This window comes from Telluria antibiotica (assembly GCF_011682055.1).
Lineage (GTDB): Bacteria > Pseudomonadota > Gammaproteobacteria > Burkholderiales > Burkholderiaceae_D > Telluria > Telluria antibiotica.
On record NZ_JAAQOM010000004.1, the window covers coordinates 1 to 57,671 of the forward strand.

The following is a 57,671-nucleotide window of genomic DNA, read 5'->3' on the forward strand; positions in this document are numbered from 1 at the left end:
ATCTCGGTGGTGTTGAGCTGGGCGTGGCCCAGCAAGGCTTGCAGCACGCGCACGTCGGCGCCGGCTTCGAGCATGTGGGTCGCCATCGCGTGGCGCAACAGGTGCGTCGCGCCCGGCTTCTTGACGCCGGCGAAGTCCATGTAGCGCTTGACGTGGCTCGCCACGAACTCCGGGCTGACCGGCTCGCCGTAGTCGGTCACGAACAATGCCTCGCGCCCGGCCGCGATCAACTGCGGCCGGGCTTCGGTCAAGTAGCGGTCGAGCCAGGCCAGCGCCCGCTCGCCGATCGGCACCACGCGGTCCTTCGCGCCCTTGCCCTCGCGCACGAACAGCAGGCGCCGGTTCGGGTCCACGTCGTACAGGGCCAGGCCCGCCACTTCCATGCGGCGCAGCCCGGTGCTGTACAGCAGTTCCAGCATGGCGCGGTCGCGCAGGCCGTAGATCGTGGCCGGATCGGCTTCGGCCAGGATCGCTTCCACTTCCTGGATCGACAGGATCGCGCGCGGCAAGTGCTTGGGCAACTTGGGCAGGTCGAGTTCGGAGGCCGGGTTGTACAGGATGTGGTTCTCGCGGGCGAGCCACTTGAACCAGGTCTTGAGCGGGGCCAGCGCGCCGTACTGGCTGCCCAGCGTCAGCGGCGCGCCGTCCGGCTTGCGGTAGTAGAACAGGTGCCGCTGGTAGCGTTCCAGCACGGCCCTGGTGACGTCGGCCGGCTGCCGGATGCCGCGTTCCTCGCACCAGGCGATGAAGCGGCGGATGGCGATGCGCCGGGCGCGCACGGTGTCGGCGCTGTAGCCTGTCACCAGCATGGCCTCGAAGTGCGCTTCCATGTAGCGCGCGAGCACCAGGTGCGCCAACGGATCGACGGCGCGCTTCCCGGGGCCGGCCGGTTTGACCGCCGCCGGCTTGCGGGCCTTGAGGCGTTGTCCCTTGCGCGGCATGTCACACCCCGGCGGCTGAAGGTTGGACGGCCGCGTCCACGGTGGAACACGGGTACGATCCCGCCTTGCCGTTCTCGGGGTGCCGCGTATTCGGCGCGTCATCGAACGGATCGGCGGCAAGCCGCGCCGCCGCTGGTGTCGCGGCCGATATGGCGAACTGGCCAGGGGCCGACCCGGCGCCGACCGCGGCCCGACCGGCATCCGGCCGCGCGTCGTCGCACCCCGACCGCCGGCCGTCATACAGGTACGAGGGATCGAGCAGGCCCGACAGATACGGCACGTTGCGGCCGTCGCCGTCGTACAGCAGTTCATAGACATAACCTTGCCCCTGGCCGGCCCGATGCACGACCAGGTATTCCAGCTCGGCCAGGCGCGCGAGATGCACCTTCAATTGCGTGTCGCCCCAGCCGGTGGCGTCGCGCACGTCGCGCCGGCTGAAGCGGTATTCCGAGCGGTGCAGGTCCAGCGCGGCGGCGCGGTCGCGCACCAGCTCGCGTACCAGGACCAGGAGTTTCCTCGTCTGCGGCGGCAGCTCGTCCAGGCTGCGGCCCAGCACTTCGTGCGCCAGGTCGTTGGCCGCCGCGATGTCGGCCGGCACGACCTCGATGTAGTCCACCTGGCGGCCGGCGACGGTCAAGCTCCTGATCGGGCGTTGGCACTGGTGCAGCAGCGCAATGGTGTCGATCAGCGACAGGTATTTCTCATGATCGCGCCGCGTGCGCGTGCGGTCGTCCAGGAAAGTGAGCTGGTCGGCGTAGGGATTGACCACGGCCAGCGGGCGCAACAGCCGTTGCGCGTTGCGATGCAGGGCCAGCACGCCGTCCTTCTGTTCCTTGCCCATCAGGCCGGCCAGCGTGCGCCGTTCGCGCTGCCGGCGATGGATGGCGGCGGTCTGCTCGCGCCCTTCGTCCACACTGAGTACCAGGCAGCGGTTCAACAATTCCTCGTCCACGTCGATGGCGGTGGTGGTCATGAACAGCGACATCGGGCCTTCCACCTTGTATTCCCGGGCGACCAGGTTGCCGTCGGCATCCGTGCCGGTGGAAGCCATCGTCAGCGCGCCGTCCGACTGCAACAGCTTCAGGGCATAGCTGGCGCGGCTCGCGCCTTCTTCTTCGGCAATCGCCAACACCTTATGATTGAGGCTGGTTTCGCCCATGTAGAACAGGGACTGCCCGCTCATGGCCGAGTAGCGCACCGTGTCTTCCGGCGGCATGAAGGCCAGCACCGCGTCCATCAACGAGCTTTTGCCGGCGGCGCTGGACGATTGCACCACCACGGCCAGCGGCCGTTCCAGCTTGCGGCTGGTGGCGGCCAGATAGGCGGTCAGCTTGTTGGTCGCCTCGCCGACGATGCCGCCATGCTCGAAGTCCGCCAGGATGCGCGGCAACAGATCGGGTGTCTTGAGCAAGGCCAGCGCGGCGTCGCGTTCATCCTCGCTCATGTCCGGCACGGACGGCGCTCGCGGTTCCAGCGCCTTCCCGATGCCGTCGTCCTGCAATTGTTCGAGCTTCAACAGCACGCGGCCGAGTTCGGTCTTGAGCGCCGCTTCGGGCACGCGCAATTCGCCGGCCGCCTGCTGTACGAACACGGCGCGCGCTTTCGCGCCGTACAGGTCGAGCGTATCGACGTGGAAGGCCAGTTCGTTGGCGACCATCAAGTTCACCTTGAGCACGCCGACCGCCAGGTTCTTCGGCAGGCCGCGCACGCGCCAACGGCGCGCGTCGTCGCCTTCTCCGAAACGCAAGACGACTTCCTGTTCGCTCACCTCGGCCGCCATGTCGAATTGCGGCGTGGGCGGCACCGCCGCGGCCGGCAGTGGCGCATCGGGTCGCGGCACACCGGACGGACCTTCATCGGCAACGGTTGCCGTGGGAGCCGCCTCTTTGGCCGCTAAAGAAGAAGGACCGTCCACAGTCGGCGCTTCCGGAGTTTGCGGTTCGTCCGACGTGCTGATGGTCACGGCCGATTCCAGCCCGGCGCGCCGCGGAGCCTGGCCGTCGCCGAGCCACACCGCCTTGCGGATCAACAGGCCCAGGCTTTTGCTGGCCGGCTGGACCTTGAGCGCATAGTCGTTGGCGTCCATGCCCTTGGGGAACTGGATGCGCCACACGCCGAAGCCTTCCGCGCGCAGGCGCCCGGTCAGCTTCTCGGCGGCACGCTCGCCGGCCTCGTCGCGGTCGTAGGCGATCAGCACGCGTTCGACGCCATGTCGGCGGAAGGCGGCCAGATGGTCGTCGGTGAAGCCCTGCGTGCCGTAGGCCGCCGTCACGTTGCGGTAGCCGGCACACCAGAAGGTCATGGCGTCGATCAGCGCTTCGCACAGGATCACTTCACGGCTGGCGGCCAGCGCCGCTTCGTTCCACACGCCGGCATGCGGCCCCGGCAGGTACAGGTGTTTCGGGGTGCCCGCGCGCAGGTTGTCCAGCAGCTTTCGGCCATAGACCTCGGCCACATGGCCCGCCGCATCGAACACCGGCACCACCAGCGAGCCGTTGAAGTGCTCGTGGCCGCTGTCGCGGTAGATGCCCAGCCGTTGCAGCCGCCCGCGTATCCCGGCGCCGGCCTGGCGGTTCTTGTCCGGCAGGCGCAGGCCCAGCGTGCGGTTGGCATAGCCCAGGCGGAAGGTGTCGATCAGCTCGGGGTGGGTCAGGCCGCGCGATTGCAGATAGGCCAGCGCTTCCGGGCTTTGTTTCAGGGTGGCATGGTAATAGTCGATCACCTGCGCGAGCGCGGCATGGTCGTCGGCATCCTGCGCCACCGGCGCGGCCAGCTTCTTGACCGTCGAGTGCCGGACCGGCGCAGCACTGGCGGCCTCGGCGGCTAAAGGCAAACCCTCGCGCAGCAGCTCGGCGGCGTGACGGAAACTGACGCCCCGCATCTTCATCACCCAATCGATCGGACCGCCGGCCGCGCCGCAGCCGAAGCAGTGATACAGGTTCGGGCCGGGGCTGACGATCAGGGATGGCGTGGCGTCGTCGTGGAACGGGCAGCGGCAGGCGTAGTCGCGGCCTTGCTTCCTCAACGCGATGCCGGCGGCTTCCACCAGGCGCACCAGCGACACTTCGGCCTTGAGCCGTTCGATTTCCGTTTCCGGGATGCGCGCCATCCGTTTTCCCTCCAAAACCTGTCAAGACTCCAAATTGATATGGACATGCTATCTCATATGGTATCATCGGGCAAGCTACGCAGATAGGGGGGCTTATAGTGATGACTCTCTCGTCACCCTCGATATTCGATATGGAATTCCCGGAACGGCTGGCGACCCTGCGCAAGGAGCGCGGCCTGACTCAGCAAGCGTTGGCCGACGCGGTCGGCCTGGCTGTGCTGCAAATCCGGCGCTATGAGGGGGGAACGTCGCAACCTACCCTTGATGTGATTCGCCGGCTAGCAATCGCGCTCGGTGTCAGCGCCGACAGACTGGTCTTCGACGCCGGCGAGCGCGAGCCGGCCGACTCCCTGCGCTACCAGTTCGAGGCGGTATCGCGCTTGTCCGAACACGAGCAGACGGTGGTGCGTGAGCTGATCGACGCCGTCATCGTGAAGAATCAGGTGGCCGGCGCGCTGGCCCGCGTGACTACGCCGGCAACCAAAGACAAGCCCTGACAGCGGCACGGCCGCCTTCAGCCGCTAAAAAGAAGTCCGCGCGGCGGGGTTGGGGGAGCTATTTTTCTTTAAATAAGAAACGAGCGCCCACCTGATAATAAGTGTAAACAGGACAAGTCCTTGATTTGCAAAGGTTTGGCGGCGTACGTGCGCGAAAGCCGCGACCGGCGAACGCGAAAGTGTAGACGCCGGTTTACTCGTCGAATCAACAGCTTGCGCGTGAAAATCGGGTCGCGCGTTTCGTGCGTAATGTGTGTACTGCATCCAGGGTGCGGGGAACCCGCAAAAACGCTCCAACCGCCCGGGTGGCGGTCCGGGGCGAATCATTGGAATTCACTGATCACGAAAGGAGCGCAGCCATGACTGCCGACACGAAAAACGTCCAGATGACGCTCACCATGTCGCCCGCGCTCGAGGCGAAACTGGCGCGGCTGGCTGTGGCCAGCGGGTCGCCCGAGGCCGACGTCTTGCTCAAGGCGATCGCCTTGTACGAGGTCGCCCTGCGGGCGAAATTGCAGGGTCACGACGTGGCTATCCTCGATGAGGAAAAACGCCTGGTGCGCGAGATCGATGGAATCTAGACGCGGTCCCGCGAAACGAAAAAACGGCCAAGTGATACTTCAAGCCGGTTGCGGCCGCATCTGGTGTTCGTAGGACACGGAGTTTCAAAGGGAGCCCCCTTTGGCACGGATATGTTGAACGAGTCCGCGGGATTCGTTCAACATATCTGTCGTGCCTGTCCAAACCATGTTTCCGTTGTCTCGGGATGCAGATGGGTTGCAAGCAGGTTGTAGCTGGTTGCATCCGGGTTGCAGGCGAGTTGCAAACCAAGTACGACAGCGACGTACGGCAAATGCGCCTGTCACTTTCAAGACCCGCGTCTGGTGCGAAATCCGCGACTGAACGAAGTTGCGTGATGTGTGCCTCGTTTGCAGGGGCGCGGGGATCGCCCGCCTCGTGTGGCTACAGTTGGCGGCCGAAGGAATTTGCGCGATCAGCGGACGCAAACTCTTCGGCCCGCATACGCGTACTCACGGCAGTCAAGGCGGAACCGATGCGACTGTGAAACGAACTGGCAATCCAAACTGTCCCAATAGCGACATATCGTTGCTCGCCAGTTCGAAAACATATTCGCCACCGCCATCTGTTTCAGCGTCGTATGCAATAAACAGATCTAGATATTTCTCCTCAACATTAGGGAGCGTGCTCAGCATGCCAGTGCAATTTCTAAATTGCTCAGCTAGTTTTTCGACAAGCTCAGCAACAGTATGTGTTTCCGATTCAATAGAGTAGGCCCATAGCCCTGTCAATGCCGATACCCGCTTCATTGACGAGGTAAGCTTCTGCTCACCGAATCGTTGCACCTTGGAAGGCTCTACCCCAAGTAATGCTGTGATTTCGGCTGGCTCCAGAGATTTACCTTTGATATAAATCGCCAGCATCAATTTAGCTTTAACATGGTTCATTTTCGCTTTGCATCCTCAAGATTACCAACAACTTCGCCCTCTGGATCGTAGACATCACCTGTTTCAGGGTTAACGCCAAAAACGTCTGTAGCCTTACTACCAGGACAGTCCTGTTTTATTCCGTGAAAGCGCCCACGCCCCTCTTTCGCACCGTATCCGTTTCGGCGTCCCCATTCGTCGGCCCCCTTATCACCGGGCCACACTCCTGGAGGGAGACCAATTGCCGCCTTTATATTTTTAATTAGGTTCCAAACTGAAGAGACAAAACTGTTATTGGCTTGAGTTCCTGGGGTGAACACATCAAAAGGTCCAGGAAGGGATCCGCGCCGTGGTGTCAGATCGTTGTCAGATTGTAGGCCACGCGGATCAACATTCGAAACCGGATTGCCACCGACATATGCATAGATAGTTTGCCCCGCCATACTTTCGTCGTATGCGCAGGCAATTTTCTCAGGCAGATCAACGGCTTGCGGCGAAAAAACGAAGGCACACCTCCAGCATGGACACAATTTTTTTCCAGGCGCACATTTTGGCCCGGTGATGCGTTTCAAAGGCCCCCCTTTGGCACCGCCCAGCGCATCCAAGCCGTAGGCAATCGAGAGGTTACCGTGGGTCTCCGTCGAGAGGCGTCCGGTGACGTCGAAGACATAATTGGTTGTGCCGGCGTCGGGGTTGCCGACGCTGGTGGTTTCGCCGAAGCTATCGTTGGTGAAGTTGGTGACGACCGGCACGGGAGTCCGATACCGACGCCACGTGGCCGAATCGATAAAATGCACTCTCAAAAATCGTTTTTCTGGGGATAATCTTCTTTTCCTATAGAGTAATGAATTTTGATAGGTCCAAGCTCATTCAATTTTTTCGTGATTTCGGACACTCTATCAATTTTTATTGAAATATTATTTCCATCAATCCACCCTATTTTAGGCAGTTCCTCCCCGCCGTATTGAAAATAACGAAAAACAAGAAATTTCTTACCACTTAGCTCCCCAACAGGATGCACATAGATATAAACAGCAGAGTTTCCACCGTATCCAGTACATATCGTGTTATGACCAGAAATAACCCAGCCATTAGAGTTAGGAATCGAAACCATCTCCTCCTTATCACACCAAAGGCTTGCATCACCCTGCGGGTCAGAATTATAAATATTAAGCCATATAAATCCAATAGCCAAAATAAGTATCGTCAAGCTTAAAAATATAATGTAAGAACGACGAGCGAAAGAGAAAAAATTCATCATGGGCAACTAGGAAGATCACCAGAATCAGCTGCATTATAGCCTGCGTTCCAATAGTCAATTTGTTGTTGTGCACCTGCATTACTCGACATTGTGTGAGAAAACACCGCACCAATAGCCAGCATTTCGCTGCGACTTGCACCTGTACCACGCATGTAAACACCAACTGAGAAGTTTGCTGCAGGGGTAAAGGCACCTATAAAGCTATTCGTCGCATAGTTTCTTTGATAGTCATACGCGCCGAAGTGTCCAACAGCGCTAGCCATGTCATAAGGATTAAAGCCGCCTGCTTGACCAGCCTTGAATACGTCTTTGTAATTAGCGCCAGACGGTATAGAGAAAGTTTTCCCGCCTGCTGTACAGGTGCATGAGCCCGCTGGTGTACCGTGTACAAAATTAAGCCGTGAATGTACGGGTTGGAATGCTAAAGGGACAGTTTGCAATCCAGCTGGGTCAGCGCCGTTTAATGGATTATCATCTACATATGCATACGTGTTAATACCACCGAGCAATCCGATCGGGTCACTTTGGAGATAACGACCAACCGACGCGTCATAATATCGATTCCAGTTGTACCATAACCCGGATTCGGCATCGTAATATTGCCCAGGGAAACCGACATTTAGCCCACCAACTGTATCAACTACAACATTACGCCGGTCGAACGCCGCATTCTCTGCACGCCAAACGACACTAGATGATGCGTCCGTCAGTACTTCCGGCCGACCGACCTGGTCATTATGGCTGGCATAGAACTGGCCGTTACGCACGATACCCATCAACTGGCCACCAAGCCACACATAGTTGGTCGTTTGCGCCCCAATTTCCGTCAGCAACTCTCCGGAGGGGCCGTACACGTAGTAGGTAGAGACGCCATTAACAATCTTCAGCACGCGCTGGTTAAGGGCATTGACACGATAAGACCCGACCTTGTTGCCGTTGATGTAGACCGCACTCATCCGGTTGAAGTTGTTGAATTCATACGCACGTGAGCCGTCATCGCGACTTTCGCTGGTCACATTGCCCACATTGTCATAGCCGAAATTCCTCCACTTGCCGGCACCGCCCCAGTCCATGAGCCGGTTGCTGTCACTGTCCAAGCCAAAGGTGAAGCCAGCATTGTTACGGATCTGATTCGTGCGATTGCCAACAGTATCCAACTGGAAAGTTTGCGGATCACCGCTACGATTGGCCGACGTCAGCCTGTCGACGGCATCGTAGCCAAAGCTGGTGTTTGAACTCGAATACACATTGTCGGTCACCGACGAGATGGTGTCAGTAACGTTATACCCGAATGACAGGTCATGCTTGCCCGGCGATGCGATACGCTGCAGGCGACCATCCGTGTCCAGAGTCAGCATACGCGGCAGACCATTACCAAAGCGCCAAGCGTAAAGTTGATCCGTCGCTGGTTGATACAGGAATGAGTCGGCTAAGGTGGCCCAAGTCCCGCTGAGATTACTAGTAATGGTGGACAACCGGCCATACGCATCGTAGTTATAGTTGACGACGAATCCGTTCGGATAGGTCATGCTCTTCAGCCGTCCTACCGTATCGTAAGTCCAACTGGTAGTCGGATTTTGCAGACAGAAAATGTCATTGGTTTGTTGCGTTATACGGCCAGCTGCGTCATAGGTGTAACTGGTCTGTCCAGTATAGTCGTTGAAGTGTGTGAGCCTGCCCTTACCATACGTTCCTTCGTCGTAGGTGAAGAAGCGACATTCACCATTCTTGCACTCCGAAGTCTTTCGCCCCTGCGTATCCCAGCCAAAAAATGTCGTCCCTGCAGGCGTAGCGAAACTCGTCATTCGGCCGCCAGAGTCAAGGCTGTAACTGGTCGTACTGGTGTCAGGGCTAGTCATACCAGTTATTTCACCAAAGCCATTATGACTATAAGTCGTAGTCAGGCCTCGTGGGTCTTTAACCGAACTCAGGAAACCAGCGGCGTCATACCCATAAGTTATCACTCCACCGTCGGCATTGGTTTGAGTACGCTTCCGGTTAAGTTCATCGTAGGTGAACGACGTTACATGCCCGGCCGCATCGCTCTGCTGTAGCGCATTGCCGGCAGCATCGTACTGGTACGTAATTGCTTGGCCGTTGTTCCCACGCACTTTCGACGGCAACATGGAGTTATTATCATACTCAACAGTCGAGAGAAACGCTCCCGACACCGTGCCACTGAGAGAACCAGCACTCACGGATGGAACTTTCCGATCTGACTGGGTTGTGCGGACGTTATTCAAATAATCAAAATTAAACGATACTTTTTCGCCAAGCGCGTTCACTCGGTCGACAAGTCTGCCAGCGGAGTTGTAGTGATATGTCACACTGCGGCCATCACTGTAAGACACGGAAGCGAGTCGACCATCGCCGCCATAAGTAAATGTCTGGCTTCCCACATTTGGAACCGACTGTTGCGATACGTTGCCGCGTATATCGTAACTAATTGTCGTCGTCACCCCATTCGGATCAGTAATTTTCTGTGGCAAACCTAGACCGTTATACTCGGTGTATGTGGTGGTAAGACCGGCAGCATTTGTATAACTAGTGAGGTTACCCTTGGTATCATAGTTGAACGTCTCAATTGCCGAGCCACTCGGCAAGGTAGTTATGACAGTCTTTGTCTGAATCCCACCACCTGTGTAATTAGTGTAAGCCATGGTTTGCTTACGCTGGGGTGAACTCGTCAGCAAGTCGCTGAGAGTAATCGATGCAATTTGGCGTCCTACTGGCGTATCGACATAAGTGTAGTCAACTTGTGCAATATTTTTACCATCGCTACCGGTAGTAACCTCGGTTAGCAAGTCCACTGCATGGGTGCCATCCGGGACGCTATATGTGTAAGTGGTTGTCAGCGCGTTGGGTGTAGATGGTGCGACGGTCTTGCTAAGCACCATGCCGTCCCTATTGTACGAGAATGTCGTGACAGTCCCACGAAAGTCGGTTGACTGACTAACAAATCCATTCGTGTCATACAACTGCGAAGATGCGGCTGAGGGACAACTGGATGTCCCCGTTGTCTGAGCTTTCGCCAAGACACGCTGCCCTTTAACGTTCTGGAAGAAATATGAGGTTTTCTGCCCTCGAACGTCGGTCAGTGTCGTGATATATTTTGTATTGTTTGGATCGCTGGTATCCGTGCTGTAGGTGAATGAGTCCACTGATTCACCGTTTTCTTTTCCGCTCTTGATTACCCTGCCGTTGGAGTCGTACGCGTAACGTGTGGCCCTCACTCCGTCAATCGCGTAACCGGTCAAACGAGTAACATCAGCCGTATCCTCATAGTAATACGTAATTACGCCCGCAGAGGGTTGCGGAGGCGTAACAGTAGTTAAAGTGCCGTTTGTTCCGTAGCCGTACTTCCAGATTGTCCCGTCTGGAGCTGTCACCTGCGTTACATGAAGGCCGTCACCCCATGCGAACTTAACCGTTGCGCCGAACAAATTGGTAACTGATGTAACTCGATTGCTAGTATCTCTTAGGAAGGAGTAAATTGTACTATCAAGCTCCGTAATTTTGTCCAGATAAAATCCGGAGCTATTTAAGTTGGAAAAATAATATTTCCGACTACCGATGAAAATCACAATGTGACTTCCGTCACCATCGTAAATTGCCTTTACATTCGCAGCGCCAGTGGGACCATTAGGGCCTACGACGGTAGCGTAAGCATAGTTTGCAGGCGTAAAATATGCATAACTATGATGATCCGGATATATATAATTCTGAAATTGGTATACGTTCCCGTCGGGCAGACGAAACGTTATATAGTCCGGCATGTTTACTAATGAACTGCCGACAACAGCGCTGTTATATTTGCCGGACAATTCGAGCGGCGCAAATTCAAGACTGGATGTCCACCGCGGGCCGAAAAACTTCGAGGTCACGTCTTCGGAACGATAGGTTCGCGTCAATGGCATCCCAAGTGCCGAAGCATCGATGAAATCCTGTTGCGCAAGATATTTTGTTCCCGACGAAAACACTACAGGGTTTGATCCTCTCGGATTCGTCGCCGGAAGACCGTTGCCATCTTTACTACAGGGTGATTCCGGCGCACTTTGACCTGTGCCTGCCTGTATCGGTGGCGCAGATATCGCCGGAGAATACACAGGGTATTTCCACGAGGTAAAACTAAACGTATTATATAAGTCATACCACGGATTCTGTCCGATACCCGGCCTCTTGGCGGTTGTTATACAACCCCAGGAATCACATACCCAACCACTTCCATCTTCCGCGATAGCTAGAGGTGTCGCCACTAACGACGTCAAAACCAACGTTAGCAATATCGATTTTAAAGACATTATAGAGTTTCTTTTAATCACGTTTCTCTCTTAAACTTTATGATCCTATACGATCATTCTGGATTATTATTTAAGGCACTCGGCACATATGTTCGACGTATGGCACGTTATTGGCTAATGGCGCACTTCCCGACTGCGTCAACACCAGCGTTCCGTCAGACGCCTTCGACACAATCGATGGCAACTGACTTGAAGTGACGTAATTTATTGTGATGGAGGGAGTGCTCGACGATTGGCCTGAGTTCACCGTGACGTTCACTAAACCTTGTGTCCATGATGGATTTGACTTAACCGATCCGACATCGGTCGAGAGTTGATACCCGCCGTTCCCGCTGGACAACAGCAAAAACGATGGGATGGCAGGCGGCAACACAATAGGGATATCCATATCGTCATCGAGCGAAATCATGACGACGTTAGATATCGGTACCACTAGGATATCCAACTGCCCGTCTCCATTTATATCAGTTGTGTAAGACAAGTATTTCGTAGCCGTCTGCGCCGATGCGCCACCACTTACGAATGCACAAAAAAATATAATTAGCGCAGCAGTATGTCGAAAAAAGGGAGCGAACAGTTTTTTATTCACGTTATTAAGTATGATTAAAACCGGTGGGGAATAATAAGTGTGCGTATGCGGCAGCCCCGGGAATGCGACATCTAACTTTGCCACCTCCCAAACCTTCGGTATAGACGATGATTTCGGCGCCACCCGAAAACCAACCAGACTATTAATTAATAAAATGGCGATTGAGCTCGGTGCAGTGCAGCGAAGTGGAGGCGCTAATACAGTTCATCTGCACACCCATCTACCAATCTAGATTTTAGCTGAGTAGGTACGCAAGAATTCTATCCAATACTAACGATCGCAACCCCGAAGGGAGGGAAATTTTATCCGCGCCGCGTTACACCTTAACTAACTCTCGTCAAACTGTTACCAAAAGTCGCCGCGACGCAAAAAGCGGAGATCACAAAGATGAATAATTCGGGAAAAGAATGCCCCATTCACATCGTTTCACCAAAAATCTTCAGATTTCTGAAACGCGAATCATCGGTAATCTTGCTTAAAACCCGCCCCCACCTCCCGCGCAAACGCCACCAACCTCTCCCGGACCCACCGCTGCGCCCCATCCCGATGATTCCGGTTATGCCAAGCCAGATGAATGGCAAACCCGGGCACCTCCAGCGGCGGCGCCAGCACACGCAAGCGATGAGCACGCCCCTCCGCCATGCGCGCAGGCACGAGCGCGACGAGGTCGGACCTTTCGACCAGCTCCAGCACCGAGTGAAACGTCGACGCCGACACGACGACCCGGCGCTGCAGCCCCTGCGCATCGAGCACGTCGTCGACGGGCGTCGTGAAGCTGCCGCCGCGCGGCGACACCATCACGTGGTCCAGCTCGCAGAAGCGGCGCACGTCCAGTGGCCGGCGCAAGGCCGGGTGGCCGCGGCGGGCGATGAAGACGTAGCGTTCCTCGAACAGCGGACGCGAACGCAGGGCGTCGGCGACGCCCTCCGGCGTCAGCACGGCCAGGTCGACGCTGCCCTGCTCCATCTGCGCCTCCAGGCGCGCGGTATCGAGAGCGCGCAGGGCGATGCGCATGCCGGGCGCTTCCTCGCGCAGCGCGAGCGTGAAGTCGAGCAGCAGGGCCGATTGCACATAGTCCGAGCAGGCCACGTGGACGGTGAAGCGGTCGCGCGCGGGGTCGAATGCGCGCGCGGACGTCACTACGTCGCGCAGCTGCGCCAGCGCCGCGGCCAGCGGCGCCTGCAGGCCAAGAGCCAGCGGCGTGGGCGTCATGCCGCGGTGGCTCGGGATGAACAGCGGGTCGCCCAGCATCTCGCGCAGGCGCGCCAGCTGCGCGCTCAATGCGGGCTGGCTCAGGTTCAGACGCTGCGCGGCGCGGCTCACGCTGCGCTCGGCCAGCAGCGCGTCGAGGGTGACGAGGAGGTTGAAGTCGAGGCGTTTGATATCCATTTTTTGGATACTACCCCATAAGCCGACGGGCATTCCCGGCCGCGGCGGACCGGCCCAGAATGGCCTTCATCGCCAACGAGGAGAACCCAATGAAGACCGTCCTGATCGTGCATGCGCACCCCGATCCCGACTCGCTCACCGCACAACTGGCCCGGGCCGCACGCGCCGAATTGCGTGCGCAGGGTCATGAAGTGATCCAGTCCGACCTGTACGCGATGGGCTGGAAGGCCGTCTACGACGCGCACGATTTTCCCGACCGCGTCGACCGCGAGCGCCTGTCGTTCGTCGCCGAATCCGGCCACGCCTTCAGCACCGGCACGCAGCCCGACGACGTGCGCGCCGAGCAGGCCAAGCTGATGGCCGCGGATGCCGTCGTGTTCCAGTTCCCGCTGTGGTGGTTCGGCATGCCCGCGATCATGAAGGGCTGGATCGAGCGCGTGTTCGCGTACGGCCTCGCCTATGGCTGGCAAGGCGCCGGCAACCGCTATCGCTACGGCGAAGGCGGCTTCGCCGGCAAGCGCGCGCTGTTGTCCGTCACGACGGGCGGGCCGGCCGAGGACTACGGCCCGCGCGGCATCAACGGCCAGCTCGACGAACTGCTGTTCCCCATCGCCCACGGCACGCTGTTCTTCCCCGGGATGGAGGTGCTGCCCACGTATGCCGTGTACGGCACCGGCCGCATCGATGCCGACGGCGTCGAGCAGGCGAAGGCGGGCCTCGCGGCGCGCATGCGCTCCTTGTTCGACGACGCGCCGATTCCTTACCGTCCGCAAAATGGCGGCGACTACCCGGACCGCCACGTGCTGGCCGATGACGTCGCGCCCGGTGTCACGGGGCTGCGCGCGCATCTGCGTTGAGCGTCGGCCGTTGATGCGCCAGCGGCATGGCCCTCGAGATGCCGAACGACGGGGTCCAACTCAGGCAGTGGCGGCGCGAGTTCGCAAACCCGCGCTGCCGACGACCAGGGGTAGCCCGCGCGCTGGAGCCACGGAAATACCACACTGGCCGTGCTCGGCGGAAGGACCACCATGGCGTGGATGGAAATCACGAGCGCGCTGGCCAGACGCGGTGACTCCAAACTGAAAGTCCAGTCGTATGTGCCGCATCCGACGCGGGTATTCTTCGTGTCCTTCTCGGTCATTCCGACGAGCCACGCGCAGGAAAAGGAATCGGCAGCTTCGGGTGGGCGCGCCAGATAGAACGAGTAGATGTTCTCGTAGGTCTTGTTGAACTGCGTGACCAGCGTATCGGCGATGGCGCCGCGCCCTTGCGTAACTGTCGGGAACGTGATGTTGCTGCAGTTGTTGTTGATCTGGAGCGACGCATCGGATGTGAAAACTCGGTCCAGCAAATGAGGGCGATTTTCATCCTTGGCATGAAAGTACTCTCGCAGGACGGCTTCGGGCGTAAGCAACGAGGAAAGAGACATGTGGTGCATCCAATGTGTAGTTCGGCTGGCGCGCGTGCCCGCGCGCCAGCACGTTTTACCAAGGTTGATCGTCCTGGATGCCCGCGCACTCAAAACGCGTGGCGAATCCCCACGTCGACCGCCCCGCTCCCCGATCCGCCTTCGATGGCACTGCCCACCGTGTAGCTGGCGCCATGCCGGTTCACGATGTGCGCGATCGAGCTATACAGTTCGGTCCGGCGCGACAGCGCATAGCGGTAGCCCAATGCGTACTGGCTCGCGTCCTGGTCCAGCGGGCCGCGGTCGTCCTTGCGGATCCACGACAGCATCCACGTGTGCGGGCCACGCGGGATCGTCGCGCCGAGCAGCATGTCGCGGCTGTCGCTCGACGCGACCGGCGTGCCGGGCAGTCCGTACGGGTTCGCCGTATTGCGCAGCAGGGAGCTGTTCAGGCCCTTGTTGACGCCGTACGCGGCGTGCGCCTTCACGATGCCGAAGTCGTAGACCGCGGCCAGCACCGTGTTCTTCGCATTGGTCGCGTTCCTGACGGTCGCCGTGTCGTTGTTGCGGTTGTGGTAGCCGAGCCGCACATGCAGCGGGCCGGCATTGTAGTCGAGCGCACCGCCGAACTGCCGGCCGGCCGTGCTGTCCCCCGCCACCTCGCCGGCGCCGTAGACCAGTTCCGCGCTCACGCCGCGGACGACGGGCGACACGTATTTCAGGGAATTGTCCATGCGGCTGCTCGAGTTGCCGGTCGGGGCGATCAGGTTCTTCGTGTCGCCCGCATAGCCGGACGCGAACGGATCGGCCATCACCACCGTCAGATATTGCGGCGTGTACTGGCGCCCCGCCGTCAGCGCGCCGAAGCCGCCCTGCAGGCCTACGTACGCCTGGCGCCCGAACAGCAACCCGCCCTGTCCCAGCGCACCGGTGTCGGCCTGGAAGCCGCTCTCCAGCAGGAAGACGGCGGCGAGACCGTCTCCCAGTTCCTCGCGGCCCTTGAAGCCGAGCCGCGAACCGGCGCCGACGCCGCTCGTGATCTTGGTGACGTCGCCGCCGCTGCCGCCCGTCTCGCGGACGATGGCCACGTCGACCAGGCCGTACACGTTGACCGCACTGTCGGCGGCAACAGCGTTCATGCAGACTGCGGCCAGCGCACCGGCCCAAACCATTTTTTTCATCATTCGCTCTTTCTCGTTGTGGTTATGCGGGGATGTCGTCACGGATGGCGGCGACGGCTGCGGGTGCCTCCTGCACGGCGGGCGCGTAACCGCCGCCGCCCGGCGTCTCGACGACGAACACGTCGCCCGGCTGCACGTCCGTCGTCGCCACGAAGCCCAGTTCCTCGACGTTGCCGCCAGCGCGCACGACGTAGTTGCGGCCGCAGCGTCCGGGCTCTCCGCCCGCCATGCCGAACGGCGGGACGATGCGGTTGTTGGACAGGATCGACGCCGTCATCGGCGCCAGGAAGCGGATCCTGCGCACGCCGCCGTTGCCGCCCTGCCAGCGCCCGCGGCCGCCCGAGCCTCGCGCGATCTCGTAGCTGTCCAGGCGTACCGGATAGCGCCATTCGAGCACCTCGGGATCGGTCAGGCGCGAGTTCGTCATATTGGTCTGCACGACGTCGGTGCCGTTGAAACCGTCGCCCGCGCCGGAGCCGCCGGCGATGGTCTCGTAGTACTGGTACGCCGCATTCCCGAACGTGAAGTTGTTCATCGTGCCCGGCGACGACGCCTGCACGCCCAGCGCGCCGTACAGGGCGTTCGTGATGCAGCTGGACGTCTCCACGTTGCCCGAGACGACGGCGGCCGGGTAGCGCGGATTGAGCATCGAACCTGCCGGAATGATCACGTTCAGCGGCTTCAGGCAGCCCGCGTTCAGGGGAATGTCGTTGTCGACGAGCGTGCGGAACACGTACAGCACGGCCGCCATGCAGATCGAACTCGGGGCATTGAAATTGTTGTCCAGCTGCGGCGACGTGCCGGTGAAGTCGATGTCGGCCGTGCGCGCGGCATGGTCGACGCGGATCGCCACCTTGATCACGGCGCCGTTGTCCAGCCGGTACGTGTAGCTGCCGTCCTTGAGCGCGCCGACGACGCGGCGCACGGCTTCCTCGGCGTTGTCCTGCACGTGCCGCATGTAGGCCTGCACGACGTCGAGCCCGAACTGGTCCACCATCTTCAGCAGTTCCTCGACACCCTTCTGGTTCGCCGCCACCTGCGCCTGCAGGTCGGCGATGTTCTGCGCGACGTTGCGGCAGGGGTAGTCGCCCGACAGCAGCAGCGCCGTCGTCTCGCGCTCCAGGAAGCGGCCCGCCCGCACCAGCTGGAAGTTGTCGATCAGGACGCCCTCCTCCTCGACCCTGCGGCTGTTCGCCGGCATCGATCCGGGCGCGATACCGCCGACGTCCGCATGGTGGCCGCGCGAGGCCACGTAGAACAGGACGTTCTCTCCCGCGCGGTCGAACACCGGCGTGATCACGGTGATGTCCGGCAGGTGCGTACCGCCGTGATAGGGGTCGTTGAGCATGTAGACGTCGCCCGCCTGCATGCGCCCGCGATTGGCCTCGATCACCGTCTTGATGCTCGCGCCCATGGAGCCCAGGTGGACGGGGATGTGCGGTGCGTTGGCGATCAGGTTGCCCTCGGCGTCGAACAGCGCGCACGAGAAGTCCAGGCGCTCCTTGATGTTCACCGACACCGCCGTGTTCTGCAGCCGCAGGCCCATCTGCTCGGCGATGCTCATGAAGAGGTTGTTGAAGACTTCGAGCATGACGGGATCGGCCTCGGTGCCGATGGCCTTGCGGCGCGCGCGCGGCGCGACGCGCGTGAGCACGAGGTTGTTGTCGAGCGTGACTTCCGCGACCCATCCCGGTTCGACGATATTGGTGCCGTTCGCCTCGACGATGATCGCGGGGCCCGCAATGCGGTCGCCGGGCCGCGTCTGCGCGCGCAGGTACAGCGCGCTGTCGTGCCACTGGCCGCCCGAGTACACGGGCACCGTCTCGTGCGGTGCCAGCGGCGTGGCGCGCGGCGCGGGCTGCGCGGCGTGCGCGCTGCCTGCATCGGTGGCGCCGATCGCTTCCACCGAGATCGCCTCGACGACGATCGCCTTGTCCGGCATGAGGAACGAATAGCGCTTGCCGTATGCTTCCTCGAACTGCATCTGCATCGAGGCCACGCTGTCGTGCCGCACGATGATGACGGAATCCGTCCCTTCGTAGCGCAGGTGCGCCCGTTTGACGACGCGCACGGCGTCAGGCGCGATGCCCTGCGCCAGCAGTTCGTCCGTCGCTTCCCGTGCGAGCGCGTCCAGCGCCGCGTGCAGCCCGTCGTCGGACAGCGCGGTTTCCATGGTCCGCTCGCGCATCGCCGTCTGGCTCGCGAGGCCCATGCCGTACGCGGACAGCACGCCGGCGAACGGGTGCGCGAAGATGCGGGTCATGCCGAGGGCATCCGCCACGAGGCAAGCGTGCTGGCCGCCGGCGCCGCCGAACGTGGCCAGCGTGTAGTCCGTCACGTCGTGGCCGCGCTGCACCGAAATGAACTTGATGGCATTGGCCATGCTGCCGACCGCGATTTCCAGGAACCCTTCGGCCACTTCCTCCGGCGTGCGGCGCTGGCCCGTCTCGCGCTCGATGCGCGCGGCGACCTGCGCGAATTTTTCGCGCACGATGGCGGCGTCGAGCGGCTCGTCTGCGTGCGGGCCGAACACGGCCGGGAAGTGGGCGGGCTGGATCTTCCCGAGCATGACGTTGCAGTCGGTGACCGTGAGCGGACCACCGCGCCGGTAGCTGGCCGGGCCGGGATTCGCGCCCGCGCTGTCCGGACCGACGCGCAGCCGGCTGCCGTCGAAGTGCAGGACCGAACCGCCGCCCGCCGCCACCGTGTGGATGCTCATCATCGGGGCGCGCATCCGCACGCCGGCCACCTGGGTCTCGAATTCGCGTTCCAGTTCGCCCGCGTAGTGCGACACGTCGGTGGACGTGCCGCCCATGTCGAAGCCGATCAGTTTTTCGAACCCGGCCTTGCGTGCCGTGCCGACCATGCCGACGATGCCGCCGGCGGGGCCGGACAGGATCGAGTCCTTGCCCTGGAAGCGGTGCGCGCCCGTCAGGCCGCCATTGCTCTGCATGAAGAGCAGACGCACGCCTTCCATCTCGGCCGCGACCTGGTCGACGTAGCGGCGCAGGATCGGCGACAGGTACGCATCGACGACCGTCGTGTCGCCGCGCGAGACCAGCTTCATCATCGGGCTGACCTGGTGCGAGACCGACACCTGCGTGAAGCCCAGTTCCGCGGCGATGGCGGCGATCGCGCGTTCGTGATCGGGGTAGCGGTACCCGTGCATCAGCACGATCGCGATGGACCGGAAGCCTGCGGCGTGCAGGCTCGCGAGCTGCGTGCGCACGGCCGCCGTATCGAGCGGCTCGACGACGTCGCCGTGCGCGCCGACGCGTTCATTCACTTCGACCACGCGCTCGTACAGCAGCTCCGGCAGCACGGGATGGCGGTCGAACAGGCGCGGACGGTTCTGGTAGGCGATGCGCAGCGCATCCTTGAAACCCCTGGTGATCAGCAGCGCGGTGCGCTCGCCCTTACGCTCCAGCAGGGCATTCGTCGCCACCGTCGTGCCCATCTTGACGGCTTCCACGAGGTCGGGCGTGATCGGGGCGTCGGGAGCGATGCCGAGCAGGCGGCGGATGCCGGCAACGGCGGCGTCGCGGTACTGCTCGGGATTCTCGGACAACAGCTTGGCCGTTACGAGCGCGCCGTCGGGCTTGCGCGCGACGATGTCGGTGAACGTGCCGCCGCGGTCGATCCAGAATTGCCAGCGCGGGCGCGGCGTGTCGTGTTGTTTGGTCTCTTGGTGCATGGTCTTACCTCTTCAAAGTATCGGGGCGCGCAGGCAAAGCGCTACCCCTGCGTGTGGCGCACGCATGTCGTCGTTCGTATATGGATTCAGATTGCGGCCGTTGCGGCCGGCGGATTCAGGATTCGAGGCGCTTGCCGCGGGTCTCGGGTAACGTCAGCGCGGCCAGGATCATGATGCCGTAGGCACCGGCCGAGAACAGGCCGATGGCGTGGCCCAGCGGGAGCGACTGGCCGGCGGCGCCGATAGCGAACGGGAACAGCGAGCCGAGCGCGCGGCCCATGCTGTAGCAGAAGCCCTGGCCGGAACCGCGCATGCGGGTCGGGAACAACTCGGTCAGGAACGCGCCCATGCCGCTGAAGACGCCGGAGACGAAGAAGCCGAGCGGGAAGCCGAGCAGCAGCATCACGTTGTCCGTCACCGGCAGCCGCGTGTAGGCCAGCGCGATCGCCAGCGAACCGACGGCGAACAGGATGAAGTTGCGCTTGCGGCCCAGGCGGTCCGTCAGATAGGCGCTGACGATGTAGCCGACGTACGAGCCGGCGATGACCATCGCCAGGTAGCCGCCGGTGCCCAGCACCGTCAGGTGGCGCTCCGTCTTCAGGAACGTGGGCAGCCAGGTCGTGATCGCGTAGTAGCCGCCCTGCGCGCCGGTCGTCAGCAGCACGGCGCGCAACGTGGTCGACAGCATGCGCGGCGAGAAGATCTCGGTGAACCGTGCCTGTTCCGCGTGCTCGCTGCGGCGCTGCTCGGCCAGGAATACGTCCGGCTCTTCCACGAAGCGGCGGATGTAGATGACGAAGATCGCGGGGAGGATCCCCAGCAGGAACAGCGAGCGCCAGGCCAGTTCGGCGGGCAGCAGCGAGAACATCAACGCGTACAGCAGCGCCGACACGCCCCAGCCCAGGGCCCAGCCGGCCTGCACCATCCCGACCGCCTTGCCGCGGTCCTTCGCGCGGATGACTTCACCCATCAGGATGGCCCCCGCCGTCCATTCGCCGCCCATGCCGAAGCCCATCAGGCCGCGCAGCACGAGCAACTGGTTGAAGGTCTGGGCAAAGCCGCTCAGGACAGTGAACAGCGCGAACCACAGGATCGTCAACTGCAGCGTCTTCACGCGGCCGATGCGGTCCGACAGGATGCCGGCCAGCCAGCCGCCCAGCGACGACGTGAGCAGCGTGACGGTGCCGATCAAGCCGGCGTCGCCCTTGGACAGGCCCCACGTGGCGATCAGCGTGGGAATCACGAAGCTGAGGAATTGCGTGTCCATCGCGTCCAGCGCATAGCCGACCTTGCAGCCGATGAACGTGCGGCGCTCCGCCTTGGTCAGTTGGCGCAGCCAGCCGAAGTGGCCCGCGTCCTCCACACGATCCTGCGCGAGTTCTTGTGTATTCATGTCGTCTCCATTGTTGTGGGGTGTTTTTTACAACGTCGCCAGCGATGCGTTCGGTATGTCGGTCACCAGCATGTAGCCGGGGCGATGGGTGATCACGAACGGCAGGCGCGCGACGCGGATCGCCTCCTGCGGCGTGACGCCGCAGGCCCAGAACACCGGCACTTCGTCCGTCATGACCTCGACGGCGTCGCCGTAGTCGGGCCGCGCCAGGTCGGCGATGCCGATCAGGCGCGGATCGCCCAGGTGCACGGGCGCCCCGTGGATCGCGGGAAAGCGGCTCGTGATCTGGATTGCGCGGATCGCATCCCGCGCCTTCAACGGCCGCATGGACACGACCATGTTCCCGCCGAACGGTCCCGCGACTTCGTTCGGGATGTTCGTGCGGTACATGGCGATGTTCCGGTCCTGCTCGATGTGGCGCAGCGGGATGCCGGCGGCCAGCAGCATCTCCTCGAACGAGAACGAACAGCCGATCGCGAACGCGACCAGGTCGTCGCGCCACAGGCCTTCCAGCGACACCGGCGTCTCCGCCAGTTCGCCGTCGCGGTACACGTAATAGCCCGGCACGTCGGTGCGCAGGTCGAGGTCGGCGCCGAGCGCCGGCACGTTCCACGCGCCCGCTTCGCCCACCGCGAGCAGGGGGCACGCCTTCGGGTTGCGCTGGGCAAAGCGGAGAAAATCGTGGGCCTGCGCGTCCGGCAGGATGACGAGGTTGGCCTGGGCAAAGCCGCCGCAGAGGCCGGCGGTCGGCTTGCGGAATTCGCCCGCGCGGACCAGGTGACGGAACTGGATCGGTTTCATGGGGGTTCTCGAATGGTAACGACGTGAAACAAGCATAGATGTGTATTCACGTTCCACCAAGCCACTTATTTTTATCGGATGTGTTAAGTTTTCCTAAACGCGTCTGCTCACCGCTCTCCTTATTCTTAAAGTATTCTTTACGCCATGAATACCCGCTTCCTCGAGACCCTGGTCACCCTGGCCCAACTGCGCAGCGTCCGCGCGACGGCGCGCGCCATGCACGCGACGCCGGCGGCGATCTCGCTGCGGATCAAGGCGCTGGAGGAAGAGCTGCAGACGGAACTCATCGACCGCAGCACCCGTGAATTCCGGCTGACGCCGAACGCGGACTATTTGCTGAACCACGCGAAGGCCGTCGTGGATGCGACCCGGCGCCTGCGCGAGGCGGCGCGCACGGAAAGCGCGGTGCGGGGCCGGCTGCGGCTGGGCGTGATCGAGACGGTGGTGCACAGCTGGCTCGCGCATTCCGTGCACCAGTTGAACACCAGTTTCCCCGAACTGGAAATCGATCTCGTCGTGGACACGAGCGCGACCCTGGACAAGCGCCTGCTGGCGGGAGAACTCGACCTGGTGGTGGGCATCGAGGGCATCAACAGCAGCGAGATCACGTCCGAGCCCCTGGCCGTGTACCCGGTCCGCTGGATCGCACGGGCGGGATTGCTGGCGCCGCAGCGGGAAGGCCTGGCCCAGCGCCTGCTGCAGTTCCCGATCCTGACCTTCGGCCGCGGCACCGCGCCGCACCGGGTGCTGGAAGACATCGTCACCCGGCTTGCCAACCTGAGCGGGGTGCCGCTCGAACAGACCCGCATCACCTGCTCGCCGTCCGTGGCGGCCATCATCCAGCTGATCCGCAACGGCTTCGGCGTGGCCGCGATTCCCTGGCTGTTCGTCAGCAGCCATCTCGAGAACGGCGAATTCGTGGAAGTGCCGCTGCAACCCGTGCCGCCGCCGATCATCGTGTCGATGAGCCGCCGCACGAACGCGCCGGTGGCGGTCCATGCGGCGGCGTCCGCCGTGCGCTCGGCCTGCGCCGAATATTGCGGACAGGTCGACGGGCGGTATATCGAGAGCCTGGGCTGAGTGCGTCCAGTGGGCGGACGCAGCGACAGCGTTATTGCTGGCGCTTTTTCTCTTCCTTTTTGACCTTCTTGTCCGCTTTCTTTTCTTTTGCGGTCTTGGCCGGTTCCTTCTTCGTGGACTTTTTCGCGTCCTGGCTTTTACTCATTGTTTTCTCCAGTCAAATTAGTGAATCACGCATCCGCGCAGCTTCGGCAGTGGCTGAAGGGCAACGGCAACGTCGCCCTCGGGATCTTCTTCCGTTTTCAACTGGATCCATGCCAATACCTCGGCAATACTGGCCAGGCCGCTGTGCAGGGATGCGCGCGCTTCGTAATATTCGGAAACCTCAAGATTGTCGGGTTCCGGCACGAGGACAATGGCATGATCCAGCGCCCGGATTCGCATTTCCAGCTCTTCCAGATCGGACGCGAGCGCGTCATGGAGTGCCTGTATGGCCGCCACTGCATCATCCATATCGTAGGATTCTTCATTCATCGCAGTTCTGTTTTCAGCCTTATGGTTGTCTTGGTGATACGCGGCATGGAGAAGTCGTCCGCCCACCGGGCGGGGCGTGCGATGACAGGAAAGCTTGATAACGGAAGGGACTAAACTGGACCGCCGCGAACGGCATGGCAAGGAGGACAGCAATCCGGGACGCGTGGACACACGATACAGCAATTATCCACATGCCGCTTGGCCCGGGTGGCCGCGGCGCCGGTCAACCTGGCTCCTCCGCGCGCCGCGGCAGCGTAACCGTGAAGGTCGTGCCATCCCTTGGATTACCCCGATTCCGCGACATTCGCATCGACGGGGCACACGGCAATAACAGCGTTATTCGGCACCGATGGATAATCCGACAAAAACCGCTTTCCGAAAATAAATCCGAAATACTTAGGTGAACCGGGCAAAGTCCTGTATCTTTCGTCCGGCACTACATCAAGTCGTTGTTATTGTTGGTCTTTCTCTCCCGTTCGCCTTCCGGCGGTCCTGTTTGATTTCCTCCTTACTCTCTTGGTCGTACTGCGTTCCGGGCGTCTTGCCCAAGCATCTACAAGGACTGAAAAAATGACTACTCAAACCGGCACCGTGAAATGGTTCAACGATTCCAAAGGCTTCGGCTTCATTACGCCTGACGCAGGCGGCGGCGACCTGTTCGCCCATTTCCAGGACATTCAATCGGAAGGTTTCAAAAGCCTTTCCGAAAACCAGCGCGTTTCGTTCGTGCGCTCGACGGGCCCGAAGGGCGAAAAAGCCGGAAGTATCCGCGCAATTTAATCGGTCTGATTGATTGCCGAAACGCACCACGCAGATAGCGTGGGCGTTTCAACCGGCGATAAAAGAAAACGGATTCATGTAATGTGAATCCGTTTTTTATTATGGATGTCCAAAGCCCCGCACCAAAAGGCCGTGCTCGCTGCCGACGTCGCGCCCGGCGTCACGGGATTGCGTGCGCATCTTCTCTGACGCTCTCCAAGGACGATGGCAGGCGGCCGGCCGTGGGACAATAGCGGGATGACGATATCGAATCACGAGGAACCCCGCCCATGACCACGACCATGCACAAGGTCGCCCTGATCCTGTTCGTGCTCGCCCTGCTGCACACGTTCGCCACCCGCCTCTTCGAAGTCCTCGCGCACCGCCATCCGCGCCACGCCGGCCTGTTCCACCTGCTCGGCGAAGTGGAAGTCGTCTTCGGCTTCTGGGCCTTCGTGCTGATGCTCGCGATGGCCTTCGTCGAGGGCAGCGCGGCCGCCATCGACTACGCGGAATCGCGCCATTACACGGAACCCCTGTTCGTGTTCGTCGTGATGGTGGTGGCCGCGTCGCGGCCCGTGCTGGAGACGGCACGCGCCCTCGTGCGCCTGCTCGCGCGCCTGCTGCCGCTGCGCACGGAGCTCGCGCAGACGTGGCTCGGCCTCGCGCTCGTGCCGCTCGCCGGGTCGCTGATCACGGAGCCGGCCGCGATGACGCTCGCCGCGCTGATGCTGGCGCCGTCCGTGTTCCGCCAGGGGATGCCGGAGTGGCTGAAATACGGGGCGCTGGGCGTCCTGTTCGTCAACGTGTCGATCGGCGGCACCATGACGTCGTACGCCGCGCCGCCCGTGCTCATGGTGGCCACGGCGTGGGGCTGGGACAGCGTCCACATGCTCACGCACTTCGGCTGGCGCGCGTTCGTCGCCGTCGTCGTCAACGCCTCGGTCGTCACGTATCTGCTGCGCACGCACCTGCGTCCGCTCGACGTGTCGATCGACGGCGAGGCGCCCGTGCGCGTGCCGCCGCTCGTCGCGCTGACGCACCTGGCCGTGCTCACCGCCGTCGTGCTGCTGGCCCACCATCCCGTGCTGTTCCTCGGGATCTTCCTGCTGTTCCTCGGCGTCACGCACGCGTATCCGCGCTACCAGGACCCGCTGATCCTGAAGGAAGGCCTGCTCGTCGGCTTCTTCCTCGCGGGCCTCGTCGTGCTGGGCGGGATGCAGCAATGGTGGCTGCAGCCCATCGTCGCGCGCCTGGAGCCGACCGCCCTGTTCTTCGGCGCGCTGGGCCTGACCGCCATCACGGACAACGCCGCCCTGACCTATCTCGGTTCGCTGATCGCCGGGCTGTCCGAGCGCGCGCAATACATGCTCGTGGCGGGCGCCGTCGCGGGCGGCGGGCTGACCGTCATCGCCAACGCCCCGAATCCGGCCGGCGTCGCGCTGCTGCGGCGGGGCTTCAACGACGAGTCGATCGGGGCCGTCGGCCTGTTGCTCGGCGCCCTCGCGCCCACTTGTGCGGCAGCCGTGTTGTTCTTGTTGTAAGTTATCCCTTGGAGCGGGACCCTCCACGTCCCGCAGCGAGGGAACCATGGATCAAGACCTGCTGGTCAGCAAGACGGGCACCATCGAGCGCTGCTGCAAGCGTGCCCGGGACGAATACGAGAAAGACCCGACCACCTTCGTCGGCGACATCACGCGCCAGGATGCGGCCACCCTGAACGTGATCCGCGCCTGGGAGGCGGCCGTCGAGATGGGCGACCACGTGCTGGCCGACCGCGGCCTCGGCACGGCGCACGACGAGCGCGAGGTCATCACCCTGCTGGCGGAACACGGCTGGATCGAGCCCACGCTGGCCGAAGACCTCAAGCGCACGGGCGAATTCTGCCGCGCCGAATGGGATTACCAGACCGCGCCGCTGCCCGCGCTGGTGACCATCATCAAGCGCGGGCTGGACGATTTCGACGTGTATGCGCGCGCCCTGCTCGCGGGTGCCACAGCGTTGCCGGCGGCGCACGACGCGGACGGCACGGAAGAATGGGAAGCCGGCGACCCGGCCATCTGAACCCGCCGGGGCGCAGCCGTTGTCGAACTGATTACGGTCCAACTGGTATCATGCGCCCTTTCACGAACCGCGAACGACTCGAGACCATGAGCCAACCGACCCATCTGCCATCCTTCTGGAGCCGGCTGTCCCTTGCCTTCGGCGCCTTCTTCAAGACCCTCGGCGACGCCGAGTTCGCCGCGCGCGTGCGCGACGACCAGGTCGGCCCCATCGCCGCGCCCCCTCCAGCACCCGCGCCCGAGCCGAAGCCGGCTCCGGCCCCTGCCCCGCTGCGCATCGCCACGCCCGACGCCGCCCTGCAACTGCTGGGCCTCCTGCAGCGCGAGGCGCGCCTGATCGACTTTGCCAACGAAAACATCACCGTGTATGCGGACGCCGACATCGGCGCCGCCGCCCGCCTCGTGCACGAAGGCTGCGCGCGCGTGCTGCGCGAGCACTTCTCCATCGAACCCGTGCGCGGCGAGCTGGAAGGCTCGCGCATCACGCTGCCGGAAGGCTTCGACGCCGCGAGCGTGCGCCTGACCGGCAACGTCGTCGGCAAGGCACCGTTCACCGGCACCTTGAGCCACCGCGGCTGGCGCGCCCGCGACGTGCGCCTGCCGCAACTGGCCGATAAACACGACGCATCCATCATCGCCCCCGCGGAGGTGGAACTGTGAACGACGCGACCAACAACGATGCCCGCTACGCCATCGGCATCGACCTCGGCACGACGCACAGCGCGCTGTCGTACGTCGACCTGACGGCCAGCGACGGCGAAAAGGCCGACCAGGGCGTGCTGGGCATCCCGCAATTGAGCGGCCCCGGCACCGTCGAGGCGCTGCCGCTGCTGCCCTCGTTCCTGTACCTGCCGCACCCGGACGAGCTGGCGCCGGGCGACCTCGCGCTGCCGTGGACGAACGGCCAGGCCGCGCCCGTCGTGGGTGACATGGCGCGAAGCCGCGGCGCCGCCACGCCGATCCGCCTCGTGTCTTCCGCGAAGAGCTGGCTGAGCCACCCGAGCGTGGACCGCCGCGCCGCCATCCTGCCGACCGATGCGCCGGAAGAAGTCGAGCGCGTGTCGCCGCTGGCGGCATCCACGCGCTATCTCGAACATTTGAAAGCGGCCTGGAATGCGGCGCATCCGGACGCGCCGTTCGAACGGCAAGCCGTCACCGTGACGATCCCTGCGTCGTTCGACCCGGCCGCGCGCGAGCTGACGGCGGAAGCGGCGCACAATGCCGGCTACGGTACGCCAACCTTGCTGGAAGAACCGCAGGCCGCGCTGTACAGCTGGATCCAGGGGAGCGGCGGCCGCTGGCGCAAGCAGGTCAAGGCGGGCGACATCGTGCTCGTCGTCGACGTGGGCGGCGGCACGAGCGACTTCTCGCTGATCGCCATCCTCGAACGCGACGGCAACCTGGAACCGCACCGCGTCGCCGTCGGCGACCACATCCTGCTGGGCGGCGACAACATGGACCTCGCGCTGGCCCACCTCGTCGCGCGCAAGCTGCAGGCGAACGGCACGCAGCTGGATGCGTGGCAGATGCGCGCCCTCACCTACGCGTGCCGCGGCGCCAAGGAACACCTGCTCGCGGATGCCGATGCGACCACGTGGCCCATCGTCGTGCCGAGCCGCGGCTCGAAGCTGATCGGCGGCTCGATCCGGACAGAACTGACGCGCGACGAAGTCACGACGTTCATCACGGACGGCTTCTTCCCGCGCGTGGACGCCAGCGCGCGCCCGGCCGTGCGCACGCGCGCGGGCCTGACGCAAGTGGGCCTGCCGTATGCGCAGGACGCCGCCATCACGCGCCATTTGGCCGCCTTCCTCGGCCGCCAGGCCGGCGCCACGGCGGAGCTGGAAGGTTTTGCGACCAACCCCGCGCACACGTTCCTGCATCCGACGGCCGTCCTGTTCAACGGCGGCGTGTTCAAGTCCGACGTCCTCGCCCAGCGCGTGATGGACACGCTGAACGACTGGCTCGCCGCGGAAGGCGCGGACGGCGCGCGCATGCTGGAAGGCGCGGACCTCGACCTCGCCGTCGCGCGCGGCGCCGCCTATTACGGCTACGCGCGGCGCGGCGGCGGCGTGCGCATCCGCGGCGGCACGGCCCGTTCCTACTACGTCGGCGTGGAGTCGTCGATGCCCGCGATCCCCGGCTTCGAGCCGCCGCTGGAAGCGCTGTGCGTGGCGCCGTTCGGCATGGAAGAAGGCAGCGAGCTGGAATTGCCGGGCCAGGAATTCGGCCTCGTCGTGGGCGAGCCCGTGCACTTCCGCTTCTTCGGCTCGAGCGTGCGCCGCCAGGATCATATCGGCGACGTGCTCGAATCGTGGAGCACGGACGAGCTGCAGGAATTGAACGAGATCCAGGCGACCCTGCCGGCGGATGGCCGCGCGCCGGGCGACGTCGTGCAGGTCAAACTGCACGCGGTGGCGACGGAAGCGGGCACCCTGGAACTTGTGGCCGTGGCCCGTGACGGCCAGCGCTGGAAGGTCGAGTTCGACGTCCGCAGCACCGAGCAGTGACCCGTACCGCAGCAGCCCGCGTCGGCATCGACCTCGGCACCACCAACACGGTGCTGGCCTATGCCGACGCCGGGTCGGACCACGTCACCACCTTCGCCATCCCGCAACTGGTGGCACCGGGCGAAGTGGATACGGCGCCGCTGCTGCCGTCGAACCGCTACCATCCGCTGGCCGGCGAACTCGCGCCGGACGCGCTGCAACTGCCGTGGTCCGCGCCCGACGTGGGCGGCGTGGAACGCGTGGCCATCGGGCGTCTCGCACGGAGTCTCGGCGCGGCGTCGCCGGGACGGCTCGTCGCGTCAAGCAAGAGCTGGCTGTCGCATCCGGGCGTGGACCGCACCGCGCCTATCCTGCCGTGGGGCGCGCCGGACGACGTGCCGAAAATCTCGCCGCTCGCCGCGAGCGCCAGCTATCTCGCGCACCTGCGCGCGGCGTGGAACCAGCGCTTCCCCGCCCGTCCGCTGGAACGGCAGGAGATCGTCCTCACGATCCCCGCATCGTTCGACGAAGGCGCCCGCGCCCTCACCCTGGAAGCGGCCCATCTCGCGGGCTTGCCCGACGTGCGCCTGCTGGAAGAACCGCAAGCGGCCTTGTACGACTGGCTGCAGCGCCACCGCACCACCTTGGCCACCGACCTCGCGGATGCGAAGCTCGTGCTCGTGGCCGACGTGGGCGGCGGCACCACCGACTTCACGCTCGTCAAGGTGGAACTCAAGGATGGCGAGCCGACACTGTCCCGGATCGGCGTGGGCAACCACCTGATCCTTGGCGGCGACAACATGGATCTCGCGCTGGCCCACCTCGCGGAATCGCGCCTGGGCGACAGCCAGCGCCTGTCGGCCGGCCGCCTCGCGCAACTGACGGAACGCTGCCGCGCCGCCAAGGAACAGCTGCTGGCGCCCGATGCGCCGGACGAAGTGGCCGTGACGCTGCTGGGCAGCGGTTCGCGTCTCATCGGCGCCAGCCGCTCGGCGACGATCACGAAGGCCGACGTCGAGCGCATCGTTCTGGACGGCTTCTTCCCGTCGAACGAAGCCCAGGAAGGCCCGCAGCGGGCGCGCGCCGGCATCGTCGAATTCGGCCTGCCGTATGCGAGCGACCCGGCCATCACGCGCCATCTGGCGGGCTTCCTGCGCCAGCACGCGCACGCGGCACGCGAGGCGTTGGGCATAGCTGACGACGGCCGCCTGCCCATCCCCGACACGCTGCTGCTGAACGGCGGCGTGTTCCGCGGCGACGCGCTGGCGCGGCGGCTCGCCGACGTGCTGTCCGCCTGGCGCGGGGGGAGTGTCCGCGTGCTGCACAATGCCGATCCGGACGTCGCCGTCGCGCGCGGCGCCGTCGCGTATTCGCTCGCGCGGGCCGGGCTCGCGCCCGCCATCGAGAGCGGCTCGGCGCGCAGCTATTATTTGCTGCTGGAAGAAGGCGAACGCCTGCGTGCCGTGTGCGTGCTGCCGCGCGGCGCCCGCGCCGGAGAGGAAACCACGCTGGCGGACCGGAGCTTCGCCCTGCGCCTGGGCCGGCCCGTGCGCTTCCACCTCGTCTCCACCGTCGCCGATACGGCCGCGGCGGGCGATCTCGTCGACCTCGATCCCGCCGACGTCGTGCGGCTGCCGGCCATCGCGACCGTGCTGCGCGCGCAGGACGCGAAGACGGCGTCGATTCCCGTGCAGCTGGCGGCCGCGCTGTCGGAACTGGGCACGCTGGAGATGGCCTGCGTGGCCGAGGATGGCAGCGGCCAGCGCTGGCGCCTGGAATTCCAGCTGCGCGGCGAAGAGGAAGCACCCGAGGTCGTCCATCAACACGTCGACGACGCCATCAAGCGCATCGACCGCATCTTCGGCGCGCGCAACCAGCAGGTCGAAGCACGCGAAGTGCGCCAGTTGCGCGGCGCGCTCGAGCACGTGCTGGGCGGGCGCGAACGGTGGGAGACCCCGCTGCTGCGTCGCCTGTTCGACGTCCTGATGGAACGCGCGAAAGGCCGGCGCCGCTCCGCGGAACACGAACGCGTGTGGCTCAACCTGGCCGGCTGGTGCCTGCGGCCCGGCTTCGGCGACCCGCTCGACGACTGGCGCATCCAGCAGTTGTGGGCCCTGTTCCCGGCCGGCGCGCAGTACTTCAAGGACACCCAGGTGCGCGCCGAATGGTGGACGTTGTGGCGGCGCGTGGCTGGAGGCCTGTCGACGGAGGCGCAGCTGCGCCTCCTCGACGACTTCGCGTTCAACCTGCAGGCCGAACCAGCCGACCGGGCGAAGCGTCCCGCCACGCTCGTCGACGGCAGCGAGGACGACATGCTGCGCCTGGGCGCATCGCTCGAACGCATCCCGGCCGCCTACAAAGCGGAGATCGGCGACTGGATGGTCGGCAGGATCATGGGCATCCCGGCGTCGCCGAAGCCCGATGCGAAGGCGGCCGCCACGTATGCGCGCTACCTGTGGGCCCTCGCGCGCGCGGGCGCCCGCGCGCCGCTGCACGGGAGCGCGCACGAGGTGGCGCCGCCGGATGCGGCCGGCCGCTGGCTCATGGAACTCATGAAGCTGGACTGGAAACGGATCGAACCGGCCGGCTTCGCCGCCGCCCACCTGGCGCGGAAAACGGGCGACCGCACGCGCGACATCGACGAGGCGCTGCGCGCGCAAGTGCTGCAAAAGCTGGCAGCCGCGGGCGCGCCTGCGAGCTGGTCCGCACAGGTGCGCGACGTCGTCGAACTGGACCAGGAAACGAGCACGAGGATGTTCGGCGACGCGCTGCCGCCGGGCCTGAAGCTGCTGCGCTAATAGTAGATGGTAGGGTGGGCACCCCTGTGCCCACGCGGACGTTTGCGGAACTGAAGCTGCTGCGCTGATAGTAGATGGTAGGGTGGGCACCCCTGTGCCCACGCGGACGTTTGCGGACCGCATACGTTACGCGTGGGCACGGGGTGCCCACCCTACAGCGGGGCGGCGGGAAGTCGGCTTTTCGGGCATCATCGCTTCTCCACCGAGCCAGCGAAGGAGAGTGCAATGTCCGACCCCACGAACCCGTTCACGACACCGTACGTCCCGCCCCGGGTGTGGTCACCGGCGACGCCGTCCGGCGGTGCGTTCGCCAGCATCAACCGGCCCATCGCGGGCAAGACCCACGAGCAGGAACTGCCGGTCGGCAAGCATCCGCTGCAACTGTATTCGCTGGGCACGCCGAACGGGCAGAAGGTCACGATCATGCTCGAGGAACTGCTGGCCGCGGGCCACGCGGGCGCCGAATACGACGCCTGGCTCATCCGCATCAACGAGGGCGCCCAGTTCGGCAGCGGCTTCGTCGAGATCAACCCGAATTCGAAGATCCCGGCCCTCGTCGACCGCAGTGGCCCCACGCCCGTGCGCGTGTTCGAGTCCGGTTCGATCCTCGTCTACCTGGCGGAAAAATTCGGCGGCGCGTTCCTGCCGCAAGACATCCCGGCGCGCACGGAAACCTTCAACTGGCTGATGTGGCAGATGGGCTCGGCGCCATTCCTTGGCGGCGGCTTCGGCCATTTCTACGCGTATGCGCCGGAAAAGCTGGAATACCCGATCAACCGCTACGCGATGGAGACGAAGCGCCAGCTGGACGTGCTCGACCGCCTGCTGGCCGAGCGCCGCTTCGTCGCGGGCGACGACTACACCATCGCCGACATGGCGATCTGGCCGTGGTACGGCGGTCTCGTGCTGGGCGAGCTGTACGACGCCGCCGAATTCCTCGGCGTGCACCAGTACCAGCAAGTGCGCCGCTGGGCCGACGAAGTGCGCGCGCGGCCGGCCGTGATCCGCGGCCGCAAGGTCAACCGCGTGCGCGGCAAGCCCGAGGAACAGGTGCTGGAGCGGCACGACGCGTCGGACCTGGACTGATCCGCGCGCGGCCGCTTAGCGGCCTCACAGCTTGCTGTTCTGGCAGCCCGAGCTCACGCACTCGCGCAAGCGGTCCTGCAGGAATTGCCCGCGCTTGACGGTCGTGTCCGTCGCGCACTCGAGGTTGACGTAGAACGCGCTGCCCTCGTGCCGCGAGCAGCTGTTGTTGCGCTCGTCGATCCACTGCAGCTGGCCCGCCTTCAGCCGCTTCTTGCCGTCCGCATCGAGCTTGCCGGCCAGCTTGCCGTACGTGCTGTTGAGCTCGTTGTCCGCTTCCTGGTACACCTTGTTCAGGCAATACAAGCCGTCGAAATCCTTCTTCGGCTTGTCGCATGCCGAGTTCGCCTGCGCGGCACCGGCCGCGCACATCAGTACTGCCACCATCCATCGTTTCATTCGTTTCTCCTTCATGCGCGGTAACAGGGATTCGTATTGCGCTATTGATCATGAACAAGCCCAACATGATAGTCCAGCGGATGGCCTTCGATTCTCACCAAGTATTACGTGACGCTACTTTTCGCGCCGTCCAGAAAACCGTGCCAGAAAGCTTTTTCCCCGCGTCTAGCGGGCGCGCGGCGATGCCGATTGTGGCTAGTATCAAGCGGTCGGTGCCGGCATCGCGCGGGCCGCTGGCCGCGACCGGGCACGATTGAGTGAACGCAAACGCGTGCCGTCCGCCCCCGTTACCCTGGATGGGTTGCCGCACCGACGGCCCTGCAATCATCGACACCAGGAGGACAAGATGAGCTACGCAGATCGCGACAAATACGGCATGTACAACGCCACGACCACCCGCGCGGGCCATGCCGGTCCCGGTCCCGCACTGATGGGGGCCGACACCCTGATCGGCGACAGCGTCGTCAACGCTGCCGACCAGGACCTGGGCGACATCAAGGAAATCATGCTCGACATGCAGACCGGCCAGGTCGCCTACGCCGTGCTGTCGTTCGGGGGCTTCCTGGGCATGGGCGACAAGCTGTTCGCCGTGCCCTGGCAAGCACTGCACCTGGACACCGTCCACAAGCGCTTCGTGCTCGACGTCGACAAGGACCGGCTGCAGACCGCACCGGGATTCGACAAGCACGCCTGGCCCGACATGGCGGACGCCCGATGGGCCCAGCACATCCACAACTTCTACGGCACCGATCCCACACGGGCCGGCGCGCCCACCATGGGGCCGAACGTGGCGATGCGCGGCATGGTCGGCGGCGGCACGGGTGCGGGCTCCGGCGTGGGTGCTGGCATGGATTCGATGGGGGCCGGCCACGCCGGGTCGGCGGATACGGGCATGGGCGCCGGCAGTTCGATGGCGGGCGGTGGCGCCGGCGGGAGCATCGATCCGCGGCCCGGTACCGCCGGAGACGACAAGGACCTTAGCAAAATCCGCGGCAGCAACATCGGCTGACTCGTCGGCAGCCGCATGAGGCGTCATAATGTCGCATGGCAGCATCACCCATGCGACATTGACACCGAAGTTACCAACTTGTAACACCAACAGTGCTTCGCTTTTCCATGCATTCTGGCAGACTTACGGAATGCAATATTTACAAACCAACACTTCGCGTTGCGTTGGCGTGCAACGTTCCTGTCACCAGGGCCTGTTATTTATTGACAAAAGCTTTACCCAACTTTACAGCAACAGCTGTCCTGTCCAGGCCATTCGCCCTCTACAATCCACATGACCATGCGCCTCTGTCTTGAACGAGACCATCCTTCCGACTCCAACAACGCATCATGAAAATCTCGAGTGAACAGACGCTGAAACTGGACAGCTGGGACCACCGGGCCCGATCGCGCACGCCCGTCAACGTACGGCAAGGCGACGCCGCCGCGCTGGACGCACACCATGGCGACAGGCTTGCGGACGCGGCGGCCAACACGGCCCTCGTCGATCGCGCGCTGCTGGCAAGGTCCGACAAGATCCTGTTCATCGTCCACCTGGCGTTGGGCGACTTCACGTACCTGCAAAGCTGCTTCGCCGCGTTCGCGCGCGCGTTCCCGCACCTGAAGATCCACCTGTGGGTCGACGAGCGGCGCCGCACGAACAATGCGGCGGACTGGCCGCACCTGAAAAAATACGCGTTGTACGACTGGCTGGCCGAGTGCCCGTATTTCGACAAGGTGTACAACGAAACGTACAGTCCGGCGCTGTACGAGGCGTCCATCCAGGAAGCGCAGCAGCAGGATTACCCGATCGTCGTGTCGCTCAGCGTGCTCGACCGCCACAAATATGCGGTCCTGGCCCGCAAGATCAGCCCGCACGGCTTCGTCGTAGGCCAGAAAAAGCGCGTGCGCCCCTACGACCTGCACAAGCACCTCATCTACCGCAAGCTGGACGCGTTCATTCCGGCCTACACCGCCGCATCCCATCCGGACCACCACATCAGCGACATCTACGCGGGCTGGTTCACGCAACTGTTCGGCATCACGATCCCGCCCGCGGCCCGCTATCCCGTGCTATCGATTCCGCAACAATGGACGGACTACGCGCGCAACCAGTTTGCCGCCTGGGGCTTCGACGGCCCGGCACCGAAGGTCGTGTTCGTGAATGCGTATTCGAAGTCGATCGAACGCAGTTGGCCGCTGGAGCGGGTCATCGAACTGATCCGCACGATGCAGCGCGACGATGCCTGGCGCGATGCCGGCTTCATCGTCAACGTCGTCCCCGAAGACCTCGCGCGCGCCCGCGCCCTGTTCGCCGGCCACGACCTCGCACACACCCATCTGTTCAGCGCCGAAGACAATTTCTTCCAGCTGCCGGCCATCCTCGGCCTGTGCAAGCTGATCGTCTCCGTGGAGACGGCCGTGATGCACCTGGCCAATGCCGTGCACGTCCCCGTCATAGCGCTGATGCGCCAGAAGAATCCGGAATGGGCGCCCATCGACAAGCACAACAGCACCGTCATCACGGTGGCGCGGCGCGACGATTGGGTCGACAAGATCAGCGTGGATGAAGTAATGGCCGCACTGGCCGCCCAGGCGTCCTGACCCGGCGCCGCCCGCGGCTCAGGACACGATCGGTGCGGCCAGCGCCTCGGCCGTGCCCTTGGCCGCGATGCGCTGCAGCGTCCGCTCCAGTGCGGCCGTATCGGGGTAGATGCGCACGCTCGCGACGCGGCCCCAGCGAATCTCGATCAGGTTGACGCCCTCCGCCGAGGTCTGTACGCCATCCGTTCCAAAGTTCGTTTCAGTCCAGATGGCAGCGACCTGCGTGCGCCACGGCCAGCCCGACACGCGGACCTCGTGCACCGTGAACCGGATGCCCTGCAGCAGGCGCAACAGGCGTTCGTACCAGGCGCGGATGGCGTCCGGCGTGCGCCGCGTGCCGGACAGCGCATGTGTCCCGACGAAATAATGCACGGCATTCGGCGCAAGCTCGTCCGTGATGGCCTCGATGCGTCCGGCGCTGAGGCCGGCGAATGCCGCGGTGATCCTGCGGCGAACGATGGCGTGATACATAGCGTTCCTCGTTGGTCCGTCGGCTAGTTGCCGGCCACCGCCTCCCAGGCCGGCACGGCGAATTCCTTGCGCTCGCGCGCGTACAGCCACGCCATGAGCAGGCCAAAGCATGCGCCCGCCGCGGCCGCCCGGAGCGCCACGTCGACGACGGCCGTGCCCTGCTGCGACCACACGAGCGTCCACATGAACACGCCCCATACGCTCATGAACCACGTGCCGTAGACACAGGCGACGGTGGCGAAGCCGAGGAAATGGGGCGGGCGGATCCGCAGCCCCAGTCTCCACAGCAGCCGGAACAACAGGGGCGCGGCGTGACGGCGCGCCACGCCGCGGGTCGACAGCAGGGCAAGGGAACGGTCCAGACGAAGGCGAAAATGCATGGTGGCGAAACGGCGTTGACAGCCATGATATTGAACAGGCAAGACCGTCACCTTAGCAGGTATGCCGTCGAAAAAATGCGTGCATTGTCACGGATGCATCGCCCTGTGCAAAAACACATGCTTTGAAACCGCTTGAACTCGCCGCCGCACCTGCGCAATATAGTTAGGTAGCCTACCTATTATTGATGATGACCCACCCACGACACGACCAGATCGAGCGCCTGTCCGGAGCGCTCCGTACCGCCCTCTAGGGCCTCGAGCGCCAGATGCGGCGCGACAAGGACCGCCAGGAACAGGGGCTGTCGCTGATGCAGTCGCTGCTGCTGCACCAGATCCACGAGCATCCCGGCATCGGCGTCGCCGAGCTCGCGCGCATGCAGCAGGTGCGCAGCCCGACCATGAGCGGCCAGGTCAAGGCGCTGGAAGAAGCGGGCCTCGTCGAGCGCACCGCACCGCAGGCGGACGACCGGCGCCGCAGCGGGCTGCGCGCCAGCCCGGCCGGCATCCAGGCCCTGCAGCAATTGCGCGACCGCCGCCACGACTGGCTGTCGCAACGCATCGTCCGCCTCTCTCCCGCCCAGCTGGACGCACTCGCGGGCGCCATCGACGCCCTCAACATCCTTGCCGACCATGACGACTGACGCTCCCGTTTCCGCCCGCGAAATCCGCTCCGTCTACCTCGCCCTGATGGCCGTTCTCGGCCTCGGCGCGCTGGACCAGAGCATCGTCGCGACCGCCTTGCCCCGCATCGTCGGCGACCTGGGCGGCATCGCCCATCTGTCGTGGGTCGTCACCGCGTACGTGCTCGCCCCTGCTGCTGATCCTCGCGCTGGGCGGCACGGAATGGGCGTGGAATTCCGCGCAGGTCGAGGTCTGCGCCGCGCTTGCCGTTGTGCTGGGCGGCTGGCTGCTCGTGCATTTGCGCCGCGCGGCGGAGCCCGTGCTGCCGCCGGACCTGTTCGCGAACCGCGTGTTCAATGTCGCGAGCATCGTGATGGCGCTGACGTTCATGGGCCTGATGGGTGCAAGTGTGTTCTTCCCGCTGTTCTTCCAGCTCGTCATGGGCAGCAGTCCCGCGCATTCCGGCACGATGACGGTGGCGATGATGGTCGGGATGATCGCCTCGTCCACGTTGAACGGCCGCGTGCTGTCGCACTCGGGCAAGTACAAGGCCGTGCAGGTGGCCGGGCTGTCGGCCGCGGTGCTGGCATTCGCCGTCCTCGCCCGGGGCATGGATACGGCGCGCGGCTACTGGATCATCGAGCCTACGATCTTCCTGCTCGGCGCTGGACTCGGTCTCGTGATGCCCAACATGACGATCGCCGTGCAGAACGCGCTGCCCGTCCCGCGCCGCGGCGTGGGCACGGCAATGTTGACGTTCTTCCGCTCGCTCGGCGGCCTGCTGGGCGTGACGGGTTCCGGCGCCATCCTCGCGCACCAGGTACACGCGCATGGCCTCGCGCAAGTCGCGCGCGCGGGCGCCCAGCCGGCCGCGCAGGCGCTGACGGTGGCCGTGTACCGCCACGCCATCGCCAACATCTTCGGCGCCGGCGCGGGGATCGTGCTGGCGGGCCTCGTCGCGCTGCTGTTCCTGCCCGAGCTGCCGCTCTCCGGGCATGCTGCCGGCGCGCCGCCCGCCGCGCCGGCGGAGTGAAAATCCGCGCACATTCGCCGCCTTTTTTTCGCTAAGCTCGCACAGGCCTTGAACGACCTGGAGACGATATGCGAAATAAAATGTCACGACGAATCCTGGCTGCCGGCGTCCTCTTTGCGGTGGCGCTGGCCGCGCACGCCGCCGCGCCCACGCACCCCGCGCTGCGCGACGAGCTGTTGAAAATGGGCCAGCACGACCAGGAAGCCCGGCATGCCACCGACCAGGAAGGCATGCGCAAATGGATCGAGGTCGACGCCGCCAACCAGGCGCGCCTGAAACAGATCGTCGACCAATACGGCTGGCCGACGTACGACATGGTCGGCGAAGAGGCGGCAAAGGACGCCTGGCTGCTGGCCCAGCACGCCGACTCGGACAAGGCCTTCCAGCTCAAGGTCCTCGCGTTGATGGAACCGCTCGTGCGGCAGCAACAGGCATCCGCGAAAGACTATGCGTACCTGTACGACCGCACACACTATCCGCAGCGCTACGGCACGCAAGGGGCGTGCGTGAGCCGCACGGAATGGCAGCCGTTCGAGATCGACGACATCGCCCACGTGGACGAGCGCCGCCGCGCGCTGAAGATTCCCCCGCTGGCCGACTACGTGAAAATGTTCGATTGCTCGGCGCCGTTCATCGTATTGCACGACCCCGCCGATCCACACCGCACGGTGCCCGTACCCGCCAGCAAAGGGGCCGCGACGCCGTGACCGACGCGGGCCCGCGCGCCCGCGAACGTGCTATCGTTCCCGGCGGCTGCGCACGCAGTCCCCAGCGACCCGCCCACAGGAGGAGAGATGGCCAGCACGAATACGGTGTGCCTTTGGTACGACAACGACGCCCTGGATGCGGCGACGTTCTATGCGCAGACGTTTCCGGACAGCGCCGTCGGCGCCATCTACCGCGCGCCCGGCGACTATCCGGCCGGAAAGCAGGGAGACGTCCTGACGGTCGAATTCACCGTCATGGGCATCCCGTGCCTCGGCCTGAACGGCGGTCCCGCCATCAAGCACAGCGAGGCGTTCTCGTTCCAGGTCGCGACCGACGACCAGGCGGAGACGGACCGGTTGTGGAATGCGATCGTCGGCAACGGCGGCCAGGAAAGCGCGTGCGGATGGTGCAAGGACCGCTGGGGCCTGTCGTGGCAGATCACGCCGCGCGCGCTGATGGCCGCCATCGCGGACCCCGACCCGGCCGCGGCCAAGCGGGCGTTCGACGCGATGATGACGATGCGGAAGATCGACGTCGCGGCCATCGAGGCGGCCCGGCGCGGCTGACGGGCGCCGCAGCCGGCGGTCAGGTGGGCGCCAGCGCGGGCAGCGCGCCCGCCGCGCCGCCGGCATCGCGCGGGACGGCCGGCGCCGGCCGCGCCGGGTCCTGGCGCGGACCGTGCACGCAGTCGAGCGCCAGCAACGCGCGGGCGTGCGCGGCATCGCCTTCGAGCGCCGCCATCACGCTGGCGGCGGGCGCATGCAGGCGGGTGACGATGCGCGCCTGGTTGCGCCCCTGCGTCTTGCCCTGGTAAAGCGCCCAGTCCGCGAGGCGCACGGCGCACTGCCAGTCGAACGCGGCATCGGCCGCGGGCGGCAGCGCGACGATCCCGGCCGTGAGGGTCACGGGGATCTCGCAACTGCCGCCGTCGACGGGCTGCGCGCCGATCGTCTCCAGGATGCGTCCCGCCATGCCGGCCACGGTATCCGGGGCCATGCCGGGCGCGTGGATCATGAATTCCTCGCCGCCCCAGCGCACGACCATGTCGGACTCGCGCACGGCCGCCGCGAGCCGGCGCGCGACCTCGACGAGGACGGCGTCGCCCGCGCCATGCCCCCAGCGGTCGTTGATGCTCTTGAAGTGGTCGACGTCCAGCAGGACGAAGCAGTCGACACCCTCCGCATGGCTGCGGCGGTCCGCGCTGCCGTCCGCCACCCGGCCCGTCATCCTGCTCGTCAGCGAGCGCCGGTTGTGCAACCCGGTCAGCGCATCATGCGTGGAACGGAATTCGAGCTGCACGTTCAGCTCCGTCAGCCGGGCATTGCTGCGCGCGGCGCGCCGGTACATCACGTACACGACGGCGCCCGCCAGCACGGTCAGCATGGCGGCGAACGTGGTCGCCAGCTGCACGGTCCGCCGGTTGCTCAGCTCCGCATCCTTCAGCTTGTTCTCGCGCTCCAGCAGGACGATCTGCTGGCTGCGCCGCTTGGCGTCGAATTCTTCCTGCAGCGCGGCGATGGCACGGTCGCGTGCCTTGCGCTCGCTCTGCTGTTGCAGCGACTGCTGCTCGCGCACGATCGCCAGCGCCCGTTGGTACTGCCCCGCCCGCTCCAGCATGCGGCCTTTCTCGTCCAGCAATGCCTCGAGATCTGCCAGGAGTTTTCCCTTGCGCATATGAGCGATCACGGCGTCTACGTAGGGTGTCCCCTCCGCGATCTTTCCTTGGCCCATCAAGGCAAAGCCGAGATTGGCGCGCGCCATCATGACGGCGCTCGGTTCCTTGACCTTCTCGGAAACGACCAGTGCCTCGCGTGCCGCGCGTTCGGCGCGCACGTAGTCGTGATGCATCAGGTAGTAATCCGCGATATTGCCCCGTATTACCGCTTCCGACGCCGACAGCCCGGCGCGCGTCGCCGTTGCGAGGGCCTTCTCGTACGCGTCGATGCCTTCACGATCGCGCCCCAGCTTGATCAGCGCCCTGCCCCGCGTGAACTGCAACGAGGTGAGCGACCACAGCGACATCGTTTCTTCCGCCAGGCCCAGGTCGGCGCTGTCGAGCGCCTTCGCGGGATTGTCCGTGTTGATGTACACCTGGGCGATACGGGCGTACAGCGCGGCGCGGCGGCCGCCTTCGCCGGGCAGGGCCTGCAGCAGCCGCAAGCTGCGCAGATAGGCCGCCAGCGCCTCGTCGAACCGGGCGCGCAGGTTCAGGATGCCTCCTCGTATCCGTTCGACCGATGCCTTGAACACCACGCTCGCGTTCGCGGGCGCCTGCGCCGTGACCTTGTCGAGCAATGCCTGTGCATCGTCCAGGCGATGGGCGTCCACCATTTCGCGGACGGCGCCCAGCCTGGCCAGCGCCGCGCCCGCGGCGTCGCCGTGGGCCAGGGCCAGTTCCAGCGATGTCCGCTCCAGGACGTACGATTCCTCCAGCCGGCCGAGGTCTTCCTTGAGCCGCACTTCCGCGCGCAACAGCGTTTGCTGTTCCTCGTAGGAGCCGCCCGCCCCCAACCGCTTGCGTATGGCCTCCAGCTGGGCCAGGGCCTCGACCGGCGCTTCCCTCGATTGCTTCGATATTCTGTTCACTTCCGCCTTCACGTCCACGCCCGGCTCAGCGGCGTGCGCAGCCGCTACCGTGGCGGCAACGAACAGCGAACAGAGGAGGCGGGAAAGGAGAGACATGAGCGCAATGCCGACAGGCGGATAAACAACATGATCGCGGTCATTATCCACGCAACTTAAAATTACCTCAAGGAAACTCAAATAACGTACGAGGTCTGCGGACGTTCATGTGTCAATACAACAACAAGTTTAAAATGTTATCGCATAACATGGATGTTATGTAACAGTACATCCTTACCGCTGCCGCGTCGAAAGAACATACCGATTCCGATATCGATACGACAGAAAAAGTTATTGGCGTCCGATCGATGACTGCACTACATTGTCCATCGCTTGGCTCAGCATCCACGTTTCGTCCATCCTGCACCGTGATCGACCCACGGTCGCGGCATCGAGCGAACGGCATGCGCGGGCCGAGCAACTATGTTATCGCAATCATCCAACTTCCCCACCAACATGCACGGAGACTCTCCGATGGCATAACTCTTCGTCCCGATGCCGTTCCGCGTCGGCTCGGACGCCGGCATCGGCCATCCACCTTTCAAGGTAGATCCCATGCAAAAAGATAAGACCAAACACATTGGTCAACCAGGAGACTCATCGAGCGTGATCGGGCGCGTGGCCGTGTGCGGCGCCCTCCTGCTCGCGGCGGCACTGCCGGCCGCCGCACAGACCCAGCCATCCACCGACGCCGCGCGCGCGGATGCGGATGCACGCGCCCGTGCGCTCGTCGCGCGGATGACCTTCGACGAAAAGATCGGCCAATTGCTGAACGTGGCGCCCGCGCTGCCGCGCCTCGGCATCCCCGCGTACAACTGGTGGACCGAGTCGCTGCACGGCGCCCTCGGCCCGCTGCCCACGACGAACTTCCCCGAACCCATCGGCCTCGCGGCCACGTTCGACGCGCCGCTCGTGCACAGTGTGGCGTCCGCGATCGGCACGGAGGTGCGCGCACTGCACACGCTCGGGCGCCGCACGGGCCACCTGGGCAAGATCGGCACGGGCCTCGACACGTGGTCGCCGAACATCAACATCTTCCGCGACCCGCGCTGGGGCCGTGGCCAGGAGACGTATGGCGAAGACCCGTACCTGACGGCGCAGCTGGGCGTCGCCTTCATCCAGGGCATCCAGGGTCCGAACCCGGACCTGCCGGACGTCGTCGCCACGCCGAAGCATTTCGCCGTGCACAGCGGCCCGGAATCGACACGCCACGTGGCCGACGTGTTCGTGTCGCGCCACGACCTCGAGGACACGTACCTGCCCGCGTTCCGCGCCGCGATCGTCGACGCGAAGGCCGGCTCCATCATGTGCGCGTACAACCGCATCGACGGCCAGCCCGCGTGCGGCAGCGACCTGCTCATGAAGGAACACCTGCGCGGCGCGTGGGGCTTCAAGGGCTATGTCGTGTCGGACTGCGACGCCGTGACGGACATCGCCGACCAGCACAAGTACGCGCCCGATCCCGCTGCGGCCGTCGCCGTCGCGCTGAAGGCCGGCACCGACAACGAGTGCAACACGAAGACGCTGGGCGACACGCCCAACCTCGATGCGCGCTACCGCGAGGCGTGGCAGCGCGGCCTGATTTCCACGGGCGACATCGACCAGGCCCTCGTGCGCCTGTTCTCCGCGCGCTACCGCAACGGCGACCTCGGCGGCCTCGCGCAGCGCGCGCCGAACGCCGTGCCCGTCGACGCCATCGACACGCCCGCGCACCGCGACCTCGCGCTGCAGGCCGCGACGAAGAGTCTCGTGCTGCTGAAGAACGACGGTACCTTGCCGTTGAAGCCCGGCGTGAAGATCGCCGTGATCGGACCGCTGGCCGACGCGACGCGCGTCCTGCGCGGGAATTATTCGTCGACGCAGTCGGCGCCGCCCGTCTCCGTCGTCGACGGCCTGCGCCGCGTGCTGCCGCAGGCGCGCATCACCGTCGTGCCGGCCGGTAGCTCGATGACGGACGGCGACCCCGTGCCGGCGGCCGCGCTGCGCACGCCGGACGGCAAGCCGGGCCTGCGCGCAGACTACTTCAACCGCGCCGGCGGCGACGCGTACGACGGCAAGCCGGCCGCCACGCGCGTGGAGCCGGGGCTGGAATCGCACGCGCTGCAGATGAAGGCCGTCTCCGACCAGCACAAGGTCGTGTGGACCGGCTTCCTCGTCGCGCCGGAGACGGGCACCTACCGCCTCGGCGTGAGCGGCGTGCAGGGCGAACTGACGGTCGCCGGCAAGCCCGCGCTGCGGTCGACCGCGTATTCGCAATGGGGCGAGCCGCTGAAGCTGACGGACGTGCGGCTGGAAAAAGGCCAGCGCTATCCACTGCGCTTCCAGACCGAGACGGGGTCCTCCGGTGTGCCGGGCCTGTTCTGGAAACGGATCTCGACGGCGCCCGACGCCGACCTCGCGGCCGGTGCGCGCGATGCCGACGTCATCGTCGCGGTCGTGGGCCTCACGTCCGACCTCGAAGGCGAAGAGATGGCCATCAAGGTCGACGGCTTCTCCGGCGGCGACAAGACGTCGCTGGACCTGCCGGCCGACCAGCGCGCGCTGCTGGAACGGGCGAAGGCGCTGGGCAAGCCGCTCGTCGTCGTGCTGATGAACGGCAGCGCCATCGACCTGTCCTGGGCGAAGGACAATGCGGCCGCGATCCTGGAAGCGTGGTATCCGGGCCAGTCCGGCGGGCTCGCCGTGGCGAGCGTGCTCGCGGGCCGCGCCGATCCGGGCGGACGCCTGCCCCTCACCTTCTATCGCAGCCTCGCGGACCTGCCGCCGTTCGACGACTATGCGATGAAGGGCCGCACGTACCGCTACTTCACGGGCACGCCCGTGTACCCGTTCGGCGCAGGCCTCTCGTACACGACGTTCCGCTACGCGCCGCTGCGCATCGAGCCCGTCGGCGGGGCGCCGGAGAACGGCATCGTCGTCACGACGGAAGTCGCGAACACGGGCACGCGCGACGGCGACGAGGTCGCGCAGCTGTACCTCACGCCGCCCGCATTCGACGGCGCGCCGCGGCTGGCGCTGCGCGGCTTCCAGCGGCTCGCGCTGAAGGCGGGCGAGCGGCGCCAGGTCCGCTTCACCTTGTCGCCGCGCGATCTCAGCTTCGTCACGCGCGACGGCGTGCGCCAGCTGACGCCGGGCCGCTACACGCTGACCGTCGGTTCCGGCCAGCCGGGGACGGGTGTCGCGCGGCAGGACGGCGCGCTCGTGCTGACGCGGGCCGTCGCGCTGCCGCAATAACGATTACAACAAGGAGCCACCATGAAGAACACATATCGGATCGGCCAGGTCCTGACCGCGGGGGCGCTCGCACTCGCCTGCGCATTCGGCGCCCCCGCGCAGGCGCAGAACGACAGGATGACACCCATCGCGACACCAGCGCAGCCGGACGCCATCGTACTGGGCACGGGCCCGCTGCCCGGCGCGACGGCCCAGGAAAGCTGGCACAGCCAGTACGGCAGCGTGTTCGCCCGCAACGTCACGGTCGCCACATTGACCCCGTTCCTGCCCGACCCCGCGAAGGCGACGGGCGCCGCCGTGATCGTCGCGCCGGGCGGCGGCTTCAAGACGCTGTCGATGAACAACGAGGGGTGGGACGTGGCGAAGGCGCTGGCCGACAAGGGTGTCGCCGCGTTCGTGCTGAAGTACCGACTGAATCCGACGCCACCCGCCATGGACGCGTTCGCGCAAGAGATGGCGCAGATGTTCTCGGGCGCGGCACGGCCCGCGCGGCCGCCATCGCAGGACCCGGCCGCGCTGGCGCCGCAGCTCGCCGACGCGCGCGCCGCGTTCGCGCTCGTGCGTGCACGCTCGCGCGCGTGGCACGTCGATCCTGACCGCATTGGGATGCTGGGCTTTTCCGCGGGCGCGATGCTGACGATGGTGACGGCGCTGCACGGCCAGGACGCGAAGCCCGCGTTCATCGGCGACATCTACGGGCCGCTGGCCGCCGCGAAGGTGCCGGCCGACGCGCCCCCGCTGTTCGTCGCGCTGGCGGCGGACGACCCCTTGTTCGGCAACGGCGGCTACGGCCTAGTCGACAGCTGGCGCGCGGCCAGGCGTCCCGTCGAATTCCACCTGTACGAACAGGGTGGTCATGGCTTCGGCATGTACCAGAAGCCGACGACCAGCACGGGCTGGTTCGACGCGTTCGCCCGCTGGCTCGGCATGCACGGCTACCTGAAGCCGGCACACTGACGTCGTCGCGACGGGGCCGCCCAGCCCTGTCGACCTAGCATCTATCCAGTAGGGTGGGCACCCCGTGCCCACGCGAACGCATGCATGACGCGAACGTCCGCGTGGGCACGATTCATTTGAGGCCCCGGGCCTCAAATGCCCACCCTACCAGTAAGCCTCTATCGGGACAGGCTCTTATTGCACGGCGGTCAGCGCGATGTCGAACACGAGGCCCGCGTTCGGCGGAATCCTGCTGCCCGAACCGGACGCGCCATAACCGAGGCTGGACGGGATCAGCACGGTGCGCTGGCCGCCCACCATCATGCCCAGCACGCCCTGCTCGAAGCCGGGCACCACCTGGTTCTGCCCGAGCGTGAACGAGAACGTGCCGCTGTCGAACTGCGTGCCCTTGTGGTTGGGCGCCGTGTCGCTGTACAGCCAGCCCGTATAGGTGACGGTTGCCGTCTTGCCGGCCGTCGCCGCGGCACCGGTGCCGAGCACGACGTCCGTCGCGCTGAACTGGGCCGGGTTCGCCACGACGACGGCGGGGGACGACGACCCGCCACCGCCGCAGCCGGCAAGGCTCAGCACTGCAGCGAGGATGGCGACGGCGACGGAAGGCTTGGCGCTCATGGGATTCCTGATGGGTAAGATTTAAGAACCAGCCACCTTACCCGAAGTGGGCACCTGCATCACCTTTACATTTGTATTTCTTTGTTACAACTTCAACCTTGACGGCCTGAAAAGGCTTGCCCGCAACACGCCGCATCGAAATCAAAAAATAGTTCACTCAGGAAACTTGCGTGAGGATTACACTGGACCGACCGTGCACCAACGAAAGACGCATCATGACCAGCCTCGCGACCTTCTTTTCCGACGTAAAGCTCCCCACGATTTCCGAAGTGGCCCATGCCCTGATCGCGACCCTCGACGACGAGGACGCGTCCGCCAAGAAGGTGGCCGCGATCATCGCGCGCGACCCGGCGCTGACGGCCAAGCTGATGCGCCTGGCGAACAGCGCCCGCTTCGGCGCGCGCCGCGGCGTCAGCTCGCTCGACGAAGCCATCGGCCTCACCGGGATGGCCCACATCCGCACCCTGGCGCTGGCCACGTGCTTCTCCGACGCCTTCCCTTCCCTGCCCGGCCTCGATGCCGACGAATTCTGGAAGAGCAGCATGGCCTGCGCGGGCTACGCCAAATGGCTGGCGGGCGGCCTCGGCATCGACGGCAGCGAAGCCTGGCTGGCCGGCATGATGCTGCGCCTGGGCGAGCTGCTGATCTACCAGGTGGCGCCGACGACGTTCGCCGAGATCGAACAACTCCCGCACCTGCCGGGCGGCCGCTGGGAGCGCGAGCAGCGCCTGCTGGGCTTGTCCGAAGGCCACATCACGGCCGAGCTGGGCCGGCGCTGGAACTTCCCCGACAAGATCGTTCGCGCGCTGGAGAATTCGTCCGACCCGATGGGCGCGCATCCGTTCTGCCAGCTGGGCGGCATCATCCACCTGGCGAGCCTGCTGGCCGACACGCCCAGCGACGACCCGGCCATCCTCGACACGCTGCCGGCCGACGTCGTCGACACGCTGCGCCTGTCGCGCGACTGGATGACGGCGCGCTTCCCGTCGCACGACGCGTTCTCGGCCGCGCCCTGAGCGACACCTTCGTGTAGCATGGACGGCATAGGAGCCGTCCATGCCTTTCCAGACCACCCTCGAATTCAACACGTTCGGACGCGGCAGCCGCGACATCACCGCGGCCGTGGCCGACGCCGTCGCGCGCGCGGGCGTCCACTGCGGGGTCGCGCACGTGTTCGTGCAGCACACGAGCTGTTCGCTGCTCATCACGGAAAACGCCGACCCGGACGTGCGTCACGACCTCGAAACGATCATCCGCCGCCTCGTGCCGGACGGCGATCCGGCCTATTGCCACGACACGGAAGGCCCCGACGACATGGCGGCGCACGGGCGCACGATGCTCACCGCCACCTCCGTCACGGTGCCCGTCGGCGACGGCCGCCTGATGCTCGGCACGTGGCAAGGCATCTATCTTTGGGAACACCGCGTGGCCGAGCACCGGCGCCACGTCGTCGTCACGGTGCTGGGCGACTAGCCGGTCCGTTCACCACCCCGGCATCCGGCCTGACCGCGGCAGCCGGCTTCATGAAAGCCAGCAGATTGCCGCCGAGGACCAGCGCCACGCCGCCGATGGCCGGCAACGTCCAGTGATACCCCTCGAGCACGGTCGACACGCTCAACGCCACGACAGGAAACAGCACGGTCGAATAGGCCGCGCGGTCCGGTCCGATGCGTCCGACCAGCACCAGATACGCCGTGAAGGCGATCACGGAACCGGGGATGGCGAGGTAGAACAACGCCCCCAGGTAGCGCGGGCTGGCATCCAGCTCGAACGGCATGCCCAGCAACCACGCGCCGCCACCGACGATGGTCGAGCCGATCAGCATGGCCCACGTATTGGTCAGCAGCGGCGCCAGGCCCAGCGCCTGCATCCGGCTCGACAACAGGTTCCCCGTCGAAAAGCACACGGTGCCCAGCAGCGACAGGCCAAGGCCCAGCAGCATGCCGTGGTCGTTCCAGTGGCCCTGCATCTGCGGCAGGAACAACAGCGCGATGCCGGACAGGCCGAGCAGGGAGCCGGCCAGCACCTGGCGCCGGATCGGCCGTCCCATGAACAGGCGCTGGTTGACCGCGTTCCAGATGGGCGCGGTCGAAAACACGACAGCCACGAGGCCGCTGGGCACCCACTGGCTGGCGTAATAAAAGCACAGGAAATTGCAGCAAAACAGCGAGACGCCTTGCGCAAGGAGGTAGCGCCATGCCTGGCGCGGCGGCCACGCCGGCCGGCGCGCGACGAGCAAGAACAGGAACAGCACGGTGGCGGCGATCCAGAAACGGTAGGCGATCGACACGGGGGCCGGGACGACGCCGAGCTGGAACTTAATCGCGATCCATGTCGTGCCCCAGATCACGACGGTGAGCAGGTAGAGAACAGTATTCATGCCGTCATGATCGGCGCCGCCGCCGGCACGGACTTGTCTGGAATTGCGCATTTCCGATGCCCTGCCGGTCCACGGCGCGGATGCATGCTAGACTTTTTTCATGCACGCCCGTCCAGCCCCCATCTCACATGCCGTATTCGACACGATGTGCGGCACCGACGCGAGGCTCGAGCGCTTCGTGTGGCTGGGCGACGGCATGGCCGCGGCGATCTGGCAGCGCGAGACCGACGAAGCGTTGACGGTGTACGACCGGCCCGGCCACCATACACTCTCCTGCTACCTGGGCGGGGGCTATCGCACGGAGCGGAGCAGCGCACCGAGGCAGTACGGCGCGCCGCTGCGTCTGTGCACGCTGCCGGACGACCACGAATCGGAATGGGTGGTGCGCGACCATTTGCGCCTGCTGCACGTCTACTTCATGCCGGCGCATTTCACACGCCGGGCCGTAGTGGAACTGGATCGCGAACCGCGCGAGATCACCCTGGCCGACCGCACCTACTTCGAAAACCCGGCCCTGCTGCGCTTGTGCCAGTCACTCGTCGCCACGCCCTGGGAAGGCGCCGACAACGTGCTGCGCGCCAACGAGATCACGCACGACACCCTGAGCGAACTGCTGCGCTCGCAAAGCGTTCCACGGCGCGCCCTGCGGCTCAAGGGCGGCCTCGCGCCCCTGATGCGGCGCCGCCTGGCCGAGTACATCGACGCGCACCTGGCACAGCCCATCACGCTCGGCACACTGGCGCAGGTGGCCTGCCTGTCGGAGTTCCACCTGGCGCGCATGTTCCGCCTGTCGTTCGGCATGCCGCCGTCGGCCTGGATCGCCCAGCGCCGCCTCGAACTGGCCCGCACGCTGCTGAAGACCACCGACCTGCCCTTGCAGCAGGTCGCCGACCTGTGCGGCTATGCCGACCTGTCGCACTTCGGCCATCGCTTCCGCGCAGCCACGGGTACGTCGCCGGGGCGTTATCGGCAGGCCGTGACGCCATAGCGGCATCCGCCACGAGCACCTACTCGGCGGCGATGGCCTTGTTGATGGCGGCCACGATCGGCTCCAGGCTCGATTCGCCGTAGCCGCGGAACACCTCGACGATCTTGCCGTCGCGCCCGATGACCACCATGTGCGGAATGCCCTGCACGCCGTACGCCTTGCTCGCCGTCTCGTCCGGGTCGTACGACATGCCGATCTCGAGCGTACGCATCGCGCGCGACAGCTTCTCGAATATCTCCTCGTCTTCCGTGTTGATGGCCACGACCTGCAGCCTGCCCTTCGCCGCCTTCTGGACGTTGTACAGGATCGGCAGCTCCTTGAGGCAGTACTTGCACCAGCTGGCCCAGAACGAGATGACGACGGCCTTGCCTGCGTAATCCTTCAGGTGGACCGGTGTGCCCTTGAGCGTCATGCCGAGGTCGTCCGGGGCCGTGTCGCCGGCCGCGGGCGCGCCGGCCCAGGCGAGCGTCGAAACTGACAGCACCAAGGCGGCGCAAGTGCGTGCGAACAGGAAGCGGAGGCGCATATCGTGTCGTATTTACTATTTGGAAACACGAGTGTACGAGCGCCAATGCCCGTCGTCCAGCAAAACCTTGCCGGCCGGCAGGCTCTACGTCACCGTCACAGCGCCACGCCGATCGTCATCGTGACCACGTAGCCGTTGACGGGATCGCCGCTCACGGACGCCATCTGCAGCGACGTGCCATCGGAAAACACGTTATCGGTCGCATAGCTCATCGTCGCCAGGTTGCGCGAGCTGGTGCTGTAGGCCGACGTGGCGTAGGCCTCGTTCAAGGTCGCCAGCGGGAAGGTGAATTGCGACGTCTTGACGCGGTTCGCGGCGCTCGTCGCCTTCGCAAGGCTCGGATACACCTCGAAGTGGACGTGCGGCATGCGGCCCGAGTAGCAGCCGGGGAAGATCGTCGTGAAGGTGACGGTGCCCGTCGCGTCCGCCTCCTGCACGCCGCGCAGGTAGTTCTCGTTCGTGAGACCGCTCGCGTACATCGAGTAATTCCCGTCGCGGTCGCAATGCCACAGGTAGACCGCCGTGCCGGCCGCGCTGGCGCAGCTCGCGCCCGTGTTGACGATCTGCAGCTTCAACGTCGTCACGATGCCGGCCGCCGTCGCGCTGCCGGGCGCCACGCTCGTGCGGATGTCGCTGCGCACGATGCCGGTCAGCGCGAGCGCGTTCGCGACACCGTTGCCATTGCTGTTGGTGCCGTCGCCCGGATACGGCCCGCCCGTCTCTTCGGGGATGACGGCGCAGGTGCCCGTCGTCGCGGTCGTGGTGGTGCCGGATGCTGCGGGCGATGCCGATGCCGTCGTGCCCGCGTCCGCGCTGCCGCCACCGCCGCAGCTCGCGAGCGGCACGGCCGCCGCCGATGCGAGCAGCCAGCGCAACGACTGGCGCCGGCTGGACTGGGTGGCGAGCATGCGCTCGAGGTCGTCGGCAAGGCTGAAATGAGAATGATCCATGATGTCCCCTGGGTTACGAAACGAAGTCCGGCCGGCTTATCTGTATGCATGCGACTGCCGGGCCGTACGCATTGTCGGCTGGACAAACGTTAAACGCGGTCAACAGCCGTAAAGGTTTGTAAAGACGCATGTACCGCTGCATGTCGCGCCGTCCGGGTGCATGTCGCGCCGCGAACGGGGCATCTCGTCGCACGCACGCACGGGCGCACGGGGGCGCAGGCACAGTGGCACCACTTGACCCACTCACCATTACGGAGCCGACCATGCTGACCCAGATCCTGACGCACACCCCACTCTACGTCTGGGCGATCCTCGCCTTCCTCGTCCACCGCGGCACGATCGCGATGCGCGACCGCGACATGCAAATCCGGCGCCTGGTCATCATCCCGGCCGCGATGCTCGTGCTGTCGCTGCAGGACATGAACGGCAAGTTCGGCCTCGGCGGCTGGGTGCTGGGCGCGTGGGCACTGGCCGCCACTGCGACGGCGCTGCTGGCGGGATGGTCCGCCACGCCGCGCATCGCCCCGGGCAACGCGCCCGGCCAGGTGCGCGTGCGCGGCAGCCGCATGCCGCTCGTCATGATGATGGCCGTGTTCTTCACGAAATACATCGCGTCGGTGACTTTGGCCGTCGCGCCGCAGCTGGGTCACGACGCGCTGTTCGCCTGCGCCGTGTGCGCCCTGTTCGGTGTGTTCAACGGCTGGTTCGCCGGCCGGCTGGTGCGCGACCTCGTCGCCTGCTCGGCGCTGCCACGGAGCAGCGCGGCCGTTGCTGCCTGACGACGGCGTTCGTTTGACATCGGCCTCCGGCAGTTCGAGAATGACCTCTGGCCCGGAACGGAGGGGCCGGATGCTGCCGACATGAATACGAACATTCAGACAGGAGCGCGAACATGTTGATCAAACGGAGTCACCCGATTCACACATTGGCCGCGCTTGCGGCCGTGGCAGCCCTCGCCGGCTGCGCCAGCCCCGGCGACCACGACCGGCATCACATGGACGGATCCGACAGCGCGACGGCCGCGACGGGCGGCACGATGAGCGCCGGTACCACCGGCAGCGCGGCCGGCTGCGGCATGATGACGGACTGCGCCGCCGAGCAGGGCCAGCCGATGAGCAAGGATGCGATGTGCGCGATGTACCGCGACATGCAGAACGCACCGAACGACCAGGCGCGGCAGGCGATGATGGACCGCAAGATGCAGGGCATGTCGCCCGAGATGCGCCAGCGTCACATGGACATGATGCGCCAGCAGTGCCAGTGACGCCGGCTCAGCGGAACGGGCCGAACCCGACACCGCGCGCCATCATCGCGGCAAAGATGGGGATCAGCGTGAACACGTGGATCTCCAGCAGCATCGCGCGCCGCAGCGCGCCGACGTCGTCCTGCGCCGGCACGAACGCCGCATCCGCCTTCGCCAGCTTTTGCCAGGCGAGGATGCGCAACGTCGGTCGGATCGAGACGAGGCCCACGACGGCGAACGCGGCGATCTTGGCCCAGAACATCGGGTTGTGCATATAAAACGCCGCGCCCTTCGCGCCGAACTTCACGCGCAGGAAGCCGACGACGAGGATGGACAGCGCCAACACGCCATACGCCGCATCGAAGCGCCCCAGCAGGCGCACGGTGGCCGGCGACATGGCGGCAGGCCGCATCAGCGCGAGCTCCGCGGCCAGCACCGACGCGATGCCGAACACGATCAGGTGGTGGACGATGGCGAGCACGAGGTCGGTCATGGCAAGGTCGCTGGACGAAGGGATGCCCAACTGTAGCCATCTGCCCGCATGCGGTCAAGGCGGGTCGCGTCTTCGCCACGCAGGCCCGTACCTGAGTGCCCGACTGCAGATCGTAGGGTGGACGGCTCGTCATTGAGTCCCCCGGACTCAATGACTCCACGCGGTGATACGCATCGGGTCCGATATCGCGCACGAACACGGCACCGCTAACAATTACCGCGTGGGCGGCGAAGCCGCCCACCCTACCTCAACATCGACTCCCACACCTTTTGCAAGCGCTTGGACGACACGGGCATCGGCGTGCGCAACTCCTGCGCGAACAGCGATACGCGCAGCTCTTCCAGCATCCAGCGGAACTCGATCATGCGCGGGTCGAGGTTCTTCAGCGGCTGGTTCTTCACCGTGCGCTGGAACTGCGTTGCCGCCGTCTGCCACTCGGCCATCAGCTGCGCGTCGCGCGCCGGATTCGCGCGCAGCTTTTCCAGCCTCACGTTCATCGCCTTCAGGTAGCGCGGGAAGTGGGCCAGCTGGCTGTATTCCGTCTCGGCGATGAAGCGCTTGTGCACGAGGCCCTGCAACTGCGCCTGCATATCGCTCGCGACCGCGGGCGGCAAGCCTTGCAGGCGCTTCGGCAGGCCGTGGAATTCGGCGAGGATCTGGCCCGCGAGGCGCGCCGTCTCGTTGATCAGCAGGCCGATGCGGCCCTTGCCCTCGTCGCGGCGCTTGTTGAACGACGCGGCATCGTGCGGCAGCGGGTCCTGCAGGCACGCGATCTCGATGGCCTTCGCCACGATCTGCTCGCGCAGCTCTTCCGGCGTACCCACCGACATGAACTGCATCCCCATTTGCTGCAGTCCCGGCACGTTCTTCTCGGCGAACTTCAGCTGCTCCTTGAACTGCAGCGCGAACAGGCGGCGCAGGCCGACGCGGTGCGTGCGCGCCGCCACGTTCGGGTCGTCGAACACTTCGAGGTCGCAATGCGTGCCCTTGTCGACGAGCGCGGGGAAGCCGATCAGCGTGATCTTCCCTTGCGTGATCTCCAGCAGCTCCGGCAGCTCGCCGAACGTCCAGCCCGTGATGTTCGTGTGGGCGCTCGCGGGCGCCGGCGCCGCCGGTGCCGGCGCCGCCCCCTTCGCTTTTGCCTGGACCGGCGCAGCGGGCGTGGCCGCGAGCGGCTTCGCAGCCGCCTGCCCCGCCACCGGCGTCGTCTCCGCCATCCGCTGGAAGCTCTGGCGCGCCTGGCCGCCGAGTTCCGCCTGCAAGGTGGCGAGGTTACGCCCCATGTCGAGCTGGCGGCCGTGTTCGTCCACGACCTTGAAATTCATGAACAGGTGCGCGGGCAAGGTCTCCAGCTTGAAGTCCGTCGTCATCACGCGCACGCCCGTCTGCGCGTGGATGTCCGCGATCAGGGCGTCGATCAAGTCGCCGCGGCCGAAGCGCACGGGGTCTTCGTTGCGCTCGAAGAAGCGCCCGGCGTAGTCCGGCAACGGCACGCAGTGGCGGCGCAGCTTCTGCGGCAGCGATTTCAACAGCAGTTGCACCTTCTCCTTCAGCATGCCCGGCACGAGCCAGTCCGCGCGCTCGCGCGGGATCTGGTTCAGCGCGAACAGCGGCACGGTCAACGTGACGCCGTCGCGCGGGCTGCCCGGCTCGAAGTGGTACGACAGGCCCATCTCGATGCCGGTGACGTTCATCGTCTTCGGGAACAGGTCCGTCGTGACACCGGCCGCCTCGTGGCGCATCAGCTCTTCGCGGTTCAGGTACAGCAGTTTCGGATTGTCGCGCGACGCGTCCTTGTACCACTTCTCGAAACCGGCGCCGTTCACGACGTCGGACGGGATCTCCTTGTCGTAGAACGCGTAGATCAACTGGTCGTCCACGAGCACGTCCAGGCGGCGCGACTTGTGTTCGAGGTTTTCGATTTCGCGGATCAGCTTGTGGTTGTGGGCGAAGAACGGCGACCGCGTCTCGTAATCGCCGCCCACGAGCGCGTCGCGGATGAAGATTTCGCGGGCCTCCTGCGGATTGTGCTGCGCGTAGTTGATGCGGCGCTGGCTGTAGACGACGATGCCGTACAACGTGGCGCGCTCGCTCGCCGTGACTTGTGCCGTACGCTTTTCCCAGCGCGGCTCGCCCCACGATTTCTTCAGCAGGTGGCCGCCGATCTTCTCGACCCACTCCGGCTGGATCTGCGCGATGCAGCGGGCGTACAGGCGCGTCGTCTCGACCAGCTCCGCCGCCATGATCCACCTGCCCGCCTTCTTGCCCAACGTGGAACCGGGCCAGATGTGGAACTTGATGCCGCGCGCGCCCAGGTACGCGCCGCCGGTTTGTCCGCCCTCGTCTTCCATCTTGTAGCCGATATTGCCGAGCAAACCGGTGAGCAGCGCCATGTGCAACTGCTCGTACGTCGCGGGCGCGTCGTTCAGGCGCCAGCCCTGCTCCTTCACGATCGTGAGCAGTTGCGAGTGCACGTCGCGCCACTCGCGCAGGCGCACCTGAGACAGGAAATTCTCGCGGCAGTTGTCCTGCAGCTGGCGGTTCGTCTTTTTGTGCTCGATGGCTTGCTCGAACCAGCGCCAGATCTTCAGGAAGCCGAGGAACTCGCTCTTCTCGTCCGCGAACTTCTTGTGCTTCTCGTCGGCCTGCTGCTGGTATTCCATCGGGCGGTCGCGCGGGTCCTGCACGGACAGCGCGGACGCGATGATCAGCATCTCCGTCAGGCACACGTTGTCGACGGCGGCCAGGATCATGCGGCCCACGCGCGGGTCGAGCGGCAGCTTCGCGAGCTTGCGGCCCATCGCCGTCAGTTCGTTGGCATCGTCGACGGCGCCCAGTTCCTGCAATAGCTGATAACCGTCGGCGACGGCGCGGCCCTGCGGCGGTTCGACGAACGGGAACGTCTCCACGTCCGTCAGGTGCAGGGACTTCATGCGCAGGATGACGGCCGCCAGCGACGAGCGCAGGATTTCCGGGTCCGTGAATTTCGGCCGCTGCACGAAGTCGTTTTCCTCGTACAGGCGGATGCAGACGCCGTCCGCGACGCGGCCGCAACGGCCCGCGCGCTGGTTCGCCGCGGCCTGCGAGATCGGCTCGATCTGCAGCTGCTCGACCTTGTTGCGGTAGCTGTAGCGTTTTACGCGCGCCAACCCGGCATCGACCACGTAACGGATGCCCGGTACCGTCAGCGACGTCTCGGCCACGTTCGTCGCCAACACGATGCGGCGCGCGTTCGTCGTGCGGAACACGCGGTCCTGTTCTTCGACGGAGAGGCGGGCGAACAGCGGCAGGATTTCCACGTGCGGCGGATGGTGCTTGCGGAGCGCCTCCGCGCAGTCGCGGATCTCGCGCTCGCCGGGCAGGAACACGAGCACGTCGCCCTGGCCAAGGCGGCAGAGTTCGTCGACGCCGTCGACGACGGCATCCATCAGGTCGCGCTTGTCGCGCGCGGCCTGCGCTTTCGACGTGGATTTGCCGTCGGCGGCAGGCGCGAATTCCTGGTCGCGTTCCACCGGGCGATAGCGCACCTCGACCTTGTACAAACGGCCCGATACCTCGATGACGGGCGCGGGCTTGTCAAGCGTGCCGAAATGGCGAGCGAAGCGGTCGGCGTCGATCGTCGCGGACGTGATGATCACCTTCAGGTCCGGCCGGCGCGGCAGGATCTCTCTCAGGTAGCCGAGCAGGAAGTCGATGTTCAGGCTGCGCTCGTGCGCCTCGTCGATGATGATCGTGTCGTAGGCCTTCAGCAGCGGGTCGGTCTGCGTTTCGGCCAGCAGGATACCGTCCGTCATCAGCTTGACCCACGCGCCCGCCGACAACGTGTCGTTGAAGCGGACTTTATAGCCCACGTGCTCGCCCAGGGGCGAACCCAGTTCGTGCGCGATGCGCTTCGCCGTCGACGACGCGGCGATGCGGCGCGGCTGCGTGTGGCCGATCATGGCCTTCTCGCCGCGGCCCAGTTCCAGGCAGATCTTCGGCAACTGCGTCGTCTTGCCCGAGCCGGTTTCGCCGGACACGATCACGACCTGGTTCTCCATCAGCGCCTTCGCGATTTCCGCGCGCCGGCCCGAGACGGGCAGGTCTTCCGGGAAGGTGATGGGCGGGAGCGGATTGCGCACCGCGTCCCTGCGCGCCTCGTTGCGCACGGGCCGGTCTTCGCGTGGACGCTGGCCGCCTTCGCGCGGGCGTGCCGGCGGCGCTTCCTTGGCGTCGCCGGCACGCGGCACGCGCACCTGCGCCTGCGCGAGCGCGTTCGCGAGGGCGCCCTCGCGCGCGGGCGGGCGCGGGCCGCGGCGCGCACCCTGGCCTTCGCTCGCGCGTCCTTCACCGGCCTCGCGGTGCGGCCGTTCCGGCTTGGCCTGCAGGTCCGGCGTGCGCGTGAGCGGCGCACGCGTGTCGCCTCCCCGCGCGTCGTTGCGCGGTTGCGAGCGGCGGTCGGGGGATGGGGCGCGCGCCGGTTTCGGCGCAGGCTTGTTACTCTGTTCAGACATTGATTTTTACGAGGATTTGGTGCGCAAGTCGCGCAGCGAATTATAATGCGGCAAATGGAAATCCAATTCGTCCAGTGGCTGCGCTCCGTCGCGCCGTACATCCACGCATTCGGCGGCAAGACCTTCGTCGTCGCCTTCCCCGGTGAGCTCGTCGCGGCCGGCGCCCTGCCCGTCCTCGCGCAGGATTTGTCGCTGCTGGTCGGACTCGGTATCC

The 57,671-nt window shown here is 65.0% G+C and carries 49 protein-coding genes (1 of these 49 running past the window's edge); 26 read left to right on the top strand and 23 right to left on the bottom strand.

Annotated elements, in window-relative coordinates; genetic code table 11:
* The coding region (gene xerC / locus HAV22_RS07600) for a site-specific tyrosine recombinase XerC (RefSeq protein ID WP_166858172.1) at nucleotides 1-941 on the bottom strand (941 nt) is incomplete at its 3' end.
* 1 nt (nucleotide 942) lies between these two features.
* Nucleotides 943-4,050: a CHC2 zinc finger domain-containing protein gene (locus tag HAV22_RS07605; RefSeq protein ID WP_166858174.1), complete on the bottom strand. Its 3,108-nt coding sequence runs from the start codon at nucleotides 4,048-4,050 to the stop codon at nucleotides 943-945.
* A gap of 131 nt (nucleotides 4,051-4,181) precedes the next feature.
* On the opposite strand from HAV22_RS07605, the gene HAV22_RS07610 reads away from it, so the two are divergent.
* Together HAV22_RS07610 and HAV22_RS07615 are read left to right on the top strand one after the other, a co-directional pair.
* Entirely contained in the window at nucleotides 4,182-4,547 is a 366-nt protein-coding gene (locus HAV22_RS07610; protein WP_166858176.1) for a helix-turn-helix domain-containing protein, read from the top strand.
* A gap of 359 nt (nucleotides 4,548-4,906) precedes the next feature.
* A complete protein-coding gene (locus HAV22_RS07615; protein WP_166858178.1) occupies nucleotides 4,907-5,128 on the top strand; it encodes a hypothetical protein in 222 nt (73 codons plus the stop codon).
* 459 nt (nucleotides 5,129-5,587) lie between these two features.
* Here the strand turns inward: HAV22_RS07615 and HAV22_RS07620 are convergent, their stop codons facing one another.
* From HAV22_RS07620 to HAV22_RS07640, 5 genes are all read right to left on the bottom strand, one after another.
* Nucleotides 5,588-6,013, bottom strand: coding sequence for a DUF4279 domain-containing protein (locus HAV22_RS07620; protein ID WP_166858180.1), 426 nt, complete (start codon nucleotides 6,011-6,013; stop codon nucleotides 5,588-5,590).
* Entirely contained in the window at nucleotides 6,010-6,744 is a 735-nt protein-coding gene (locus HAV22_RS07625; protein WP_166858182.1) for an RHS repeat-associated core domain-containing protein, read from the bottom strand. The genes HAV22_RS07620 and HAV22_RS07625 overlap by 4 nt, the downstream gene beginning before the upstream one ends.
* 47 nt (nucleotides 6,745-6,791) lie before the next feature.
* Nucleotides 6,792-7,253 (bottom strand): hypothetical protein, encoded by a 462-nt coding sequence (locus HAV22_RS07630; protein ID WP_166858184.1) that lies wholly within the window; start codon nucleotides 7,251-7,253, stop codon nucleotides 6,792-6,794.
* Nucleotides 7,250-11,359, bottom strand: coding sequence for an RHS repeat-associated core domain-containing protein (locus tag HAV22_RS07635; RefSeq protein WP_166858186.1), 4,110 nt, complete (start codon nucleotides 11,357-11,359; stop codon nucleotides 7,250-7,252). The genes HAV22_RS07630 and HAV22_RS07635 overlap by 4 nt, the downstream gene beginning before the upstream one ends.
* Nucleotides 11,360-12,602: 1,243 nt before the next feature.
* The gene (locus HAV22_RS07640; RefSeq protein WP_166858188.1) at nucleotides 12,603-13,532 is read right to left on the bottom strand and encodes a LysR family transcriptional regulator; all 930 of its coding nucleotides are present in this window, start codon (nucleotides 13,530-13,532) and stop codon (nucleotides 12,603-12,605) included.
* 89 nt (nucleotides 13,533-13,621) lie between these two features.
* On the opposite strand from HAV22_RS07640, the gene HAV22_RS07645 reads away from it, so the two are divergent.
* A complete protein-coding gene (locus HAV22_RS07645) occupies nucleotides 13,622-14,389 on the top strand; it encodes an NAD(P)H-dependent oxidoreductase (protein ID WP_166858189.1) in 768 nt (255 codons plus the stop codon).
* On the opposite strand, the gene HAV22_RS07650 is transcribed toward HAV22_RS07645, so the two are convergent.
* From HAV22_RS07650 to HAV22_RS07670, 5 genes are all read right to left on the bottom strand, one after another.
* Nucleotides 14,317-14,961, bottom strand: a complete 645-nt coding sequence (locus HAV22_RS07650; RefSeq protein WP_208296107.1) for a hypothetical protein — start codon at nucleotides 14,959-14,961, stop codon at nucleotides 14,317-14,319. The two genes, HAV22_RS07645 and HAV22_RS07650, sit on opposite strands and share 73 nt — an antisense overlap.
* Before the next feature lie 89 nt (nucleotides 14,962-15,050).
* Nucleotides 15,051-16,121 (bottom strand): porin, encoded by a 1,071-nt coding sequence (locus HAV22_RS07655; RefSeq protein WP_503827422.1) that lies wholly within the window; start codon nucleotides 16,119-16,121, stop codon nucleotides 15,051-15,053.
* 22 nt (nucleotides 16,122-16,143) lie between these two features.
* Nucleotides 16,144-19,815 (bottom strand): hydantoinase B/oxoprolinase family protein, encoded by a 3,672-nt coding sequence (locus HAV22_RS07660; protein ID WP_166858193.1) that lies wholly within the window; start codon nucleotides 19,813-19,815, stop codon nucleotides 16,144-16,146.
* Nucleotides 19,816-19,930: 115 nt separating this feature from the next.
* Nucleotides 19,931-21,208, bottom strand: coding sequence for an MFS transporter (locus HAV22_RS07665; protein WP_166858195.1), 1,278 nt, complete (start codon nucleotides 21,206-21,208; stop codon nucleotides 19,931-19,933).
* A gap of 27 nt (nucleotides 21,209-21,235) precedes the next feature.
* Complete coding sequence (locus HAV22_RS07670; protein WP_166858197.1) at nucleotides 21,236-22,009, bottom strand: putative hydro-lyase; 774 nt, start codon at nucleotides 22,007-22,009, stop codon at nucleotides 21,236-21,238.
* 144 nt (nucleotides 22,010-22,153) lie between these two features.
* Here HAV22_RS07670 and HAV22_RS07675 point away from each other — a divergent pair, with 144 nt between their 5' ends.
* Nucleotides 22,154-23,089 carry a LysR family transcriptional regulator gene (locus HAV22_RS07675; protein WP_166858200.1) on the top strand — a complete coding sequence of 312 codons (936 nt, stop codon included), beginning with the start codon at nucleotides 22,154-22,156 and terminating at the stop codon, nucleotides 23,087-23,089.
* Between the two features lie 162 nt (nucleotides 23,090-23,251).
* Here HAV22_RS07675 and HAV22_RS07680 read toward each other — a convergent pair whose 3' ends face one another.
* Nucleotides 23,252-23,563, bottom strand: coding sequence for a hypothetical protein (locus HAV22_RS07680; protein WP_166858202.1), 312 nt, complete (start codon nucleotides 23,561-23,563; stop codon nucleotides 23,252-23,254).
* Between the two features lie 570 nt (nucleotides 23,564-24,133).
* On the opposite strand from HAV22_RS07680, the gene HAV22_RS07685 reads away from it, so the two are divergent.
* From HAV22_RS07685 to yghU, 7 genes are all read left to right on the top strand, one after another.
* A complete protein-coding gene (locus HAV22_RS07685; protein WP_166858204.1) occupies nucleotides 24,134-24,343 on the top strand; it encodes a cold-shock protein in 210 nt (69 codons plus the stop codon).
* 269 nt (nucleotides 24,344-24,612) lie between these two features.
* Complete coding sequence (locus HAV22_RS07690; protein ID WP_208296108.1) at nucleotides 24,613-25,866, top strand: putative Na+/H+ antiporter; 1,254 nt, start codon at nucleotides 24,613-24,615, stop codon at nucleotides 25,864-25,866.
* A 46-nt stretch (nucleotides 25,867-25,912) separates the two neighbouring features.
* Complete coding sequence (gene hepT, locus HAV22_RS07695) at nucleotides 25,913-26,386, top strand: type VII toxin-antitoxin system HepT family RNase toxin (protein ID WP_166858206.1); 474 nt, start codon at nucleotides 25,913-25,915, stop codon at nucleotides 26,384-26,386.
* An 86-nt stretch (nucleotides 26,387-26,472) separates the two neighbouring features.
* Nucleotides 26,473-27,045, top strand: a complete 573-nt coding sequence (locus HAV22_RS07700) for a DUF2760 domain-containing protein (RefSeq protein ID WP_166858208.1) — start codon at nucleotides 26,473-26,475, stop codon at nucleotides 27,043-27,045.
* Nucleotides 27,042-28,895: an Hsp70 family protein gene (locus HAV22_RS07705; protein WP_166858210.1), complete on the top strand. Its 1,854-nt coding sequence runs from the start codon at nucleotides 27,042-27,044 to the stop codon at nucleotides 28,893-28,895. Before HAV22_RS07700 ends, HAV22_RS07705 begins: the two co-directional genes overlap by 4 nt.
* Nucleotides 28,892-31,672 carry an Hsp70 family protein gene (locus tag HAV22_RS07710; RefSeq protein ID WP_371869573.1) on the top strand — a complete coding sequence of 927 codons (2,781 nt, stop codon included), beginning with the start codon at nucleotides 28,892-28,894 and terminating at the stop codon, nucleotides 31,670-31,672. The genes HAV22_RS07705 and HAV22_RS07710 overlap by 4 nt, the downstream gene beginning before the upstream one ends.
* Nucleotides 31,673-31,897: 225 nt before the next feature.
* Nucleotides 31,898-32,758 carry a glutathione-dependent disulfide-bond oxidoreductase gene (gene yghU, locus HAV22_RS07715; RefSeq protein WP_166858212.1) on the top strand — a complete coding sequence of 287 codons (861 nt, stop codon included), beginning with the start codon at nucleotides 31,898-31,900 and terminating at the stop codon, nucleotides 32,756-32,758.
* 24 nt (nucleotides 32,759-32,782) lie between these two features.
* Here the strand turns inward: yghU and HAV22_RS07720 are convergent, their stop codons facing one another.
* On the bottom strand, nucleotides 32,783-33,154 hold the full coding sequence (locus tag HAV22_RS07720; protein ID WP_166858214.1) for a lysozyme inhibitor LprI family protein: 372 nt from the start codon (nucleotides 33,152-33,154) through the stop codon (nucleotides 32,783-32,785).
* Nucleotides 33,155-33,204: 50 nt separating this feature from the next.
* Here HAV22_RS07720 and HAV22_RS07725 point away from each other — a divergent pair, with 50 nt between their 5' ends.
* The 3 genes from HAV22_RS07725 (at nucleotide 33,205) to HAV22_RS07735 (ending at nucleotide 35,746) form a co-directional block, all read left to right on the top strand.
* A complete protein-coding gene (locus HAV22_RS07725) occupies nucleotides 33,205-33,411 on the top strand; it encodes a hypothetical protein (RefSeq protein ID WP_166858216.1) in 207 nt (68 codons plus the stop codon).
* Between the two features lie 89 nt (nucleotides 33,412-33,500).
* Nucleotides 33,501-34,163 (top strand): PRC-barrel domain-containing protein, encoded by a 663-nt coding sequence (locus HAV22_RS07730; RefSeq protein WP_166858217.1) that lies wholly within the window; start codon nucleotides 33,501-33,503, stop codon nucleotides 34,161-34,163.
* 329 nt (nucleotides 34,164-34,492) lie between these two features.
* Entirely contained in the window at nucleotides 34,493-35,746 is a 1,254-nt protein-coding gene (locus HAV22_RS07735) for a glycosyltransferase family 9 protein (RefSeq protein WP_166858219.1), read from the top strand.
* Nucleotides 35,747-35,764: 18 nt separating this feature from the next.
* On the opposite strand, the gene HAV22_RS07740 is transcribed toward HAV22_RS07735, so the two are convergent.
* Nucleotides 35,765-36,217: a nuclear transport factor 2 family protein gene (locus tag HAV22_RS07740; RefSeq protein WP_166858220.1), complete on the bottom strand. Its 453-nt coding sequence runs from the start codon at nucleotides 36,215-36,217 to the stop codon at nucleotides 35,765-35,767.
* Between the two features lie 23 nt (nucleotides 36,218-36,240).
* Nucleotides 36,241-36,597, bottom strand: a complete 357-nt coding sequence (locus HAV22_RS07745; RefSeq protein ID WP_166858222.1) for a DUF6404 family protein — start codon at nucleotides 36,595-36,597, stop codon at nucleotides 36,241-36,243.
* Between the two features lie 266 nt (nucleotides 36,598-36,863).
* Between HAV22_RS07745 and HAV22_RS07750 the strand changes: the two genes are divergently transcribed.
* The 4 genes from HAV22_RS07750 (at nucleotide 36,864) to HAV22_RS07765 (ending at nucleotide 39,525) form a co-directional block, all read left to right on the top strand.
* Nucleotides 36,864-37,238 carry a MarR family winged helix-turn-helix transcriptional regulator gene (locus HAV22_RS07750; RefSeq protein ID WP_208296109.1) on the top strand — a complete coding sequence of 125 codons (375 nt, stop codon included), beginning with the start codon at nucleotides 36,864-36,866 and terminating at the stop codon, nucleotides 37,236-37,238.
* 251 nt (nucleotides 37,239-37,489) lie between these two features.
* On the top strand, nucleotides 37,490-38,251 hold the full coding sequence (locus tag HAV22_RS07755) for an MFS transporter (protein WP_371869574.1): 762 nt from the start codon (nucleotides 37,490-37,492) through the stop codon (nucleotides 38,249-38,251).
* Nucleotides 38,252-38,331: 80 nt separating this feature from the next.
* Complete coding sequence (locus HAV22_RS07760; RefSeq protein WP_166858224.1) at nucleotides 38,332-38,958, top strand: DUF6624 domain-containing protein; 627 nt, start codon at nucleotides 38,332-38,334, stop codon at nucleotides 38,956-38,958.
* An 87-nt stretch (nucleotides 38,959-39,045) separates the two neighbouring features.
* Nucleotides 39,046-39,525, top strand: coding sequence for a VOC family protein (locus HAV22_RS07765; protein ID WP_166858226.1), 480 nt, complete (start codon nucleotides 39,046-39,048; stop codon nucleotides 39,523-39,525).
* Nucleotides 39,526-39,544: 19 nt separating this feature from the next.
* Here the strand turns inward: HAV22_RS07765 and HAV22_RS07770 are convergent, their stop codons facing one another.
* Entirely contained in the window at nucleotides 39,545-41,641 is a 2,097-nt protein-coding gene (locus HAV22_RS07770) for a tetratricopeptide repeat-containing diguanylate cyclase (RefSeq protein ID WP_166858228.1), read from the bottom strand.
* Between the two features lie 546 nt (nucleotides 41,642-42,187).
* Here HAV22_RS07770 and HAV22_RS07775 point away from each other — a divergent pair.
* Nucleotides 42,188-44,815, top strand: a complete 2,628-nt coding sequence (locus HAV22_RS07775; RefSeq protein ID WP_208296110.1) for a glycoside hydrolase family 3 C-terminal domain-containing protein — start codon at nucleotides 42,188-42,190, stop codon at nucleotides 44,813-44,815.
* A 21-nt stretch (nucleotides 44,816-44,836) separates the two neighbouring features.
* Nucleotides 44,837-45,772, top strand: a complete 936-nt coding sequence (locus tag HAV22_RS07780; protein WP_166858233.1) for an alpha/beta hydrolase — start codon at nucleotides 44,837-44,839, stop codon at nucleotides 45,770-45,772.
* A gap of 174 nt (nucleotides 45,773-45,946) precedes the next feature.
* Here the strand turns inward: HAV22_RS07780 and HAV22_RS07785 are convergent, their stop codons facing one another.
* Nucleotides 45,947-46,384 (bottom strand): FKBP-type peptidyl-prolyl cis-trans isomerase, encoded by a 438-nt coding sequence (locus HAV22_RS07785; RefSeq protein ID WP_166858235.1) that lies wholly within the window; start codon nucleotides 46,382-46,384, stop codon nucleotides 45,947-45,949.
* A gap of 215 nt (nucleotides 46,385-46,599) precedes the next feature.
* Here HAV22_RS07785 and HAV22_RS07790 point away from each other — a divergent pair, with 215 nt between their 5' ends.
* The gene (locus HAV22_RS07790) at nucleotides 46,600-47,400 is read left to right on the top strand and encodes an HDOD domain-containing protein (RefSeq protein ID WP_166858237.1); all 801 of its coding nucleotides are present in this window, start codon (nucleotides 46,600-46,602) and stop codon (nucleotides 47,398-47,400) included.
* 40 nt (nucleotides 47,401-47,440) lie between these two features.
* Nucleotides 47,441-47,857 carry a secondary thiamine-phosphate synthase enzyme YjbQ gene (locus HAV22_RS07795; protein ID WP_166858239.1) on the top strand — a complete coding sequence of 139 codons (417 nt, stop codon included), beginning with the start codon at nucleotides 47,441-47,443 and terminating at the stop codon, nucleotides 47,855-47,857.
* On the opposite strand, the gene HAV22_RS07800 is transcribed toward HAV22_RS07795, so the two are convergent.
* Nucleotides 47,838-48,764 (bottom strand): DMT family transporter, encoded by a 927-nt coding sequence (locus tag HAV22_RS07800; protein ID WP_166858240.1) that lies wholly within the window; start codon nucleotides 48,762-48,764, stop codon nucleotides 47,838-47,840. The two genes, HAV22_RS07795 and HAV22_RS07800, sit on opposite strands and share 20 nt — an antisense overlap.
* Before the next feature lie 100 nt (nucleotides 48,765-48,864).
* Here HAV22_RS07800 and HAV22_RS07805 point away from each other — a divergent pair, with 100 nt between their 5' ends.
* Nucleotides 48,865-49,752: an AraC family transcriptional regulator gene (locus HAV22_RS07805; RefSeq protein ID WP_166858242.1), complete on the top strand. Its 888-nt coding sequence runs from the start codon at nucleotides 48,865-48,867 to the stop codon at nucleotides 49,750-49,752.
* Nucleotides 49,753-49,771: 19 nt separating this feature from the next.
* Here HAV22_RS07805 and HAV22_RS07810 read toward each other — a convergent pair whose 3' ends face one another.
* Nucleotides 49,772-50,278, bottom strand: coding sequence for a TlpA family protein disulfide reductase (locus HAV22_RS07810; RefSeq protein ID WP_166858244.1), 507 nt, complete (start codon nucleotides 50,276-50,278; stop codon nucleotides 49,772-49,774).
* 95 nt (nucleotides 50,279-50,373) lie between these two features.
* A complete protein-coding gene (locus HAV22_RS07815) occupies nucleotides 50,374-51,228 on the bottom strand; it encodes a dioxygenase family protein (RefSeq protein ID WP_166858246.1) in 855 nt (284 codons plus the stop codon).
* Nucleotides 51,229-51,368: 140 nt separating this feature from the next.
* Between HAV22_RS07815 and HAV22_RS07820 the strand changes: the two genes are divergently transcribed.
* Complete coding sequence (locus HAV22_RS07820; protein ID WP_308789207.1) at nucleotides 51,369-52,007, top strand: DUF6622 family protein; 639 nt, start codon at nucleotides 51,369-51,371, stop codon at nucleotides 52,005-52,007.
* A 113-nt stretch (nucleotides 52,008-52,120) separates the two neighbouring features.
* Nucleotides 52,121-52,492: a hypothetical protein gene (locus tag HAV22_RS07825; protein ID WP_166858250.1), complete on the top strand. Its 372-nt coding sequence runs from the start codon at nucleotides 52,121-52,123 to the stop codon at nucleotides 52,490-52,492.
* A gap of 7 nt (nucleotides 52,493-52,499) precedes the next feature.
* Here the strand turns inward: HAV22_RS07825 and HAV22_RS07830 are convergent, their stop codons facing one another.
* The gene (locus HAV22_RS07830) at nucleotides 52,500-52,964 is read right to left on the bottom strand and encodes a DUF2214 family protein (protein ID WP_166858252.1); all 465 of its coding nucleotides are present in this window, start codon (nucleotides 52,962-52,964) and stop codon (nucleotides 52,500-52,502) included.
* A 242-nt stretch (nucleotides 52,965-53,206) separates the two neighbouring features.
* Nucleotides 53,207-57,457 (bottom strand): ATP-dependent RNA helicase HrpA, encoded by a 4,251-nt coding sequence (hrpA, locus tag HAV22_RS07835; RefSeq protein WP_229421137.1) that lies wholly within the window; start codon nucleotides 57,455-57,457, stop codon nucleotides 53,207-53,209.
* A 45-nt stretch (nucleotides 57,458-57,502) separates the two neighbouring features.
* Here hrpA and argA point away from each other — a divergent pair, with 45 nt between their 5' ends.
* Nucleotides 57,503-57,671, top strand: the start of a protein-coding gene (gene argA, locus HAV22_RS07840) for an amino-acid N-acetyltransferase (protein WP_166858254.1). Its footprint extends 1,148 nt past the window's final position; 169 of the gene's 1,317 nt are visible here — the first part of the coding sequence; the start codon lies at nucleotides 57,503-57,505; its stop codon lies off the right edge, out of view.

Coding starts and splice junctions, on each gene's coding strand:
- HAV22_RS07745 (WP_166858222.1), bottom strand. CDS start 36,597: ATGCATTTTCGCCTTCGTCTGGACCGTTCCCTTGCCCTGCTGTCGACC.
- HAV22_RS07645 (WP_166858189.1), top strand. CDS start 13,622: ATGAAGACCGTCCTGATCGTGCATGCGCACCCCGATCCCGACTCGCTC.
- HAV22_RS07680 (WP_166858202.1), bottom strand. CDS start 23,563: ATGAATGAAGAATCCTACGATATGGATGATGCAGTGGCGGCCATACAG.
- HAV22_RS07800 (WP_166858240.1), bottom strand. CDS start 48,764: ATGAATACTGTTCTCTACCTGCTCACCGTCGTGATCTGGGGCACGACA.
- HAV22_RS07735 (WP_166858219.1), top strand. CDS start 34,493: ATGAAAATCTCGAGTGAACAGACGCTGAAACTGGACAGCTGGGACCAC.
- HAV22_RS07810 (WP_166858244.1), bottom strand. CDS start 50,278: ATGCGCCTCCGCTTCCTGTTCGCACGCACTTGCGCCGCCTTGGTGCTG.
- HAV22_RS07665 (WP_166858195.1), bottom strand. CDS start 21,208: ATGAATACACAAGAACTCGCGCAGGATCGTGTGGAGGACGCGGGCCAC.
- HAV22_RS07685 (WP_166858204.1), top strand. CDS start 24,134: ATGACTACTCAAACCGGCACCGTGAAATGGTTCAACGATTCCAAAGGC.
- HAV22_RS07795 (WP_166858239.1), top strand. CDS start 47,441: ATGCCTTTCCAGACCACCCTCGAATTCAACACGTTCGGACGCGGCAGC.
- HAV22_RS07675 (WP_166858200.1), top strand. CDS start 22,154: ATGAATACCCGCTTCCTCGAGACCCTGGTCACCCTGGCCCAACTGCGC.
- HAV22_RS07725 (WP_166858216.1), top strand. CDS start 33,205: ATGAACAAGCCCAACATGATAGTCCAGCGGATGGCCTTCGATTCTCAC.
- HAV22_RS07610 (WP_166858176.1), top strand. CDS start 4,182: ATGGAATTCCCGGAACGGCTGGCGACCCTGCGCAAGGAGCGCGGCCTG.
- HAV22_RS07650 (WP_208296107.1), bottom strand. CDS start 14,961: ATGTCTCTTTCCTCGTTGCTTACGCCCGAAGCCGTCCTGCGAGAGTAC.
- HAV22_RS07700 (WP_166858208.1), top strand. CDS start 26,473: ATGAGCCAACCGACCCATCTGCCATCCTTCTGGAGCCGGCTGTCCCTT.
- HAV22_RS07615 (WP_166858178.1), top strand. CDS start 4,907: ATGACTGCCGACACGAAAAACGTCCAGATGACGCTCACCATGTCGCCC.
- HAV22_RS07640 (WP_166858188.1), bottom strand. CDS start 13,532: ATGGATATCAAACGCCTCGACTTCAACCTCCTCGTCACCCTCGACGCG.
- HAV22_RS07730 (WP_166858217.1), top strand. CDS start 33,501: ATGAGCTACGCAGATCGCGACAAATACGGCATGTACAACGCCACGACC.
- HAV22_RS07620 (WP_166858180.1), bottom strand. CDS start 6,013: ATGAACCATGTTAAAGCTAAATTGATGCTGGCGATTTATATCAAAGGT.
- HAV22_RS07805 (WP_166858242.1), top strand. CDS start 48,865: ATGCACGCCCGTCCAGCCCCCATCTCACATGCCGTATTCGACACGATG.
- HAV22_RS07655 (WP_503827422.1), bottom strand. CDS start 16,121: ATGAAAAAAATGGTTTGGGCCGGTGCGCTGGCCGCAGTCTGCATGAAC.
- HAV22_RS07765 (WP_166858226.1), top strand. CDS start 39,046: ATGGCCAGCACGAATACGGTGTGCCTTTGGTACGACAACGACGCCCTG.
- hepT (WP_166858206.1), top strand. CDS start 25,913: ATGGATCAAGACCTGCTGGTCAGCAAGACGGGCACCATCGAGCGCTGC.
- HAV22_RS07670 (WP_166858197.1), bottom strand. CDS start 22,009: ATGAAACCGATCCAGTTCCGTCACCTGGTCCGCGCGGGCGAATTCCGC.
- hrpA (WP_229421137.1), bottom strand. CDS start 57,457: ATGTCTGAACAGAGTAACAAGCCTGCGCCGAAACCGGCGCGCGCCCCA.
- HAV22_RS07660 (WP_166858193.1), bottom strand. CDS start 19,815: ATGCACCAAGAGACCAAACAACACGACACGCCGCGCCCGCGCTGGCAA.
- HAV22_RS07770 (WP_166858228.1), bottom strand. CDS start 41,641: ATGTCTCTCCTTTCCCGCCTCCTCTGTTCGCTGTTCGTTGCCGCCACG.
- HAV22_RS07720 (WP_166858214.1), bottom strand. CDS start 33,154: ATGAAACGATGGATGGTGGCAGTACTGATGTGCGCGGCCGGTGCCGCG.
- HAV22_RS07825 (WP_166858250.1), top strand. CDS start 52,121: ATGTTGATCAAACGGAGTCACCCGATTCACACATTGGCCGCGCTTGCG.
- HAV22_RS07750 (WP_208296109.1), top strand. CDS start 36,864: ATGCGGCGCGACAAGGACCGCCAGGAACAGGGGCTGTCGCTGATGCAG.
- HAV22_RS07690 (WP_208296108.1), top strand. CDS start 24,613: ATGACCACGACCATGCACAAGGTCGCCCTGATCCTGTTCGTGCTCGCC.
- yghU (WP_166858212.1), top strand. CDS start 31,898: ATGTCCGACCCCACGAACCCGTTCACGACACCGTACGTCCCGCCCCGG.
- HAV22_RS07815 (WP_166858246.1), bottom strand. CDS start 51,228: ATGGATCATTCTCATTTCAGCCTTGCCGACGACCTCGAGCGCATGCTC.
- HAV22_RS07790 (WP_166858237.1), top strand. CDS start 46,600: ATGACCAGCCTCGCGACCTTCTTTTCCGACGTAAAGCTCCCCACGATT.
- HAV22_RS07740 (WP_166858220.1), bottom strand. CDS start 36,217: ATGTATCACGCCATCGTTCGCCGCAGGATCACCGCGGCATTCGCCGGC.
- HAV22_RS07760 (WP_166858224.1), top strand. CDS start 38,332: ATGTCACGACGAATCCTGGCTGCCGGCGTCCTCTTTGCGGTGGCGCTG.
- HAV22_RS07830 (WP_166858252.1), bottom strand. CDS start 52,964: ATGACCGACCTCGTGCTCGCCATCGTCCACCACCTGATCGTGTTCGGC.
- HAV22_RS07605 (WP_166858174.1), bottom strand. CDS start 4,050: ATGGCGCGCATCCCGGAAACGGAAATCGAACGGCTCAAGGCCGAAGTG.
- HAV22_RS07820 (WP_308789207.1), top strand. CDS start 51,369: ATGTCGCGCCGTCCGGGTGCATGTCGCGCCGCGAACGGGGCATCTCGT.
- HAV22_RS07785 (WP_166858235.1), bottom strand. CDS start 46,384: ATGAGCGCCAAGCCTTCCGTCGCCGTCGCCATCCTCGCTGCAGTGCTG.
- HAV22_RS07630 (WP_166858184.1), bottom strand. CDS start 7,253: ATGATGAATTTTTTCTCTTTCGCTCGTCGTTCTTACATTATATTTTTA.
- HAV22_RS07780 (WP_166858233.1), top strand. CDS start 44,837: ATGAAGAACACATATCGGATCGGCCAGGTCCTGACCGCGGGGGCGCTC.